At 43.0% G+C, this 57,671-nt stretch carries 36 protein-coding genes, 1 other RNA gene and 1 pseudogene (1 of these 38 cut by a window edge); 23 read left to right on the forward strand and 15 right to left on the reverse strand.

Annotated elements, in window-relative coordinates:
* Positions 1-279: 279 nt before the first annotated feature.
* Entirely contained in the window at positions 280-894 is a 615-nt protein-coding gene (locus tag AACU25_RS16845) for a globin family protein (protein WP_096577484.1), read from the forward strand.
* On the opposite strand, the gene AACU25_RS16850 is transcribed toward AACU25_RS16845, so the two are convergent.
* Entirely contained in the window at positions 872-1,246 is a 375-nt protein-coding gene (locus AACU25_RS16850; protein ID WP_096577486.1) for a response regulator, read from the reverse strand. The two genes, AACU25_RS16845 and AACU25_RS16850, sit on opposite strands and share 23 nt — an antisense overlap.
* A 10-nt stretch (positions 1,247-1,256) precedes the next feature.
* Positions 1,257-3,374 (reverse strand): ATP-binding protein, encoded by a 2,118-nt coding sequence (locus tag AACU25_RS16855; RefSeq protein ID WP_096577488.1) that lies wholly within the window; start codon positions 3,372-3,374, stop codon positions 1,257-1,259.
* Between the two features lie 329 nt (positions 3,375-3,703).
* Here AACU25_RS16855 and AACU25_RS16860 point away from each other — a divergent pair, with 329 nt between their 5' ends.
* Both AACU25_RS16860 and AACU25_RS16865 read left to right on the forward strand, forming a co-directional pair.
* Positions 3,704-4,318 (forward strand): Uma2 family endonuclease, encoded by a 615-nt coding sequence (locus AACU25_RS16860; RefSeq protein WP_096577490.1) that lies wholly within the window; start codon positions 3,704-3,706, stop codon positions 4,316-4,318.
* A gap of 560 nt (positions 4,319-4,878) precedes the next feature.
* Positions 4,879-10,275 (forward strand): trifunctional serine/threonine-protein kinase/ATP-binding protein/sensor histidine kinase, encoded by a 5,397-nt coding sequence (locus AACU25_RS16865; protein ID WP_096577492.1) that lies wholly within the window; start codon positions 4,879-4,881, stop codon positions 10,273-10,275.
* Between the two features lie 229 nt (positions 10,276-10,504).
* Here the strand turns inward: AACU25_RS16865 and AACU25_RS16870 are convergent, their stop codons facing one another.
* On the reverse strand, positions 10,505-10,879 hold the full coding sequence (locus AACU25_RS16870; RefSeq protein WP_096577494.1) for a group I truncated hemoglobin: 375 nt from the start codon (positions 10,877-10,879) through the stop codon (positions 10,505-10,507).
* Positions 10,880-11,288: 409 nt separating this feature from the next.
* On the opposite strand from AACU25_RS16870, the gene AACU25_RS16875 reads away from it, so the two are divergent.
* Together AACU25_RS16875 and AACU25_RS16880 are read left to right on the forward strand one after the other, a co-directional pair.
* Positions 11,289-12,158, forward strand: coding sequence for an isocitrate lyase/PEP mutase family protein (locus AACU25_RS16875; RefSeq protein ID WP_096577496.1), 870 nt, complete (start codon positions 11,289-11,291; stop codon positions 12,156-12,158).
* Positions 12,159-12,238: 80 nt separating this feature from the next.
* Positions 12,239-12,895: a Uma2 family endonuclease gene (locus AACU25_RS16880; RefSeq protein WP_096577498.1), complete on the forward strand. Its 657-nt coding sequence runs from the start codon at positions 12,239-12,241 to the stop codon at positions 12,893-12,895.
* A gap of 424 nt (positions 12,896-13,319) precedes the next feature.
* Here the strand turns inward: AACU25_RS16880 and nblS are convergent, their stop codons facing one another.
* Positions 13,320-15,215, reverse strand: a complete 1,896-nt coding sequence (nblS, locus tag AACU25_RS16885) for a two-component system sensor histidine kinase NblS (RefSeq protein WP_096577500.1) — start codon at positions 15,213-15,215, stop codon at positions 13,320-13,322.
* A gap of 120 nt (positions 15,216-15,335) precedes the next feature.
* Complete coding sequence (gene purD, locus AACU25_RS16890; protein WP_096577502.1) at positions 15,336-16,625, reverse strand: phosphoribosylamine--glycine ligase; 1,290 nt, start codon at positions 16,623-16,625, stop codon at positions 15,336-15,338.
* Between the two features lie 339 nt (positions 16,626-16,964).
* Between purD and AACU25_RS16895 the strand changes: the two genes are divergently transcribed.
* The 3 genes from AACU25_RS16895 (at position 16,965) to AACU25_RS16905 (ending at position 19,561) form a co-directional block, all read left to right on the forward strand.
* A complete protein-coding gene (locus AACU25_RS16895) occupies positions 16,965-18,293 on the forward strand; it encodes an IS701 family transposase (protein ID WP_096577504.1) in 1,329 nt (442 codons plus the stop codon).
* A 149-nt stretch (positions 18,294-18,442) separates the two neighbouring features.
* On the forward strand, positions 18,443-19,381 hold the full coding sequence (locus AACU25_RS16900; RefSeq protein WP_096577506.1) for an SPFH domain-containing protein: 939 nt from the start codon (positions 18,443-18,445) through the stop codon (positions 19,379-19,381).
* Between the two features lie 3 nt (positions 19,382-19,384).
* A complete protein-coding gene (locus AACU25_RS16905) occupies positions 19,385-19,561 on the forward strand; it encodes a type II toxin-antitoxin system antitoxin (RefSeq protein WP_168161019.1) in 177 nt (58 codons plus the stop codon).
* Positions 19,562-19,737: 176 nt separating this feature from the next.
* Here the strand turns inward: AACU25_RS16905 and AACU25_RS16910 are convergent, their stop codons facing one another.
* Positions 19,738-21,585 (reverse strand): aspartate kinase, encoded by a 1,848-nt coding sequence (locus tag AACU25_RS16910; protein ID WP_096577508.1) that lies wholly within the window; start codon positions 21,583-21,585, stop codon positions 19,738-19,740.
* 383 nt (positions 21,586-21,968) lie between these two features.
* Here AACU25_RS16910 and AACU25_RS16915 point away from each other — a divergent pair, with 383 nt between their 5' ends.
* Positions 21,969-22,391 (forward strand): NUDIX domain-containing protein, encoded by a 423-nt coding sequence (locus AACU25_RS16915; protein WP_096583833.1) that lies wholly within the window; start codon positions 21,969-21,971, stop codon positions 22,389-22,391.
* 123 nt (positions 22,392-22,514) lie between these two features.
* On the opposite strand, the gene AACU25_RS16920 is transcribed toward AACU25_RS16915, so the two are convergent.
* Together AACU25_RS16920 and AACU25_RS16925 are read right to left on the reverse strand one after the other, a co-directional pair.
* A complete protein-coding gene (locus AACU25_RS16920; protein WP_096577510.1) occupies positions 22,515-25,418 on the reverse strand; it encodes an NHLP bacteriocin export ABC transporter permease/ATPase subunit in 2,904 nt (967 codons plus the stop codon).
* Positions 25,419-25,717: 299 nt separating this feature from the next.
* Positions 25,718-27,925: an NHLP family bacteriocin export ABC transporter peptidase/permease/ATPase subunit gene (locus tag AACU25_RS16925; protein WP_096577512.1), complete on the reverse strand. Its 2,208-nt coding sequence runs from the start codon at positions 27,923-27,925 to the stop codon at positions 25,718-25,720.
* 597 nt (positions 27,926-28,522) lie between these two features.
* Between AACU25_RS16925 and AACU25_RS16930 the strand changes: the two genes are divergently transcribed.
* Both AACU25_RS16930 and AACU25_RS36965 read left to right on the forward strand, forming a co-directional pair.
* Complete coding sequence (locus AACU25_RS16930; RefSeq protein WP_096577514.1) at positions 28,523-28,915, forward strand: hypothetical protein; 393 nt, start codon at positions 28,523-28,525, stop codon at positions 28,913-28,915.
* A gap of 8 nt (positions 28,916-28,923) precedes the next feature.
* Positions 28,924-30,573, forward strand: coding sequence for a caspase, EACC1-associated type (locus tag AACU25_RS36965; protein WP_422641107.1), 1,650 nt, complete (start codon positions 28,924-28,926; stop codon positions 30,571-30,573).
* 52 nt (positions 30,574-30,625) lie between these two features.
* Here the strand turns inward: AACU25_RS36965 and AACU25_RS16945 are convergent, their stop codons facing one another.
* Positions 30,626-30,862 (reverse strand): hypothetical protein, encoded by a 237-nt coding sequence (locus AACU25_RS16945; protein WP_190445794.1) that lies wholly within the window; start codon positions 30,860-30,862, stop codon positions 30,626-30,628.
* Between the two features lie 338 nt (positions 30,863-31,200).
* Here AACU25_RS16945 and AACU25_RS16950 point away from each other — a divergent pair, with 338 nt between their 5' ends.
* Positions 31,201-31,449, forward strand: coding sequence for a type II toxin-antitoxin system Phd/YefM family antitoxin (locus AACU25_RS16950; protein WP_096577516.1), 249 nt, complete (start codon positions 31,201-31,203; stop codon positions 31,447-31,449).
* Positions 31,450-31,451: 2 nt separating this feature from the next.
* Positions 31,452-31,838 carry a type II toxin-antitoxin system VapC family toxin gene (locus tag AACU25_RS16955; RefSeq protein ID WP_096577518.1) on the forward strand — a complete coding sequence of 129 codons (387 nt, stop codon included), beginning with the start codon at positions 31,452-31,454 and terminating at the stop codon, positions 31,836-31,838.
* Positions 31,839-31,941: 103 nt separating this feature from the next.
* On the opposite strand, the gene AACU25_RS16960 is transcribed toward AACU25_RS16955, so the two are convergent.
* From AACU25_RS16960 to AACU25_RS16970, 3 genes are all read right to left on the reverse strand, one after another.
* Entirely contained in the window at positions 31,942-33,393 is a 1,452-nt protein-coding gene (locus AACU25_RS16960; RefSeq protein WP_096577520.1) for an NHLP bacteriocin system secretion protein, read from the reverse strand.
* A 185-nt stretch (positions 33,394-33,578) separates the two neighbouring features.
* On the reverse strand, positions 33,579-34,676 hold the full coding sequence (locus AACU25_RS16965; protein ID WP_096577522.1) for a cyclic nucleotide-binding domain-containing protein: 1,098 nt from the start codon (positions 34,674-34,676) through the stop codon (positions 33,579-33,581).
* A gap of 94 nt (positions 34,677-34,770) precedes the next feature.
* Positions 34,771-35,052 (reverse strand): CTB family bacteriocin, encoded by a 282-nt coding sequence (locus tag AACU25_RS16970; RefSeq protein ID WP_096577524.1) that lies wholly within the window; start codon positions 35,050-35,052, stop codon positions 34,771-34,773.
* Between the two features lie 626 nt (positions 35,053-35,678).
* Between AACU25_RS16970 and AACU25_RS16975 the strand changes: the two genes are divergently transcribed.
* From AACU25_RS16975 to cbiE, 4 genes are all read left to right on the forward strand, one after another.
* A complete protein-coding gene (locus tag AACU25_RS16975; RefSeq protein ID WP_096577528.1) occupies positions 35,679-36,545 on the forward strand; it encodes an aldo/keto reductase in 867 nt (288 codons plus the stop codon).
* Positions 36,546-36,729: 184 nt separating this feature from the next.
* Positions 36,730-37,725 (forward strand): ketol-acid reductoisomerase, encoded by a 996-nt coding sequence (gene ilvC / locus AACU25_RS16980; RefSeq protein WP_096577530.1) that lies wholly within the window; start codon positions 36,730-36,732, stop codon positions 37,723-37,725.
* A 587-nt stretch (positions 37,726-38,312) separates the two neighbouring features.
* Positions 38,313-39,092, forward strand: a complete 780-nt coding sequence (locus tag AACU25_RS16985) for a class I SAM-dependent methyltransferase (protein ID WP_096577532.1) — start codon at positions 38,313-38,315, stop codon at positions 39,090-39,092.
* A 21-nt stretch (positions 39,093-39,113) separates the two neighbouring features.
* Positions 39,114-40,340, forward strand: a complete 1,227-nt coding sequence (cbiE, locus tag AACU25_RS16990) for a precorrin-6y C5,15-methyltransferase (decarboxylating) subunit CbiE (protein ID WP_096577534.1) — start codon at positions 39,114-39,116, stop codon at positions 40,338-40,340.
* A 566-nt stretch (positions 40,341-40,906) separates the two neighbouring features.
* Here cbiE and ssrA read toward each other — a convergent pair.
* Positions 40,907-41,295: a transfer-messenger RNA gene (ssrA, locus tag AACU25_RS16995) on the reverse strand.
* A gap of 794 nt (positions 41,296-42,089) precedes the next feature.
* On the opposite strand from ssrA, the gene AACU25_RS17000 reads away from it, so the two are divergent.
* The 6 genes and pseudogenes from AACU25_RS17000 to AACU25_RS17025 all read left to right on the forward strand — a co-directional run bounded on the left by AACU25_RS17000 (position 42,090) and on the right by AACU25_RS17025 (position 55,182).
* Positions 42,090-43,856 (forward strand): ShlB/FhaC/HecB family hemolysin secretion/activation protein, encoded by a 1,767-nt coding sequence (locus AACU25_RS17000; protein WP_096577536.1) that lies wholly within the window; start codon positions 42,090-42,092, stop codon positions 43,854-43,856.
* Between the two features lie 122 nt (positions 43,857-43,978).
* Positions 43,979-46,438: a two-partner secretion domain-containing protein gene (locus tag AACU25_RS17005; RefSeq protein WP_096577538.1), complete on the forward strand. Its 2,460-nt coding sequence runs from the start codon at positions 43,979-43,981 to the stop codon at positions 46,436-46,438.
* Between the two features lie 93 nt (positions 46,439-46,531).
* On the forward strand, positions 46,532-49,039 hold the full coding sequence (locus AACU25_RS17010) for a two-partner secretion domain-containing protein (protein ID WP_096577540.1): 2,508 nt from the start codon (positions 46,532-46,534) through the stop codon (positions 49,037-49,039).
* A gap of 87 nt (positions 49,040-49,126) precedes the next feature.
* Complete coding sequence (locus tag AACU25_RS17015) at positions 49,127-51,874, forward strand: two-partner secretion domain-containing protein (RefSeq protein ID WP_096577542.1); 2,748 nt, start codon at positions 49,127-49,129, stop codon at positions 51,872-51,874.
* 40 nt (positions 51,875-51,914) lie between these two features.
* A pseudogene (locus AACU25_RS17020) lies at positions 51,915-52,181 on the forward strand (filamentous hemagglutinin); the annotation flags it as partial.
* 85 nt (positions 52,182-52,266) lie between these two features.
* Positions 52,267-55,182: a two-partner secretion domain-containing protein gene (locus AACU25_RS17025; RefSeq protein WP_096577546.1), complete on the forward strand. Its 2,916-nt coding sequence runs from the start codon at positions 52,267-52,269 to the stop codon at positions 55,180-55,182.
* A 71-nt stretch (positions 55,183-55,253) separates the two neighbouring features.
* Here the strand turns inward: AACU25_RS17025 and hpnK are convergent, their stop codons facing one another.
* Both hpnK and hpnJ read right to left on the reverse strand, forming a co-directional pair.
* Positions 55,254-56,111: a hopanoid biosynthesis-associated protein HpnK gene (gene hpnK / locus AACU25_RS17030; RefSeq protein ID WP_096577549.1), complete on the reverse strand. Its 858-nt coding sequence runs from the start codon at positions 56,109-56,111 to the stop codon at positions 55,254-55,256.
* A 141-nt stretch (positions 56,112-56,252) separates the two neighbouring features.
* Positions 56,253-57,671, reverse strand: the 3' portion of a protein-coding gene (gene hpnJ, locus AACU25_RS17035) for a hopanoid biosynthesis associated radical SAM protein HpnJ (protein WP_096577551.1). 33 nt of this gene lie beyond the right edge of the window; the window shows 1,419 of its 1,452 coding nt (coding positions 34-1,452); its start codon lies beyond the right edge, outside the window; it ends in the stop codon at positions 56,253-56,255.

A 57,671-nucleotide genomic window follows, 5' to 3' on the forward strand; every position in this document is an offset into this window, starting at 1 on the left:
CTGCTAGAAGTTTAAAAAAAGGCAAGTTCTTTCCAATCAATTAATACTTTTGAAAATCCCCGAAAACCAAAAGGATAGAAGCCCTCAACTTCGTTATGAGGATAATGAATTTTGAACAGGACTTACGCAACTGGTACACCAATCTTCTGGTTTAAGAGTCAACGGTCAAGGGTCAAAAATTCAGGTCTGTTTTTGACTCTTGACTCTTGACAGCCTAAACGAAAAAAGATGTGACACTTGCGTAAGTTCTATTGAATTTTGAATTAGGAGCGAAGCGACGTGACTCAGGCACAATTGACTGAAAAAGTTCGAGAACTGATTAAAAAAGCCAGAATTGTCAGTTTTGCTACTTGGCAAAATACCCATTCAGCCGAGGCTATTCAGCTATTCCAGGCAGCTGACGATCAAGGATGTTATCTTACTGATGAAGATTTGCAGCAGATTCAACAACTTGGATCGGCAAATACAGCACTCATTCCCGTAAGTCAGAAGTTACGCGATCGCGTCTCTGAAATTGTCGATGAAGCCAGAAGCCAGGTATTAGCTACATTCCCCAACATTACCCAACCTGGTGGCGGGCTCTATCCAGCAATCAGAGCCGATGCTTGTTGGCGTGATTTTTGGCACTTCTTACGCTGTATTACTTATGGTATTGCTGGTCAGCATACCGACTATACAAGCTCTGACGGCTTACACTATATGCAACTTTTGTATCAAGAATTGCAAGTACCTTTAGATGCAATGGTTGTCGGGCTAGAAGGCATTAAAACTGCCAGTTTAAAGCGAGTGGAACCGAAACAGCAAGCAATTGTTGCTCCTTATTTTGAGCATTTGATTGAGCAATTAAAGCAATTTCGCTCAGGAATTTCGGCTACCAATGGAGAATTCGACTAATTTGCTCCGGTAGATCCAGGGAGTTAAAGGGTTTGGTAATGACACCACTAACTCCCAAATCATTAAATTGGCGCTTTTCTGCTGTTTGGGCTTTAGCAGTCAACAAAATCACTGGAATTTGTTCGGTTTCCGAATGAGACTGGAGTTCTTTAAAGGTAGCAATACCATCCATGTCTGGCATCATCACATCCAGCAAAATCACATCTGGTTTTGCGGTTTGGGCAGTTTGGATGCCTTCAAAGCCAGAACTAGCAGTGAAAACTTCCCATCCAGCAGCCATTCTGATGCCAAATTGCACAACAGTTTGGATGGTTTCTTCGTCATCAATAATTAAAATCCGCTTGGTCTGCATAGCTCCCCCCTCATTGGATATTGGCGTACTCAAGGGTAGGTAATGTGAATGCAAAAGTGCTTCCACACCCTGGAGTACTCTCAGCCCAAATTCTGCCGTTGTGTTGTTCAATTATTTTGCGACAGATAGTCAGCCCTAAACCAGTACCACCTTTTTTGCGGGAATCTGAAGAATCTACTTGTTGAAACCTTTCAAAGATCCGTTCGAGTTGGTCAGCAGGAATGCCTTGCCCTTCATCTCGCACCCGAAACACCACTTCTTTGGGGTTTTTTGAGGAGCCTTGTTCTTGTTCTACTGTTAGCCAAACAGTCCCCCCAGGCGATGAAAACTTAATTGCATTACTAAGTAGATTTGTCAAGGCTTGCAAGATATAATCGGCATCTGCCCACACAGAAATATCTTGTGGTTGTCTGACTAGAGTTACTTCTTGCTGCTGTGCCATTGCTTGCATAGCCTCTGCAGCTTGGATCATCAAACTAGCAGCATTACAGGCTTGGCACTCCATAATGACTTTGCCAGACTCAATTCGCTGTAAATCGAGGACGTTGTTGACTAAACGCACTAACCGTTCAGTACTGTCATCAGCAATTCCTAGCATTTGTTGTCCTTCAGCCGAGAGAGTACCCAATCGCCCTGTAGCTAAAATTTTCAAGGCACTGTGCAAGGAAGTTAGGGGAGTCCGCAGTTCGTGACTAATGATAGAAATGAATTCATCTTTCATCCGTTCAATAGCTTTGCGATCGCTAATATCGCTACTCAGCGCGAAAAATCCCTTAACCATGTTTTCGTTATCCAAATCCGGGATGTAAGTCACATCAACCGCTCGCCAACTCCCATCTTTTAAAACAATATCATTTTCATAGTTGACCGCTTGCCCAGATAAAGCTGTTGTTACATAAACTTCCATTCTTTGGTAGCAATCTTCTCCCCAAACCTGACGCAGATGGGAACCATAAATTTCTTGAGGAGATTGTCCCAGCCAATCTTGATATGCTTGATTATTAAAACGATATTGCTGTTGATCGTCTACATAAGCAATCAGTACTGGCAAGGCATTGGTAATCAATCGCAATTGTTCTTCACTCTGTCGCAGTGCTGCTTCCGCCTGCATCCGCACATTAATTTCCTCTTGCAATTCGGCGGTGCGCGCTGCTACAACCTCTTCTAATCTTTCTAATAATTGGGCTTGAGATAAAGCAATACTGATTTGATCCGCTAATTGCTGCATCAATTCCAACTCAAAATCTACCCATTGGCGCACGCTGTCACATTGATGCGCGATTAACAAACCCCAAAGCTGATTCTGGGAGTTGGCATTGAGGTTTTGCACAATCGGTACAATTAATTTGGCTTTGATATGGAATTGATCAACAAATTCCACCAAACAATCTGCTAAACCCGCTGCTGGATCATGTACATCAGCGATCGCTCTTACCCTTCCTTGGGCATATAGTTGTTGATACTCTTGGGGAAAAACTTCTTGGGGAAATTCCAGATCCATCAGTGTGGGATAATCTGGTAACACTGATTCGCTGATGGTTTTGCCTGTACCATCCGGTAATACGTGATAAATTAGCACGCGATCCGCTTGGAGAATCCGCTGCACTTCTGTAACAGTGGTATGCAGAATTTCCTTGAGCTGCAACGACTGGCGAATTTTTAGCGTCACTTCCGAAAATAGTTCCACTCGCTGCTGTTGCTGTCTTAATTCCGCCTGCATTGATTCCCGGCGTTGACTAATATCTCGTAATAACAGCAGATGACAGCGAGGAAGGACATTAGGTGTTAAGGTATATTCCATCTCTCGCTGGGTTTGAGCAGCAGATACAACTAACAGCTCCCCCATCAATAATTTTTCTGGTGGAAAACCCACAGACTTGGGTTGACGAGTAAATTCCGCAGTAACGAAATTAGATAAAGCTTGCCCTTTGAGTTGCTGACGTGGTAGCCCAAGTAAATCACAAGCAGCAATATTCATATCTACGAAACATAAGCGATCGTCAATTAGAGCGATCGCATCATGGGCGTTCTGAAATAAAGTTTTAATCAAGCGCTTTTGAGTTCGTCGTTGATGTTTAGATTTCTTCGCGCCGGATTGCTTTAGCTGCTTCGAGGAACTTTTAGACACCTACATCTGTACGTAAAGGGACATTTCCATTTTTTACTGAACTTATCTCAAGTTCAAATTTGATTAATTTATTTTTGGAAAAGTTAACACTTTGTATACAGCAAGCAAAAAAACGACGATGCGATCGCACTACATTCCAGTCCATCCTGGAATTGGCTACAGCAGTTTTACCGACGCATTTAAGTACTCCTGACGCTGAGTAGTTCCATTAAAAAGGTGTTGGTTACTAAAAATAATTGAGCGATGCACCAGATTGGGTTAGCGAAACTGTGGGTTGCTGAAAGATTCGATTTGGTAGACTGAAGGCAATGATTGCGCTAAGTTGACCTATGACCACTGCGATCAACCAACCAATACAACAGAAGCCACTTAGCTTTGATGAGTTTATTGCCTTTTATGGTGGCGATAACCGCTATGAACTGATCGATGGAGAGGTGTTTGACTTGGAACCAACAGAGGTTGCAGCTTTCATTACCGCAAAAATCTGTGTGCAGATTGATGCAACAGGCTTACCTTGGTTTGTCCTTCAGCGAGGACTATTGCGCCCTTCTAATATTGGAATGACTGCATTTAGACCTGATGTTGCAGTGGTCGATAGAGACGAACTTACTAAAGAACCGCTTTGGTCTGACCAATCGATTCTGACACTGGGTAGTTCGATTAAATTTGTGGCAGAAGTTGTAAGTAGCAATTGGCAAAATGATTATGCCCGTAAGGTTGAAGACTACGCGGTTTTAGGAATTCCCGAATATTGGATTGCAGACTACGCAGGTAGTGGTGGTACTCGACACATTGGGAAACCCAAACAACCTACCCTGTCTATCTGTACGCTAGTCGATGGGGAGTATGAAATTCAGCAGTTTCGAGGCCATCAGACTATCGTTTCTCTAACCTTCCCCAATTTAAAACTAACGGCTGAACAGGTTTTGAGGGCTGGTAGATGAAAAGTGTTGAGTTAAAAGACAGCTCACAAGGGGCGGGGCATTAACGTTAGTAAAGCACGAAGAGCTTTGGCGCTGATGCGTTACGCTATCCCTAACGCATCCTACTGGACTGACACTGAGAGGGTAAAATTGCCGTTGCTATGTATCAATTCTTATGAACAGGACTACAAATAGCTTTAATATTCCGGTTGTGAGTGAATGTATAGATTATAAATTATGCAATCTACAATTTTTATAGAAAATACCGCATACATCCTCATAATTTCCTCAGTTTTTACAGATAATCTAACAATTAGGGTTTTAGTGCAGTAAATTCATACAAATTTGAATGGTAAATATTAGATTTGTTTACGAGTAACGCATCAACTTTACAAATCTAAACTTGTTTTAATACTTATTTATGTTCAGGCATGAGTAGCTGTAATGCCTGATATTTTAGGGTTAAGAAAAGATTATATAGAAGTTTCCCCATCATCTAAGTATTTATGCTATTGGGTTATCTGTTACCCCACTAAAACTGAAGGGAATCCTAGTTGAAGTCAAAACACTCTTCCTAAACTATGACTTCTCTAGCAGAGCAATTTCCTAAAGTTTCTGGTTATACCTTGGTTGAGCAATTGTATCTAGGTTCTAGGACGGCTGTCTATCGAGGAGTGCAAGGATTGCAGCAAAGTCCGGTGGTGATTAAGACACTAAGACACGATTATCCTAGCTTCAGCGAATTAGTGCAGTTTCGCAATCAGTATGCGATCGCTAAAAATATTGACATCCCAGGTATTGTTCAACCAATTAGTCTAGAACCCTCTGCTAATGGCTATGCTTTGGTGATGGAAGATATCGGGGGTATCTCTCTACGTCATTACATCCAGGCTTCCCCTCTGACTGTTGAACAATTCTGGCCGATTGCTCTGCAAATTGTGGATGTCCTCCACCAGCTCTATCAGCAACGGATTATTCACAAAGACATTAAACCAGCTAATATTCTGATTCAACCAGCAACGGGGCAGATTAAGCTGATTGACTTTAGCATTGCCTCGCTATTACCCCGCGAAACTAGAGAGATTCAAAATCCCAATGTTCTAGAAGGCACTCTAGCTTATATCTCACCAGAACAAACTGGGCGAATGAACCGGGGGATTGACTATCGCAGTGATTTCTATTCCTTGGGAATTACCTTTTTTGAACTGCTGACGGGAAAGTTACCATTCCCAGTAGACGAGCCAATGGAAATGGTTCATGCTCATCTAGCAAAGCAACCCCTCTCTATCTGCGATTTCAACTCCGATTTGCCGATCATGCTCAGTGAAATCATTCACAAACTGATGTCCAAGAATGCGGAAGACCGCTATCAAAGCGCTCTTGGACTAAAGCACGATCTGCTGCGATGCCAAGAAGAGTATCTTATTGCGGGCAAACTCGCTTGGTTTGAGTTAGGCGAATGGGATATTAGCGATCGCTTTTTGATTCCCGAAAAACTCTACGGACGAGAACCAGAAGTGCAAACCTTGCTCGACGCTTTTGGACGCGTTGCTAACGGAGCCTCGGAACTGATGCTAGTGGCAGGTTTTTCTGGTATTGGTAAAACAGCCGTGGTCAATGAAGTCCATAAACCGATTGTGCGTTGGCATGGCTATTTCATCAAAGGTAAATACGACCAATTCAATCGCAATCTGCCCTTTAGCGCCTTTGTTCAAGCCTTCCGCGATTTGATGGGTCAACTATTAAGTAGTGATGACGCACAGTTGCAAGATTGGAAAGCAAAGATTTTAGCGGCAGTGGGTGACAATGGCCAAGTGCTGGTCGAGGTGATTCCGGAACTCGAACAGGTCATTGGTTTACAACCCCCCGTACCAGAACTCTCCGGTAGCGCTGCTCAGAACCGTTTCAATCTGCTATTTCAGAAATTCATCACGGTGTTCACCACAAGAGAGCATCCACTGGTGATTTTCCTGGATGATTTGCAGTGGGCTGATTCGGCTTCTTTGGACTTGCTGAAGCTACTGCTGACCGAACGTGAGCGAGGTTATCTGTTCGTTATCGGAGCCTATCGGGATAACGAAGTCTTCCCGACTCACCCCTTGATGCTGATGCTTGACGAGGTCAAAAAAGCGGAAACTTTAATCCATACCCTCACTCTGAAACCCCTGAGCCAAGTCGATGTCAATCAGTTAACGGCAGATACACTCAGTTGTTCTCTGGAACTAGCTCAACCGCTAACAGAATTGCTCTATCAAAAAACCAAGGGTAATCCCTTCTTCCTCACCCAATTTCTCAAAGCACTGCAAGAGGACGGCTATATTTCTTTTGACTCCCACACCGGACATTGGCAGTGTGACCTAGCAACAGTGAAGTTACTCGCACTCACAGATGATGTTGTCGAGTTCATGGCCCTGCAGTTACAAAAATTACCTGTTGCCACCCAAACAGCTTTAAAACTGGCGGCTTGCATTGGCGCTCAGTTCGATTTAGCTACCCTAGCGATAGTCAATCAGCGATCGCCCGAAGATACTGCGATCGACCTCTGGAAAGCTTTGCAAGAAGGGGTAATTTTGCCCATCAGCGATGTCTATAAGTTCTATCAGCCATCAGAACTGCAGGTGGCAGAAGTCCAGCAGCCATTATCGTTTAACTGCTCTTATCGCTTTCTCCATGATCGCGTTCAGCAAGCTGCTTATTCCCTCATTCCTGACGAGCAAAAACAAACCACTCATTACCAGATTGGACAACTGTTGCTGCGACAAGTTTCCCCAGCGGCTAGAGAAGAACGCATTTTTGAAATCGTCAATCAGTTAAATTACGGCACCACGCTTCTGAGAAAACAGCAGGAAAAAGACGAACTCGCCCAACTCAACCTCACAGCTTGCCGCAAAGCTAGAGCCGCAACAGCATATCAAGCTGCCCGTGAATATGCCTCCGTAGGACTGCAACTGCTGGGAGGAGAAGCATGGCAACAGCAGTACGAAATGACCCTAGCTCTGCATAACTTAGCTGCCGAGGTTGCTTTCTTGATTGGCGATTTTGAGCAGATGGATCGGTGGATTGCAGAGGTAATTGAGCGGGGAAAAACACCTCTAGAACAGGTGCAAGTCTACCAAGTCAGAATTCAGGCATTAGTCGCCCGCAATCAATTTTTAGAAGCGATCGCCATCGGTCAATCGGTCTTTCAAATGTTGGGCGTGAATCTGCCAGATGAACCCACCCTAGAGGATATTCGGCTACTGAAACAGGAAATTGATGCCTTAATTGGCGATCGCGCTATTGAATCATTTATTGATCTGCCGCCAATGACCGATGCCCAGCAGCTCGCGATTATGCAAAATGCGGCTCGGCTCACACCTGTCTGTTATATGACAGGCTCCAAGCTCTATTTCCTCATAGTTGCGTTACAGGTCAAATTATCGATTCAATTTGGCAATAGTCCGGTTTCAGCTTATTGCTATGCAGGTTACGCCTTCCAACTGAGAATTCTGTGGGGAGACATGAGCAAGGTGCCTCAGTTTGGGCAATTAGGATACCAACTTGCCTCAGAGCCAGATGCCAAAAATATCCGACCTGCAACAGCTTTGTTAATGGGGGGATATGTTGGTCATTGGACAACTCATCTGCAAGAAACGCTGCCTATTCTGTTGGAAGGCTATCAAGCCGCATTAGAAACTGGCAATCTAGAATTTCTGGGCTACGATGCCCAGTTGTACTGCTTGAATGCCTATTGGTGCGGTCAACCACTCGCTGAACTCGAACCCCAAATTCGTGCCTATTACCAACAGTTGTGCGACCTCAACCAATTCACAGCAGCAAACTGTATTTTGGCTTATTGGCAAGCGGCGCAAATTCTCTTGGGTCAGTCAGAGGCAGAAATTCCCTTACGCCATGATGCTTATGAAGAACAAGTCCTGGCTGAGGCTAAAGTTGATTTTTACCGACTCTGTTACTTTTACCTGTATCGCTTCACCTTGAATTACTGGCTGCAAGACTTTGTCAAAGCCGAACATGATGCGGCTCAAACCCGCCAATATTTAGCTGGGGGAATGGGAAATATTGTTGAACCGCTGTTATATTTCTATGATTCTCTAACTGTGCTTGCCACTCCACCTGAATCAATGACGGAGTCGGAACCGCGATGGCAGCGAATGCTAGAAAATCAAGCCAAGTTAAAAGAATGGGCAGATTACGCTCCCATGAATTACTTGCACAAATATTATTTAGTTGAAGCGGAACAACATCGCGTTCTCGATCGCAAAACGGAAGCTATAGAATTTTATGACCTAGCGATCGCAGGAGCCAAGGCCAATGGCTACCCTCAAGAAGCAGCCCTTGCCAATGAACTAGCAGCTAAATTCTATCTGGATTGGCAGAAAGAGCGGATCGCCCAAGCTTACATGATTGAAGCCTACTATAGCTATGTGCGCTGGGGAGCGAAAGCCAAACTCGCCGACTTGGAAACTCGCTATCCGCAACTGCTGGCTCCCATCCTCCAAAAAGCGCAGACACCACTCTCTATTGATGAAACCTTATTCACCACTGCAACTGTCACCTCAACTAGTACTTCCTCCACCAGTCTTTCTGATTCCCTGGATCTATTTGCCATCCTCAAAGCTTCTCAAACTCTTTCTAGTGAAATTGAGCTTGAGCAGTTAATTGGTACTCTCTTGCTAACAGTCATGCAAACTTCAGGTGCTACCCAATGCACTTTGATGTTGAGTGAGGGGCAAAATCTCACGGTTCAGGCTAGATCCACACTTACAGAATCACACCAAATCGAAACGGAGATTCTGCATCCAGCACAGTCGCTTGTTGATAGTGGTATAGTGCCCATCAGTCTGGTAACAAAAGTCAAACGCAGCTTGCAGGCTGCTGTGATTACCAACGCCACGCAAGATTCCCTATTTATCGGTGATGCCTATATCCAAAACTGGCAGCCCAAGAGTCTGCTGTGCAGTCCCATTCTGCGACAAGGCAAGTTGTTGGGCATAGTCTATCTAGAAAATAAGTTGGCAACCGGAGCTTTTACACGCGAACGCGTTGAAGTACTGAATCTGCTTTGTGCCCAAGCTGCGATTTCCCTAGAAAATGCTCGTCTCTATCAGCAAGCCCAAGCTTATGCTCAACAACTAGAAGAATCTCAACTACAGATTGTGCAAAACGAAAAAATGGCGACTTTGGGTAACTTGGTAGCAGGGGTTGCTCACGAAATTAATAACCCAGTCGGCTTCCTCAACGGCAGTATTAGCAATGCCAAAGATTATGTCAAAGACCTGTGTGAGTATTTAAATACCTATCAGCAGCACCAACCGCCTATCGAATCGGTAGCCGAATTAGCCCAAGAGATTGACCTAGATTTTGTATTGGAAGACTTACCAAAGTTAATTGACTCAATGAAAGGCGCGACCGATCGCATCAAAATCATCAGCACTAGCTTACGTACTTTTTCTCGTGCTGATACGGAACACAAAGTTAGAGCCAACATCCACGAAGGGTTAGATAGTACGCTGTTGATTCTCAAGTATCGACTGAAAGCGAATGAACATCGCCCTGCCATTAAAGTGATCCGCAACTACGGTAATATCCCGGAAATTGATTGCTTCCCCGGTCAGCTTAACCAAGTATTTATGAACATTCTGGCCAATGCAATTGATATGTTCGATGAAATGGCACAGCAAACAACCTTAAAAGAGTTAGAAACTCATCCTCAAGAAATTACAATTCAAACTACATTATTATCGGCACAAAATACGGTGGAAATTCGCATTATTGACAACGGTAAAGGCATGAATGATTCAGTCAAATCTAAGATTTTTGACCATTTATTTACCACTAAAGAGGTTGGTAAAGGTACGGGTTTAGGTTTAGCGATCGCCCGTCAGATTGCCATTGAGAAACATGGTGGTCGGCTGGAAGTCGAGTCCCAATTGGGAAAAGGTTCTGAGTTTTTCATCTCCCTCCCGGTTCGGGGTTAATGCAAATTTTGGATTTGAGCCTGGGCGCGGATGCGTTACGCGATCGCTAACGCATCCTACGTGAACTGAGGCTTGTTTCCTAACGGTGAAAATTTGAGATTTTGGGTTCAGCGCTGATTCAACATCATTTTGAGTATCAGATGCATCAATTTATCAAGTGCGAGCGATCGCACTTGAAAATAATGCCTCATAACCAAATTGTTGATTCTGAGACATTTGACAATTACTCTTATTGATTTAAAACTTCTTTTCTATGTTGGGGTGCAGCAGCTACCGCAGCAACTTCTGCAAGTAAATCCTCAGCTACCCCCATCTCCTTTAAGGTTTCCATCAAATCTTCTGCTACTGCATCAAAGTGTTCGTTGCTTAAGCCTTGTTTTTCTACCAACTCTTTATGAGCTTCGCGCATATAGCGACCGTTATATTTATCAGTTCCGCCAAAAGCATAAGTCAGAAAATCTTTCTGGTGTTCCCTTTGCTTCACCATATCCACATCAGCAAAAAAGTGCTTGATGCGATCGTCCTGCATAACTCGTTCATAGAATTTGTCAACTGCTAAGTTAACAGCAGCAGCACCACCAAGTTTTTCAAATAATGTCGTCATAATTGCAGCTCCATTATGTCCGCATATAACGTCGAACTAGATCAGGAAAAGGCACAATTGCATGATTCCCCGCAGCGAATCTGCTTTTTTCCATGAACTAATTTATACTTTCAAGATTAAAATTATCACAAAAAACACACTTTAATAAATCACAAAAATTAATTAACTACCGCTAATGATTTAAAATCATCACAATATTTGATGATATATAAAGATGACAAAAAACTATTTTCTGAGATTTGATATTAGCTAATCTCCAAATCTCTAGCAGGAAATTTCTTTATTAAAATAAAAACGTACTGATTTACTATACATAACTGTCTCCTAGCCGAAATCCTATGAAAAGTTTATGAAGGTGAACATTCGCTGTATCCTCAAATAGGAGTATTTTGCACCCATAAACTGCTGTATGTCTGCTGCACAAAAACTGCGAGAGTTATTAGCGCGTCCTGAAATTATTGTTATTCCTGGGGTTTACGACTGTCTTGGTGCTAAACTAGCTCAACAGTCTGGTTTTGAAGTAGTGGCTACTAGTGGCTTTGGTATTGCTGCTTCCACACTGGGTTTACCCGACTATGGTTTTCTCACCGCTACGGAAATGCTTTATAGTGTCGGGAGGATTGCTCAGTCAATTACTGTACCCCTCATAGCTGATTTAGATACTGGCTACGGTAACGCCTTGAATGTGATGCGTACTATCAAGGATGCTGTACAGTTGGGTTTAGCTGGCGTGTTGCTAGAGGATCAGGAATGGCCGAAAAAGTGCGGTCATTTTGAAGGTAAGCGAGTAGTATCCTTAGAAGAACACGCTGGGAAAATTAGAGCTGCTGTAGAAGCGCGTGGTGATAGTGGTTTAGTAATTATTGCCCGTACCGATGCGCGCGCACCACTGGGTTTAGAAGCTGCGATCGCTCGTGGTCGTGCTTACATTGCTGCTGGTGCTGATGTACTATTTGTAGAAGCCCCCCAGTCAGTTGAAGAATTAAAAGCGATCGCCTCTGCTTTTCCTGATGTCCCACTGGTAGCTAATATCGTTGAAGGTGGTAAAACTCCAGAAATTTCGACTGCACAGTTACAGCAATTAGGCTTCAAAATTGTCTTTTTCCCTCTCACCGCACTGATGGCTGTTACTCATGTCATGAATGCTTGTTTCCAGCATTTAAAAACACAAGGAACCACTGCCAATTTACCAGACTTGGTAACTTTTAAAGATTTTCAAGAACTGATGGGTGTTCCTGAATTTCTGCAAACGGAAAAAAGATTTGCGGCGGAAAAATAAACCAGCAGGATTGCGAACCTCTAATTGAAATCAAAACTCCCAGCGATAATATAGACATAACGAATGCTACATCAGCAATTATGACTCAAGCTCTAGCAGCACCTATTGAAGGTTCTCGTCTTGTTCTTTATGATGTCAGTTGGCAAACCTACGAGAAGCTTTTAGATGCATTTGCTGAATATCCCAAGCTGCGAATGAATTATTATCAGGGAACATTGGAATTGATGACACCACTACCAGAACATGAAACCTATGCCTGGACTTTGGGTCGGTTAATTACAGTGCTAACTGAAGAGTTAGGGATGGAAATTAGAGGTTTAAAATCTACTACCTGGCGTTCACAACCAAAATCTGTGGGCAAAGAAGCTGATGAATGTTTTTATATCCAAAATGAAATAAAAATTCGGAATAAATTAAATATTAATTTAGAGAATGACCCACCACCGGATTTAGCAATTGAAATTGATATAACCAATCCTTCGATTGATAAAATGGCAATTTATGCTGAATTAAAAGTTCCTGAAGTTTGGCGATATGAAGCAGGGAAATTAATTATAAATATTCTCACTAATACGGGTTACATAGAATCAAATACTAGTTTAGCTTTCGGCACATTTCCCATCAAAGAACTCACAAGGTTTATGCAATTAGACTCACAAAAGGGAGAAAATGCCAGAATGCGAGAGTTTCGGGATTGGGTAAGAAATGCTTGCAAAGATGCTATGCAAAAAGAATAAATGTAGGGTGTGTTGTCGCGTAGCGCAACGCACCAACGCATTATCAACGGCTCAAGGTGCGTTAGCCTACGGCATAACACACCCTACTGGCGTGGCAAGCCTTAAATGTTGCAATATAGGATTCATATTTGATTTTTGAACAAATACGTAGGGTGTGTTGTCACGCAGCGCAACGCACCAAAGCCTAGAACACGGTGCGTTACACTTCGTGATAACGCACCCTACATATACTTAGATTTTTTCAGAAATCAAATCGGATTCCTATATAAATTCGTTTGATCCGATTTCATATGGGATGAATTTTTTCCAATCTAATGCACTATTTTAGCCTTGCCATGCCACTACGTTTATTACTTCGCCGCCGTTTTGGTATCAATGTTCTCACCTTCCAGTCTCAACCTCTTTAATTCACATTAGGCGTGAATTACGAATTATTCACCACTGTTAAATCGAACCAAAAAGTTGTACCTACTCCAACTTCGCTAACCAAATGTACTTGGCTGCGATGTCTTTCGATAATATTGCGAACAATGGAAAGACCTAAACCTGTACCTTCAAGGGTGTGAACGCGATTTTCTACGCGGAAGAAGCGGTCAAAAATCGCTTGTTGGTCTTCTGAGTCAATGCCAATGCCTGTATCAGAGACTTCTATTCGCACAGGTAGCGGCTGATTGTGAGAATTCAAGGTGAAATCTAATTGATAGGCGCGGATAGCTACTTTACCCCCAGCAGGGGTAAATTTGAGAGCATTCCCCACTAAATTAGCTAATACTTGTAGTAATAAATCATAATTACCTAATACTAAGGGTAACTGTGGGGCTACTTCTTGAATTAATTCAATGCCTTTATCTTTGGCATTTAATTGATAAGTTCGTAAGGTTTGCTCAATTGCTTGCGATAAATCTACGCCATCAAAATTGTAGGCGCGACCTGATTCTAATTTGGATAAATCTAAAACATCATTGACTAAGCGTGTTAGGCGATCGGTTTCATGATTCACTGTTTGTAAAAACTCTTGGCGCTGTTCTATACTCAAGTCTTCGCCGTAGTCATGTAATGTTTCGATAAAAGATTTGATGTTAAATAAAGGTGTTCGCAGTTCGTGAGAAACATTGCTGATAAACTGACTTTTCGCTTCGTTAAGTTCTACTTCACGGGTGATATCTTGCACTGTAATAGCAATACCTTTAATACTTTCCCGTTGTAAATTTAAAACTGTAGTCAGCAGAATTCTGATTGTGCGTTTGGTGGGTTCATTCAGCGCAATGCGAAACTCAGCACTTTCACATTCACCAGCAGCCATTTCATATAAAGGCCGGGTAATTTCCATTTGCACAGCAGACGGCAAATGATACAACACATTGCTACCTACGACCTCTTCATTTTCCCAGGCAAAAATGCGCTGTGCTGTGGGGTTGATTAAAATTACCTGCATATTATTGTCAATCAACACCGCACCGTCAGCAATGGTAGAAACTAGAGTTTCTAACTTGGCTTTTTCTGCCGTTAGTTCCTCAATATTTTGTTCTTCATAGCTTTCTAAACGCTGTGCCATGTCGTTGAAGCTTAAAATTAACTCTCCTAGTTCACCTCCTAGGGGTAAGTCAATTCGTTGTTTGAAGTTTCCGGCTGCGATTTGTTTCACGCCTACCAGTAGTTCTTTAATGGGTTTGGTAATTGTTAAAGCATTAATTACCCCCGCCAAAATTACCATTACCCAAATGGTGATAAAAACAGCAATGGTCACATCGCGGGTGAAATTGGTGGAGATAACAGCAGTTTGATTGGGGTTAATGCCGATCGCCAATACACCCAAGTATTTTTTATTGACGATTAATGGTACAAATACATCAGTTACCGCACCATCAGGTGTCATGTGTTGCCGTACCATCGGCTTGTCACCATCCCCAGGGTAATCTTCTGGCAGTTGGATTCGCCGTTCAATGGTGAGGGAGTTTTTCACCTCCGCTTCCCAAAAGGGAATGCCAAAAAAGATGTTCCCTGTTTCATCAGCGTAAAGCATATAACGCACGCTAGAGGTGCTGCTATAGAAGCGTTGGGAAAATTGGGCAACTTCAGTGAGATTTTGGTCAGCCACTAGAGGGGCGACATTGGCAGCTAGCAGCAGTCCCAAGTCACGACCGAAGCGCGTGTCATTCATCCGCGCATCCTGTTGAATTGTATTCACCGCCCAAAAGGTCAGACCACTCATAACTAACGAAACCACCAAAGTGGCAACAGCTAACAGCTTCGTCTGGAGGGTGAAATCTGACCACCAATTCGCGATCGTTTCTCGGATTGTCTTCACAAGAGCCAGCATCTTAAATAAAAGTTGTTAGTAGTTTTATAAACCCCAACAACTAAAAAATTAACAGTTAATTTGATCAAAATGTAGAGTTAAGGAGATTTTAAGGATGAATTGCACTTCATCCTTTAACCTTTATACTTCAGCCTTTCTCAGCACTCTATGACCAATATCTCTACGGTAATACATTCCTTCAAAGTCAATTGATTGAATGCCGACGTATGCTTGGGCGATCGCTTCCTCAAAATTACTGCCAATTCCAGTAATATTTAATACTCGTCCGCCATCGGTTACTATTTGGTTTTGCTCATTGAGCTTAGTTCCGGCATGGAATACAGTCACATTATCAGTTGTTGCTTGCTCAGTACCAGTAATTACCTGTCCTTTTGCATACCCTCCGGGATAGCCGCCAGCCGCAGCCACAACGGTAGCCGCTGCTCCTGGTTTCCAAGCAATCGGGGGCATTTCGCCTAAACGCTGTTGTACACAAGCTAAAATCAACTCTTCTAAAGGCGTTTCTAAAAGTGGCAGAATTACTTGGGTTTCGGGATCGCCAAAGCGACAGTTAAATTCCAAAACCTTAAAGTCGCCATCGGGTGAAATCATTAACCCAGCGTACAGCACACCTCGGTAATCGATGCCTTTAGATTTTAAAGTTGCGATCGCTCTTTCTAAAACTTCTTGTTGAACTCGCGCCATCAATTCTGGTGTGGCGATTGGTGCAGGGGCGTAAGCTCCCATCCCACCAGTATTTTCTCCAGTATCGCCTTCCCCAATTCGCTTATGATCCTGTGCTGGGAGTAAAGGACGAATGGTTAAGCCATCAGTTAATGCTAAAACCGAAACCTCTTGCCCAATCAAACATTCTTCAACAACTACAAATTCCCCAGCACTGCCAAATTGCCCCTGAAAAATCGCATCAATGGCACTGTGGGCTTGTTCTACCGTTTCCGCTACTATGACACCCTTACCAGCCGCCAAGCCATCAGCTTTCACCACAATCGGCGCACCTTGGGCTTTTACATAGGATTTAGCGGCGGCGGCTTCTGTAAAGACTGCGGCTTTAGCTGTGGGAATCCCCGCTTCTTGCATCAAAGCTTTTGCCCAAGCCTTACTAGCTTCAATTTGCGCCCCGGCTTTGACAGGGCCAAATACCATCAATCCTTTTGCCTGGAGATAATCTGTAATTCCCTTAGCTAAAGGCACCTCTGGCCCCACTACTACCAGACTTATGCCATTTTCCAGCGCAAATTTACTAATTCCCGCAAAATCATCCACGGCTAAAGGCAAGTTTTGACAACCTGCCATACTTGCCGTACCCCCATTTCCAGGGACACAAACAACTTGCTCAATTTGCTTAGATTGCAGCAGTTTCCAAGCCAGAGCGTGTTCGCGCCCCCCATTCCCAACAACTAAAACTTTCACAGATTTCCTCTTGCATCCCTTGGGCTACTCGCGGATCAATTTTTTCATCAATTCCGATCATCTTGCAAGGCCTGGGGGGAAAAGGGGCAGGGGGCAGGGAGCAGGGGGGAAGGGGGAAAGGGGAAGTAGGGGAGAAATAATTAATGACAAACCCCAACCGCTCAATTAGCAATTACCAATTACCAATTACCCATTACCCATTACCAAACACCATAGTCGGCAAGTGATATAGTTTACCTTCTGTGAAAACTAGTAGTTGGCGTTATCCCTCTTCTGTCACTTTCCGGGTATTCTGAATAAAAGAATAAAAAAAGAAAACCCTGAAAGGTAAGTAGGGCAATGGATGTAGAGTTACAAATCCTCAAACATTTGGCGAGAGACGCTCACCCAACAGTTGCGATCATAGATGAATATTGTGCAGAGTATAAAGAGTTCTTTAAAGAAGTAAGGAATTATGAGTGCTTCAAATATTTACACTTGGGGATAATATCAACTATAAAAAGAAAATCGTTACCAGAGATAGCGAAGGTAGTGAGTATAAATTCGCCACAATCATTACACCATTTCTTAGCAAATTCAAATTGGTCAGTAGATAAATTAAAACAAAAAAGATTAAATAAATTGAAAAAAAAATTAGATGGTCGTGCAATTACGTTAGTAATAGACGAAACAGGAGATAGGAAGAAAGGGAAGAAGACAGATTATGTAGCTAGACAATATCTAGGAAGCGTAGGTAAGGTAGATAATGGAATAGTTTCAGTCAATGCCTATGGAGTTTACGATAACATAACTTTTCCATTAATCTTCAAAGTATTTAAGCCAAAAGGAACCCTAAAGGAGTCAGATAAATATAAAACTAAAATAGAGTTAGCATCAGAAATCATTACAGAGTTAATGGAATCAGGCTTCAATATTGAATTGGTATTGGCTGATAGTTTATATGGTGAGAGTAGCCAATTTATTAGAAAAATAGCTGAATATAATTTAGGCTATGTAGTTTCGATTAGAAGTAATCATGGAGTCTGGTTACCAGCAGGGCAAAGCGTTAGAGCGAATAAGTGGTGTAAATTTGAGAGAACATTTAGCAATAAAAAATCAGAGGATAGATACATTAGGGAAATAATTTATGGTAAAAAAAGAGCCATAACTTATTGGGAAATAACCACTGATCCAGAAACCATGCCGGAAAATTCTACCTCCTTTGTGATGACGAATCTTCAAGGTAATTTAAAGAAGACTTTAGGGGACTTATATGGATTAAGAACCTGGGTTGAATATGGGTTTCGACAGTGTAAACAGGAACTAGGCTGGACAGATTACCGTTTCACTAATTTCCTACATATTGAGAGATGGTGGGAGATTATTTTTAGTGTTTATACAATGATTAGTTTAAATTCTCCAGTCTTCTTAGGCTTCAATCAAGCTCGTCAACTTCCGACTGAAGCACCAGACAATAGTGATATTGATTTTTCTAATCATCCACAATGGAATCATGAATCTGGATGGAAGAATACTTTAAATAATCTGCGTCTTATTATCCAACCACTTTTACTATTTTGGTTAATTTATCCCTGGTTAAGTATTTTCCCCAATTCAGATTTGTTACTGGGATTCAATCATCTAATTGCCGCAATGAATCAATTTAAACCTTGTTATGCTTCTGGATAATTTAGCTTCTTTACTACTTGCTTATTCCGGAAAGTGACAGAAGAGGGATAGCCTCTCGTAGAGAAATGTAATTATGCAAACTTGGGCGGTGCCTAATTTTTGATATTGCGATGATATCATCGAGATATTAAATTACTATTGCAAAGATTATGGAACCGAAAATCAAGGAATTTCCGGCGTTCAAAGTCAACGGCTTTATCATATTGGCTGTGGTGATTGCGATCGCCTTGCTGGGTGGGTGGTATCTTTGGTCTAGGGTACAGGGGCTAGAAGCTTTACTGGCAAGAGGTTTAAAAGTTACTGACTTGATTGGTGAAGATAGCGCCGCCGAATTTCTTGCGCCCTTAGCTGCGGCATTAATTGCGATTGTTATTCCATCAATATCAGGATTCTTCAGCGTTGAGCCGAACCAAGCGGTAGTTTTGGTGTTATTTGGCAAATACATGGGAACGGTTCGCGAGTCAGGTTTTTGGTGGACAAATCCCTTTGCTAGCAAGAAAAAAATTTCGTTGCGGGTACGCAACTTTAACAGCAAAATTATTAAAGTTAACGATGCCGAAGGTAGCCCGATAGAAATTGCTGCGGTTGTTGTTTGGCAAGTTTTCGATTCTGCTAAATCTAAGTTTGCAGTGGATGACTATGAAGAATTTGTGGCGATTCAAAGTGAAACTGCGATTCGGGCGTTAGCGATTCGCTATCCTTATGACAGCCCCGATGATACAACCACACCATCGCTGCGGGGAATCCCCGATGAAATTGCTCAGGCTTTGCAAAAAGAACTCCAAGCTAGGTTGGAAGTTACAGGTGTGGAAGTGATTGAAGCCAGGCTTTCTCACCTTGCTTATGCACCAGAAATCGCGCAAATGATGCTGCGACGACAACAAGCAAAAGCCTTAATTGATGCGCGTCGGCAGATTGTCGAGGGAGCAGTAGGTATGGTAAATGAAGCTTTGAACCGTCTGAGTCAAGAACAAATGCTGGAATTGGATGATGAGCGCAAAGCCTCTATGATTAATAATTTGTTGGTTGTCTTAACATCGGAACAAACCGCCCAACCCGTGATCAATACTGGCACCCTATACAACTAGGAAATGGGACAAAAAAAACGATTTTTGCTACGTCTGGATGAAAAACTTTACGAACGGCTAGAAAAATGGTCTTCTGACGAACTCCGCAGCGTCAATGCTCAGATTGAGTTTTTGTTAGCAGAAGCCGTCAAAAAAGCAGGACGCTGGAAAGATGAGCCAGGTAAGGCAGAGGAAGAGTAGTGACAAAACAGGGTTAAGGGCAAAAGGGGCAAGAAAAAACCTTGAATCCTTACCCTTTCACCTTTTCCCCAAACTAAATTCCGAGTTGAAAATCCTTAACCGAGGGTTATGAAGACGCGATCAATCGCGTCTCTACAGGATTTAAACATCAACCTGCCCCCTGCCCCCTTGCCCACCTAAGCGGGAACGACAAACTTTTGGCTACCAGCTAGCCCAAATGCGGCATGAATGACTTGCAAAGCTTTACTGCCTTGTTCTTGGGCGACTACACAGCTAATTTTGATTTCTGAGGTAGCAATCATTTGAATATTGATTTGGTTCTGCGCTAGGGCTTCAAACATTTTCGCGGCGACACCGGGTTGTCCTACCATACCTGAACCAACGATGCTCACTTTAGCGATCGCACTATCCAGAACAACTTCACCCCAGCCATATTCTGCGGCTGCTTGAGAAAGCAACTTCTGGGTTTGTTCCCCATCCATACGGGCGACGGTAAAGGCGATATCTCTTCTGGCAACTCCATCTACTATGCGGCAGCGTTGAGATTGAATAATCATGTCCACGCTGATGTTGTGCTGTGCCAATAATCCAAATAGCTTCGCTGCCATTCCGGGGCGATCGGGGACTTGGCGAATTGCCAGCCGTGCTTGGTTCAAATCTAAAGCCACGCCACGGACGGGGGGAGAATCGGGCAGAGGGGCAGAGGGGCAGAGGGGTAGAGGAGAAACAATGTTTCTGTGATTTGTCTCTACTGTTTCCTCTTCTTCGGCAATTTCAAAGGTGCTGCGGAGTGCGGCGACGGCGCGATCGCATTCTGCGGCGGAAACTACACAGCTCACCTTGACTTCGCTGGTAGAAATCATGTGGATGTTGACACCTGCTGTCGCTAAGGTGGCAAACATCTGGGCGGCTACACCAGGACGGCCAATCATCCCTGCACCGGAAATGCTGACTTTGGCGATATTTTCCTCAATCATCACCTCAGCTTCTTCGCTGTTGTGAGAGTTGCTTCTGAGTGCGGGGGCGATCGCAGATGCGACTGCTTCTGCTCGTTTTAATATGGGTGTTGTTACAGTGAAGGCAATGTCATTAGTATTACCTTCATGGATAGATTGAATAATCAAATCTACATCTACTTGTTGACGGGAAATTTCCCCAAATAGCCGAGCGGCAACGCCTGGTTTATCTGGTACGCGCAACAGAGCTACCCTAGCTTGGTTGGTATCAAATTCTATACCATCAACTGCTTTGGCAATTTCCAAATTCACAAGCGATCGCCCGTGAGGTTGGGGCGATGTTACCCAAGTCCCAGGGTCTTCAGTCCAACTTGATTTCACTACTAAAGGCACACCATAATTCCGGGCAATTTCCACAGCCCGGGGATGTAAGACTTTTGCTCCCAAGCTGGCGAGTTCCAGCATTTCATCACTGGTAATTTCTGCCATCAGTTGAGCTTCGGGAACTAAGCGGGGGTCTGTAGTTAGAATCCCGGGTACGTCGGTATAAATTTCACAGAAATTTGCTTTTAAGGCGGCTGCTAAAGCCACGGCTGAAGTATCAGAACCGCCACGCCCCAAGGTAGTAATTTCTAATTCTTCTGTGCTGGATATCCCTTGAAACCCAGCTACGACAACCACTTTACCTTGATTGAGGTAACGTTCCATGCGCTCGGTTTCAATTCGCAAAATTCGGGCGCGGGTGTGTTCGGCTTCGGTAACAATTCCTACTTGCGCGCCAGTCATAGAAATTGCAGGTTGACCAATTTCCTGCAATGCCATACTTAATAATGCGATCGTTACCTGCTCACCGGTAGAAAGCAGCATATCCATTTCGCGGCGGCTAGGATTATTAGAGATAGCATTGGCTAACTTCACAAGTCCATCGGTGGTTTTCCCCATCGCAGAAACCACCACTACTAGAGAGTTTCCGCGTTGAACAGTCTTGTAAACTCGCTGTGCAACAGCTTGAATACGTTCGACTGAACCAACAGATGTACCACCGTATTTCTGAACTATGAGCGCCATAACTTTTGGGAAATCAATTTTGCTGCTTTGCTTGTATCAACGACACCACCGATTTGGCAAGCCGAGCAAGGCATTACCAGTTATTTAGTTTACAGAAAATTGCGCTGCGTCTCACAACCTCTGTGATATATGTTATGGATTGACCATAATTTTATTAAAAATAGTTTACATTTAACAGTCTGATTGTGATTTATCGACTATGTCCATGAATAACTAAACGAGAATGAGTAATTGAGAATATTTAGACCACAAAGAGCTAGTAGCTCTGTGCGAACCTGATTGAAAAAATGCAGTTAGCATTAGCTTTAGAGCTAAGTGTCACTAAGTTTATCAATCAATCGTCTCAAGTACCTCAGGAATTGACACCACAGAATCTACGTCACATGAGTCGAAAAGCCAACAAAGTATTGAAGCAGTCTGGAGTGATTCCTTATAGAATTCAAGATGGCAAAATCCAAGTCTTGCTGATCACAAGCCGCGATCGCCAAAACTGGGTAATGCCAAAAGGTGATATTCCTGAAGGTATGAGTCCACCAGATTCAGCCGCGAAAGAAGCTTGGGAAGAAGCGGGAATCATCGGACAGGTAAATACTCGTGAAATTGGCACTTATAAATATCGCAAACAAGGTAAAAATTATCGCGTCAAAATGTATTTATTACCAGTGCAAACCCTGAGTGAAGATTATCCCGAAGCTGGGTTTAGAGATAGACAGTGGTTAGATATTCCCCAAGCCATGCGGCGAATTAAAACTACTTCGCTGAGAAGAATTTTACAAGGATTTCTGTTGGCGGAAGTGATGTTTTGAGGGACAAATCAATTCAAAATTCAAAATTCAAAATTCAAAATTAAAGAACTCTTGGGGATTAGGGGTAATTGGGGATTGGGAACAAACAATTCAAAATCCATGCCCAATGCCCAATGCCCCATACTAAATCTGTTGCCGCTTAATCAATTGACTAAACAATCCAGGTTGGGCGGCGAGTTCGTCAAAATTACCTTGTTGTACTAAACGCCCATTTTGCAAAACATAAATGCGATCAGCGTTGCGGATGGTGCTGAGGCGGTGGGCGACAACGATGCGGGTAACGTTTAGTTTCTCTAAGCTTTCGCTAACAATTGCTTGGGTACGATTATCTAGGGCGCTGGTGGCTTCATCAAATAGTAGGATGCGGGGGCGTAAAGCTAAAGCACGGGCAATTAATAACCTTTGTCGCTGTCCTCCGGAAAGGTTTGTACCACCTTCACTAACTACTGTATGCATCCCCATTGGCATGGCGTTGATATCATCAGCTAAACCAGCCATGCGTGAGGCTTCCCAGGCTTCTTCCATTGAAATGACGGCGTTACTGGAAATATTGTCAAAAATGGATGCAGACATTAAGCGGCTGTGTTGCAATACCACACCTAATTGACGGCGCACGGCGTTAATATCTAATCCAGCTAGTTCTTGCCCATCATAATAAATACTACCAGATTCTAGATTTTCAAAACCTAATAACAATCGGAATAAAGTAGATTTTCCACTTCCCGAAGGGCCGACGAAGGCAATAAATTCTCCGGGTTCTGCCCGTAAGCTGACATCATCTAGAGTCAGGGGGCCATCAAGACGATAGCGAAAGATGGCATGGCTAATTTCGACTTTGCCAGATAATCTGCCTGGGTCGGCTTTATTAGTATCGACTTCTGGGGTAGCTTTGAGGATGGGTTGGGCGCGTTCCCAGAGGGGAAGGGCTTCTAAAACATCAACTACGGTGGTACTTAAGCTGGTTGCACCACTAATAAAGGTGCCAAATGCAGCATTAAACGCTAGGAATGTCCCTGTAGAAAAACCACCGCCACTGGCTTGGGACTGTTGCAATAAACTGGTGGCGAAGCCAAAAATAATGGCGGGGGTTAAGGCGGAGAGAAGATTGTTAATGACAACTAAATTATCGTCAATACTCTGAGATTCTAAGGTTAAATGTAGCTGCTCGCGATATTGTTTACCCCAGTAAGCAAATGCTCTTGATTCCGCGCCCACTGTCCGGAATTTGGACACACCGTTGATGATTTGTACCATCATCCCAAAGAGTTTACCCTGCATATTTAACAAGGGGCGGATTTTTCGTAGTGTGAGAATCCCAGTCACAATGGTGACAGTGACATTCACTAAAGCAACCAATACAGCAATCATTGCCAAAGGTGCGCTGTAGTAAAATAGTAAGCCTAAATTTAACAGCGAGAAGACGCTAGAAAATAAAGTTTTGAGTAAAGTATTGCTGAGTTTTTGGCGAATCTGGCTAATTACAGAAACCCGCGCGCTTAAATCACCGATGGAAAACTGGCGGAAAAACGATGCTTGCAGGTTTAATAATCGATCCCAAATTGCCGCTTGGGTGGAAGTATCGGCAAAGGTTTCCAAACGCATCAGCGCTATGCCTTGGGTAAGCTGAAATAGCGTTGCCCCAAAGGTAGTAGCTACTAAACCTAAACCAATTTGGAATAAAAGCGCTCTATCAGCATCGGGAATTGCTTGGTCGATGAGAATTGCTGTAGCTTGGGGTGTCACCATACCCAGGAGTGTAGTTGCAATTCCGGCAAATAATATGGTAAATAGTTCTTTATAATGCCCTTTTGCTGCGAATTGGATCAGAGAGATAACTTTTAAAGTCTCTGGTAGGGGGCGGTAGAAAGTATATGCAGTTGGCGATAAAGTTTGAGCAATTTTGCGATCGCACTTCACCCGTTTCTTTTCTATAGGGTCGATGAGTTCGTAACGAGTCTCGGAGACGGGTAATACTGCAACCGGGCGATTATCTCCCAATGTATAAGCCAACAAAGGGCCGCTATCACGATTCCACCAACCATCCCGCAGAGTAATGCGGCGGATGCGGATACGGGAAGCGCGGGCGATCGCATCTAAGGGATCGCGGACTCTGCGTAAATCTTCCGAGTTTGCTGGGGGACGAATGGTAATATCCAAAACTCTTCCCACCGCCCCAGCCGCAAATAATAGCGCTTCTTCGGGAGTTAGGGCAGTTTTTAACGGAGAAGTCGCAGCTTTTTCACTTTCAAACAGATTCGCAAACTCATTCAGGGTAGTTGCGATCGCTTGATTATTCAGATGCGCCCGTTCTTGGAAGCGAACTAATTCAGCTTGGTTATGTTTTTGTTCGAGTTGCTGGAGTCCCGTTAAAACGTAGCTTTGAATTTGCTGTACGCCATCTATCAAGGTTTGATTATCAGTGATCTCTGCACTCCCTACCGAGTCAATTTCGACAATCTCCCGCACTTGTAACCAAAGTTGAGAATTTAAGGGAATGCGCCCCATCTCCGAATTAAATTCTAAATCCGGGAATCCCAGTAAATTCGCTTGTCCCTGTAATACCTTCACCCAAGCGACAGAATCATGTGATACTTGAAACACTTCATTATCACCCAAAACCGCGCAACCTGGGGTTTTATTGGGTGTAGGGATAGTTCTAGAAGTAATTTCTGCTACAGCCGAACCCAGATGATTTACCCAACGTTCCACCGCTACTGGAAGTTCCGCACCTAAATATTCTGGTGGAACTGGCAAAAGTTCCGCATCACTAAGAGCGATCGCCATGATATGATGCTGCCCATCAGGTGATGTGGGTTTGGCAGAAAACATCGCTTCACCTGCTTTAACGCTAAATAAATAACGTCTTCTACCTTTAGCGATACCGTGCTGAACGTTAATTGCAAATAGTGCTAGAGAACCAGATTTGACCACCCAAACTTTTTCTGGGTTGTTGAGTAATAGGGGGTCATTACTCTTAAATTCATAGGGTTCTTCAAATAAGTCCATCTGATTTTCTTCAGCTAGCATAATTAAATTTATATCAAAATATTTAGGTTTAATTTGAGAAATTACTGGCGTAGGGAGGTAACAGGAAACAGGGAAGAAGCAATAAAAGTTAATGTAATTTTGTTAAACAACAAATATGAGTAAGATATGTGCTGCTTTTTCTTTGCGCCTTTGCGCCTTTGCGTGAGATAAAAAGATAATAAACGAACCGCGAAGACACGAAGTACACAAAGGAAGAAGATAAGAAGTAGGATGCGTTAGCGATAGCGTAACGCATCGTTGCTAAAGCTTTTCTTGGGTTACGGCTTACTGAGATTTTTTCAGCTTTCCAAAACCCCGCCTTCGCTTTTAATTAATTCTAAATACGGCCCTTCAACAGTACCCAATTCATCGTGAGTACCACGTTGCACAACCTTACCGCGATTGAGAACTATAATTTCATCACAATCACGAATTGTACTCAAACGGTGAGCAACAATGATGCAACTACAACCCCGCAATCTTAAATTTTGGTCGATAATTTTTTCCGTTTCTGCATCTAACGCACTTGTCGCTTCATCCATTACCAAAATTGAAGGATTATTCACTAAAGCGCGGGCGATTTCTAACCTTTGTCTTTGTCCACCACTTAAATTCATTGCGCCTTCTAATAAGTCTGCATTGTAACCGCCAGGAAGTGACAAAATAATTTCATGAATTGCGGCATCACGGCAAGCTTGCATCAGGTTACTATCAGGAATAGTGGTGTCCCACAACGTCAGGTTCTCACGCACAGTCCCAGCAAATAACATAATTTCCTGTTCAATTGTGGCGACAGAATTGACTATTACCTCACGGGGAATATCTTTTTTCAGTTCTCCATCAAACAGAATTTCTCCCGCCCAAGGTTGATAAAGTCCAGATACTAACTTCGCTACTGTTGATTTTCCCGAACCGCTACCACCAACTAAAGCTACACGTTGTCCTGGTTTCAGGGAAAAGCTAAAGTTTTCAATTAAAGGTGCGGCGGTGCGGTTGTAGCCAAAGGTGATATTACGCAGTTCTAAATGTCCTTCCAATTTGGGATAAGGAAGCACAGATGCAGAAGATGGTTTGCTGTCTACTTCTGTGGGGTTAAATAAAACATCATCTAACCGATTTAAATTACCTTCGAGTTCTTGTAATTCCCCGCCTAAAGTTACTAGTTGGTTGACTGGTTGCATAAATTGCTGCATCAAGGATTGAAACGCAATCAGCATCCCAATAGTTAGCGCCCCATCCATGACGCGCAATCCCCCCACAGCGAGTAATAACATGGAGGTGATACCAGATAAAAATGATGGTAATGTTCCCAAGCCTTGATTAATGCTGTCCATTTCTTGACGCACATTAATTGACTTGGCGTAATATCCCGCCCAGCGAGTGAAAAAATCGGACTCTAAGCCGGAAGCTTTCAAGGTTTCCATACTTTGCAAACCTGCGATCGCCACCCCGCTAACTTTACCTGATTCTTGCATCATGCGAATATTGGTATCTACCCGCAATCTCCCTACCCACTGCAAGGCTACTAAGTTCACGAAAACAAAGGCCACGCCAATGGAAGTTAGAATGCGATCGTATTGCCACATGACAATACCGTAGAAACACACCATCACCGCCGAAATTACGGTTGTTGCCAGTTTACCGGATAATAAACTGGCTAATCGGTCATTGAGTTGAATCCGGCTGCTAATTTCCCCAGCAAAACGTTGATCGTAAAAGCTGACAGGTAAATGTAGTAAATGCCAAATAAATTTACTTGACATTGACATTGATAATTTAATTTTCATCCGCCGCAATAACTGTAATTGCAAGCGGGTTAATAAGCCAGTAATTAATGCTGTAAATAACATTCCAAATATTAAAGGACGTAACCAATCTTCCCGCCCTTGAATTAATATTTGGTCTACAAACACCTGGGAAAAAGTCGGCATTGCTAACCCAGGAATTACTAGGAAAAAACCAGCTAATACACAATATAGTAAAGAAGCATAAGACCCACGCAACCGGGAAGTTAAAGCTAAAAATAAACTCGGCTTACTTCCTCCCTTTTTAAACTCTGGGCCGCGTTCAAATACTAAAACAACACCTGTAAAAGCTGAACTAAATTCATCTAAAGTAATTCTACGCCTTCCCGTTGCTGGGTCATTGAGGAAAACGTGATTTTTAGTAAACCCTTCAACAACTAAAAAATGATTAAAGTTCCAAAATACAATATAAGGACAGGACATTTGTTGCAGTGCAGCTATGTCTGTCTTAAAACCCTTAGCTTGTAAGCCGTAACTCCTAGCAGCATTGAGGACATTTGAAGCTTTACTTCCATCCCGCGAAATCCCACAAGCTTGGCGTAATTCTGCTAGGGGAACAATGCGCCCATAGTAACCTAAAATAATCCCCAAAGCTGCCGCCCCACATTCTACTGCTTCCATTTGCAGTAAGGTAGGTGTGCGGCGAATGGGTTGAAATTTGGGTTTTATTTGTGATAGCTTTTGCCGAACTTGATCAAACATAAGCGTGATAGATAGCTTTCACCATAGAGAGAATCGCTTCTCAGCCTTCGTTCTTAACTCAATATTTCTCAGGAGGGGTAACTTATGCAGTTTGTGGCAATTTCAGGACTGCTAGGCTGCAAGATACCGCAAAAGTTAGGAGAAGTTTTGCGGTAAATGTGAGTTTTATTACGATTAGCTTTCTTGAATCGCCGATTTATAGATACACCACGGCTATACCAGAGTACGCAGATAATAACCAAGATGAAGATTTAGGGTGTATTATACCGCAGGCTAATGTACCATTTGAGCTAATCGGCATTTAAGTTACATGATCGGGGCGGGTGTTGTACAAATACCTCGTGCCCTCATCCCCTAACCCCTTCTCCCTCAGGGAGAAGGGGAATTGAATCTCTTGCTCCCCTCTCCTGGTGGGAGAGGGGCTGGGGGTGAGGGCGAAATCTTGCAACCAAGCGGGTTTCACGTCAGTTCACCACGTGCTGCCATTTTACGTAATTATCAACCTTAACCTTGATGTATTTACAGTAAACTGGGCTTAATTCTCAGTAAAAATACATTATCTTAAATCTTGGTATTCAAAATCACCAAATTCACGCTATGGCAGACACATCAGATATTAAACTGACAATTACCTTTATTGACCCAGATTTAGACGAAGAAGAAAAAGACCAAGAAGTCGAAAGGCTTCTGAGTCAAATGAAAGAACTTGATGAGGTAGAAGAAGTTAACCGAGTAGCTGAAATCAATGCGCCAGTGGGAAGTAAGTCAATCACAGGCTATGTTGTAGGTCAACTGGTTGCTTTGGTGAAATCGGAAAGTGTCAAGCAAGTTTGGGGTTTTCTTACTGACCGTTTAGGTAACAAACCCATTGAAATAGAACTAGAATTTACCAAAGAAAGCGGTGAAAGCAAGAAAGTCAAAGTCAAAGCCAGCAGTCGCAAAGAATTAGAAGCAGCAGTAAATGCTATACAGGAAATTACAAAGGTGTAGATAGGTAGATGGCAAAGCTAGCATTGCTGATTGGAATTAGTGAGTACCAACCAGGGTTAAATGCTTTACCTGGGGCTGTACAAGATCTGAAAGCAATGCAGCGAGTTTTACAGCACTCAGAAATGGGCGATTTTGCCGATGCTGATATTACAGTGTTGGAAAATCCCCCACGCCAGGTAATGGAAGAAGCTATTGAAACTTTGTTTTCTGGTCGTGAAAAGGATGATTTAGTATTACTGTATTTCTCTGGACACGGGATTAAAGATGAAGCTGGCAGATTATATTTAGCAACTAGCCAAACCCGTAAAAACCACAAAGGCGGACTCATTCAAACTACCGCCACTGCTGCCAGCCTCATACATGGGATGATGGAAAATAGCCGTTCTCGGCGACAAATAATTATTCTTGACTGTTGCTTTAGCGGTGCTTTTGCCGAAGGAATGAAGGCGAAAGACGATAATACTGTAGATATTAAAAACCAACTGGGAGGAGAAGGACGGGCGGTACTTACTTCTTCCACGGCTACTCAGTATTCTTTTGAACAAGAAGGAGCAGACTTATCGGTTTACACCCGCTACATTGTAGAAGGAATTGAGAAAGGTGCAGCTGACACCGATAACGATGGCATGATTTCTGTAGATGAACTGCATGAATATGCCCGTAAAAAAGTGCAGGAAGCAGCGCCGGCAATGAAGCCAGAAATTTACGCTGTAAAAGAAGGTTTTAAAATAAAGTTAGCAAAAGCTCCTGTAGGCGATCCGCAATTGGAGTACCGTAAGGAAGTAGAGCGAAGTGTAAGAGATGGTCAAATTTCGCCTGTGAGTCGTCGCATTCTCAAGCGTAGGCAATTTGAATTGGGTTTGTCAGTTGAGGTAGCAGCCCAAATTGAAAATGAAGTTTTAGAACCTTACCGCAAGTATCAAGACAATCTCAAGGAATATGAAGAAGCGCTAATTGAGGCGATACGGGAAGAAGGTACGCTGAGTCAGCATACATTGAAAGAATTGAAGCGGTTTCAGCAACTTTTGCAACTTAGAGATGAGGATATTGCGGAGATTCAGAAAAGAGTTACCCTACCCCCAACCCCTGCCCACAAGCGAGGAGGGGAGCAAGAAATGCAGGGAAATTTTAATATTGAGGTTGCAAAAAATACTAAGCCTGAACCGCCTAAAAACCAAGATGACCTCAGTTCAGAAAAAGGCGTAGACTATACCAAACTACGCGACTTGCTAGCCGCAGGGAAATGGAAAGAGGCTGATTATGAAACCTATCTTGTAATGTTGCAAGCGGTAGGGCGTAAGGAAAAAGACTGGATTAGGGATGAAGAACTATTAAACTTTCCCTGTACCGACCTCCGCACAATTGACCGCCTATGGGTAAAATATAGCAATGGACGCTTTGGCTTCAGCGTTCAAAAGGAAATTTATTTGAGTGTAGGCGGTAAGCCAGACGGCAAGTTCTACGAAGAAGCCTGGAAGAAATTTGGCGAGCACGTAGGATGGAGAGTGGAAAGTTTCTGGATTAGTTACACAGAAGTTACTTATCATACCTCAGCACCAGACACTATCCCGGTCGCGATATACACAAGTCGGTGGGATGGGGGAACCGGGAGGGGGTTCTCTTGTCTCGCATCAAGACTTGTAAACTGTAACGTCTAAGGTTTTCAGAGATTTATAAAGATTTTTTACAAGCCCCTTATGCAGGGTATAATCAACCTTCTCGTATTCCAATACCTGGCACTGGGGGCTGATAGCAGTTTGCCTGAATAAATATTTCTGCTACCTCATGCACCTCAGTATCTTCAATTACTTTTTGCTTATCCCAAGGTAAGTCGCCAAGATGAATTACCTGGTAGGGGCACGGCATCGATAAGATATTTGTGTAACCGAAAGTCTGTGGATGTTCCCTACGATAGATGTGGTTCAAATATGCGAAAACTGTTGTCAAGTGCGATCGCTCTTAACTCTACATGAAAATGCCCAGGCATAGCCCACCTTTGGCATTGCTAACAAACTTTAGTCCTCAACCTTACAACATTAAGAACAAAACCTTGACCATTAAGAACAAAACCTTGACCATTAAGAACAAAACCTCGACCATTAAGAACAAAACCTTGACCATTAAGAACAAAACCTTGACCATTAAGAACAAAACCTCGACCATTAAGAACAAAACCTCGACCATTAAGGGTTAAAGTTTGAACATTAAGGGTTAATGTTGAAGCGATCGCCTACTCAGGCAGTGTTATTGTAAGAAATATTTGGAATTGACAATTACCAAAACAAATGACTATCACTGTCAATGCTGCTGAAGCAACTACCAAATTTGCTGAACTTCTCAGTCAGGTATTGCTAGGTGAAGAAGTTTTGATTGCTGAACAGGGAGTTCCTGTTGCACGTTTAGTTGCGATCGCAAATACTACTTCTCCTCGCATTCCGGGCTTAGATAAGGGTAAAGTATTTATGGCATCCGACTTTAATGAGCCTTTACCAGACGAAATTTTGAGTGATTTTGAAAATTCTCACTTTATTTAGTAATGAGAGCTTTACTGGATACCCATGCATTTATTTGGTGGGTTACAGATGACTCTCAGTTATCTGTTACTGCTCGTAACGTGATTGCTGATTCAGGTAACAGCCTATTTTTGAGTGTGGTAAGTGCCTGGGAGATTGTCATCAAAAATAAACTAGGTAAACTAGCTTTACCTGAAGCTGTAGAACAGTATATCCCAACTCGTTTGGCTATGAATCGCTTTGAAAGCTTACCCATTCAGATGAGTCATGTTTTGCAAGTAGCCAGCTTACCAAATATCCACCGAGATCCATTTGATCGGATTCTGATTGCCCAAAGCCAAGTAGAGAATTTGCCAATTGTCACAATTGACCAGCAAATTACACAGTATGCTGTTCCAACTATATGGTAATTCAGACCTTACCCTATCTGTTCCAAAATGCGATCGCTCTTAACTCTACATGAAAATCTGTAGACACAGACGCGATGAATCGCGTCTCTACAAGGGTTGAATTTTAATTTAAGCCTGTCCAAGTTTTGAGGATTGGGAGAACAAAGGTAATGGGGGCGCGATTTTCTACTGTAATCCGCACAGAACTGGTGGTTCCAGGGGTGATTTTTTGATCTGGCCCTTTGGATGATGACCAACGATAACCGCTATATGTGGAAGAATCTTGCTCCATTTCTGTAAATACTGCCAGTTGTGGCCCTTGGGAGATAATGCTAGTGACAATATCTGGATTGCCGATTAAACTAGCTGCACCTTGTTGGGTGATGGGGAATGCAGAGACGTTGGCGACTTTTCCTAAGATACCACCTACTTCTTCGCGTTTGACTGTGGAAGGTGTGATTTGCAAAGGCATCCCTGGTTTAATTTTCTTACCTTCACTCACAGGTAAAAAGGCAACGTTAACTAACTTAGCATTTGATTCTTGGGCAGCAATTGTACCAATTCCGGCACCTGCTTCTAATAGTTGTCCGGGTTTAGCGGTAACTTCTAAAACTGTGCCGCTAAAATCACTAACAATTTGAGTGCTGTGCTGTAACTGTAATTCTAATTGAGCAATTAGGCGTTGGGTTTCTTGAATTTCCTTTCTGCGGTTGGTATTGGTATTAATATCTTGTTCTTTTTGGCTAGCTTGACGGCTATCTAAGGCTTTGATTTGCGCTTGCAATTCGTTAACTTGATTGAGATTATTGAGATAGTCCCGTTGGGCGCTGGCTTCTTTTTCATCTAGTTGATTTAACTGCGATTCTGCTTCATTAATTTGGGCTTGGGCACCAATAAATTCTTGACGGGCTTGTAGTACTGTATCTTGAGGCACAGCCCCTTCTTTGAACAGTGTTTGACGGTCTTCCCAGCGTTTTTTCAGTGTGGGTTGTAGTTCCCGTAAGGTATCTAAGCGTTGTTTGAGAGTTTGGCGATCGCGTTTGATTACTTCTAAGCCTTTTTCGCGCAATACTGGAGTTAAGGATTGCACTGTTTGCAAACTTTGCTGTAAAGCTTCTTTTTGGCGCAGTGTGGCGCTTTGTTCTAAACCAGAACGTTCTATTTGGGCATTATTTGCGGTTTGGTCTTGCGATCGCAGTTGTGCAAGTTTCTCGTAAGATAGCTGCAATTGTTTACGTAATTCTGTTTGATCGATTGTGGCGAGAACTTGACCTTTTTTGACTTTATCGCCCACTTGCACATTTAAGGATTGAATCCGTCCAGAGTTCGCAGCTTGAACTGTGACAACCTTGCTGGGATAAACTAATACACCGCGACCTGTAACAATAATGGGGATGCGTCCAAGTATACTCCAAGCAAGACCCGCCGCTACTAAAGAACCCAGCGCCACCAAAGAAAACCAGCGTTTAGGGTTAGTAACCTGAATTAGTTGGTCTAATTGTTCGGGAGAAGCTACTTTTTCTAAAGCTTCTTTGCGGAACATATTATTTTTCTGTGTTTCTTGCTGGGGAACCATTTTATTTATCCTTTGATGATGGGGGGACAAATCAATTCAAAATTCAAAATTCAAAATTCAAAATTACAGAACTCTTGGGGATTGTGAGACAAAGGGAGAAATTCTTTTACCAGTGACTAATGACAAATGACTAATGACAAATAACAACCCTTGCCAGTTATATTTAATTACGCCGACCTACTAAATTACTCAATTCCAATGCGTTTGAGCATCCATTCAAACCGTGCGCCGGCTAGGGCTACCTGTCCCAGAGAATTAGTAGATAGTTCATTGCTGTAAGATTCTTCTAGGGATTGACCGCTGCTGTAGGTTACTCGCCCATATCCGAGGCGTTGTGCGATCGCTTGTTGTTTGTCGGCTAGTAAAATCGCCAAAACTCGGTAAAATCGAGATGCGAAGCCGACATCATGCAGCAGTTTGGCAGATAACCGCCAGCGAGGAATGGTTAATACCCGTGAATCCTCTAATGTCTTGACTGTTACTGCTGATGGTTGCACTTCGATAAACGGAGTCTCACCGAGAATATCACCGCGCCATAAGCGCCCAAATTCCTTTTCAAATACTTGATTTTCACTATCTTCTAAATTAGAAAAAGCTTGTGATAAGGGGTTATACTCTGTTTCTGCGGCATTTAAAGTCACAGAACCATCTAGTAAAATATATAACGCTTCTATAGGTCTACCGCTACGAATTAATACGTAATTTGCGGGAAATTGTTCGACTTTTCCGGCTGTAATTAACCAATCCAAATCGCGATCGTGTAACTCTGCAAACACAATCAACGCTTCTCTGAGTTGCGGTTGGCTTAAAACTACTGTGCTATTTCCCAGTTGATTGATCATTTGCTCTAGGCGATTTGCCAAAAGCACTGCACTAGCACGGTAGAGATGGGCGGCAAAACTCAAGTCTTGCTCTAGTTTAGAAAGGAGGCGAGTTCTGGGAATCGTCAACACTAAAGATTTGCTAGTAGCGCTAACGGTAGTCGCTGGTAAGTAGGTTTCCACAAAGGGAATTTCCCCTACCATCTCCCCATTAGATAACCGCGCAATTTCTCGCCCTGATAAAGTTCCGCCTTCCAATGCTGCAAAAGCACGACCCAAAGGATTTTTATCAGCTTGTGCTAGAGTAACGAGCAACGCACCATCTAGCAGAATATGCAGCGCTTCTAGAGGTTGATCTTGCTGAATCAGAACCGTTCCCGGCTCTAATTCCACTTGCTTACCAGCCGCCAACATCCAATCTATATCTTCATTACTAAGTTCTTTAAGTAACACCTCTGTCATTGAATCTTCTCCACACTCCAGGGATTCCAGGACAATTAGACTTTTAAATGTGATTAATTAATAAAGGGGAGACAAATTTGTCTCCCTCATAGCGTTATCTTCTACCAAAGAGTTTGGAAAACCCTTGGAGAAAGCTCATGGCATCACCAACGGAGCCAAAGCCCAAACCAATCAATTGAAATGCAGAAGAAGAGATAGAAGAAGATTGATAAATGGAATTACCCCCACGCCGACGGGAACCGCGACGAGCAGAGAAGACATTTCTTTGCTCAAAAGTCGCACCTGATATAAAAATATCAATCCCACCCGACACTTGGTCGAGTTCTTCGTCTGTTAATTCAATAGGAGCGTTATTTATATCTTGTTCATTAGACATTGTTTTTTCCTCTGCATCGCTGCTGTAATTACATATCTCTGAAGGGTGAGAACTTATGCAGAAGTTGAGGGACTGGGGACTGGGGACTGGGGACTGGGGACTGGGGACTGGGGATTGGGGATTGGGGACTGGGGACTGGGGAAAAGGGGAAGGGGAAAAGGGGAAATTATTATTACCAATTACCCATTACCTATTACCCAATGCCCAATGCCCCATGCCCAATGCCCACTCCTTAAAGAATGGGATGAACTTAATTTTTATTTTTGACTCAGAACTTAGCACTCTTGTACAGATGCGATTAATCGCGTCTGTTGCAACTCAACACTCGGCACTTATTGCTCACTACTTAGAAGTTTACATCAGTCTTGTGATAGAGCTTATGTAATATCACTCGCGCTTAACAAGACTAAAGATGAATTGTCAAAACTGCTGTGAATCGCTACTAAATAGTTTAAGTAGGCGCGATTAAGGTGAAATATATAAAGTTTTGTATAGGAAAAGCGGAAAGCATAGGGCTAAAGGTTCTTCCCTTTACCCCTTTACCCCTTCCCCTTTACTCCTTTACCCCTTCCCCTTTACCCTCATCGCCCCCCTACTTAACAGCACTGCAAACAAAAGTGAGAAGCATGGAAACTAAACAGCTAGGAAAAACGGGTATCTCCGTGAGTGCGATCGGCTTGGGTGGTATGCCAATGTCGATATCGAATCGCCCTGCTGAATCTGAATCAATCGCAGTTATCCATCGCGCTTTGGATTTGGGTATAACATTCATTGATACGGCTGACTCTTACTGCTTAGATGAAGCAGATAAGCACCACAACGAAAGACTGATTAACAAAGCACTCAGCAGTTATAACGGCGATGTTAGCCAAGTGGTTGTCGCCACCAAGGGCGGATTGATGCGTCCTAATGGGAACTGGATACGCAACGGGAACCCCAAACATTTACGCGAAACTATTCGTGAAAGTTTTCAGGCTTTAGGTGGTAGTAAACCGATAGATGTTTGGCAATATCACGCCCCCGATCCCAAGTACACAATTGCAGAATCCCTCGCACCAGTTAAGGAAGCGGTAGCAGCTGGTTTAATTCGGTTTGTGGGAGTTTCTAATTTTTCTGTGGAACAAATTAAGCAAGCGCGGGATTTAGTTGATGTTGTCTCCGTGCAAAATCAATATAATCCTTGGGAACGACAACCAGAACGCGATGGTGTATTGGAATATTGCGAACAAGAAGGATTAACCTTTTTACCTTGGAGTCCCTTTGGTGGTAGTCGTCGCCATCAAAACTTGCAAGATATTCCTGCGATCGCTAAATTAGCTCAAGCCAAAGGTGTATCAGTTTATTGCATTGTCCTAGCCTGGCTGCGTGCCAAATCCCCCGCAATCCTACCCATCCCCGGCGCTAGCAAAGTTGCCAGCATAGAAGACTCGGTAAGCGCAATCAATGTCAAACTATCAAAAGAAGAAGTTCAAAAAATTGACCAAGAAACGTAGTAATGGGCATAGGGCATGGGGCATGGGGCATTGGTAATTGGTAATTGGTAATTGGTGATAGGGACAAACACCAAACACCAAACACCAAACACCCAACACCAAACACCCATTCCCAATATGTACCTAATTTGGGGTAAAATCAAAAGCCTGCCAATAAATGATGCTTGCTGACAGGAGATGCGCTATGGCCCGGATGTACTATGACGAAGATGCCAATTTAGACCTTTTGGCGGGAAAAACCATTGCAATCATTGGTTACGGTTCCCAAGGTCATGCTCACGCCCTTAATCTTAAAGATAGCGGTTTAGATGTAATTGTAGGGCTATATCCGGGCAGTAAATCAGCTGCCAAGGCGGAAGCGGCTGGATTAACAGTCAAAAATGTCGCGGATGCTGCGAATGCTGCTGACTTTATCATGATTTTGTTGCCTGATGAAGTGCAAAAGTCAGTTTACAAAAACGAAATTGAACCCAATTTACAAGAAGGTAATGTTTTAGCTTTTGCTCACGGCTTTAATATTCACTTTGGGCAAGTTGTACCACCTGCAAATGTAGATGTGGTTATGGTTGCACCTAAAGGGCCAGGACATTTAGTCCGTCGGACTTACGAACAAGGGCAAGGCGTACCAGCGCTGTTTGCTGTTTATCAAGATGCTAGCGGTCGGGCACGCGATCGCGCTATGGCATACGCTAGAGGTATTGGTGGTACTCGTGCTGGTGTTCTGGAAACAACTTTCCGTGAAGAAACCGAAACTGATTTGTTCGGCGAACAAGCAGTATTGTGCGGTGGCTTGAGTGCTTTAATCAAAGCTGGATTTGAAACTTTAGTAGAAGCCGGTTATCAGCCAGAATTGGCTTATTTTGAATGTCTGCACGAAGTCAAATTAATTGTTGACTTAGTTGTAGAAGGTGGTTTAGCCAAAATGCGCGACAGTATTTCCAATACTGCGGAATATGGCGATTACACCCGTGGCCCTCGGGTTGTGAATGAACAAACCAAAGCTGAAATGCGGAAGATTCTCAGCGAAATTCAATCCGGTCAATTTGCCCGGGAATTTGTGTTAGAAAATCAATCTGGCAAACCTGGCTTTACCGCTATGCGTCGTCAAGAAGCCGAACACCGCATTGAAGAAGTGGGCAAAGATTTACGCGCCATGTTTAGCTGGCTGAAAAAAGTCTAATTCCCTCAATTATCAACCGAATAGGTCAACAAGAGGGCAGGAGGCAAGAGGGAAGACTGGGACGGGGCTTGTACCCATGTGCATTGGTGTCAACTTAAGCTTAAAGCTATATAGGGCAGGCGTTGTAAAAATACCTCGCGCCCTCATCCCCTAACCCCTTCTCCCTCAGGGAGAAGGGGAATTAAGCTGTTACGCATTTAAATTGTATATTTCGCACTCAGGTTGTCAAAAGTCCAGAGTCCAGAGTCAAAGGCTAGCTGGGACTTTGGAACGCCAGTTCACTCAACGGAGGGAACCTCCGCACGTGACTGGCTCCTCTTGACCCTTGACAGTCCTAACGCCAGAATATTTGATTTATGTGCATATCAGCTTAAATCTATTGCTCCCCTCTCCTGGTGGGAGAGGGGCTGGGGGTGAGGGCGAAACCTTGCAACCAAGAGGGTTTCACGTTAAGCTGACACCAATGACCCATGTGCCGCTCCGCACTCGCGTTGGGAGAAACGGCTTGCTCCCCCTGCTCCCTGCTCCTTTTCCCCCTGCCTCTTCTGTCCACAGCATCACGTGCATTACCACTGACAATCTGCTGTATGACTAATATTTCCGTACCCAATCATGATTGGAATACTGCCCTGTATCAAGATAAACACGCCTTTGTCTGGCAGTATGGCGAAGACTTGTTAAAATTACTCAATCCTCAATCTGGGGAAGCAATTTTGGATCTCGGCTGTGGTACAGGACAATTAACAGCAAAAATTGCTCAAGCCGGGGCTGAAGTATGGGGAATTGATCATGCCCCTGAGATGATTGAGAAGGCTAGAAACAACTATCCTCATCTGCACTTTGATATTGCTGATGCGACCAACTTTCAAGTTGAACAGCCTTTAGATGCGGTGTTTTCTAACGCTGTTTTACATTGGGTGAAACAAGCAGATTTAGCGATCGCCTCCATATATGAAGCACTCAAACCAGGGGGACGGTTTGTGGCAGAATTTGGCGGGAAGGGGAATGTACAGGCGATTGTCTCAGCTTTGAATAGCGCCATCACAGCGATGGCAATTCCCGAACCACAAACCAGGAATCCTTGGTATTATCCCAGTATTGCTGAGTATGCTACTCTCTTAGAAAAGCAAGGGTTTGAGGTAATTTATGCTCACTTATATCCTCGCCCAACTGTGTTAGCCGACCAAGAAGCAGGTCTAGCCAACTGGATTAAAATGTTTGCCGGCACTTTCTTTGTGGGAATGTCTGCTGAACAACAAGCACAAGTAATTCACCAAGTAGAAGATACTTTGCGTCCGACACTATATCAACAAGAAAATTGGACAGCAGACTACCGCAGAATTCGGATTGTGGCTATTAAAGTCTAAATTATCTATTTATGAGCGAAAATGGTAGGTAAATGGCTGGCGATTGTTGGTATTGGTGAAGATGGATTACAAGGATTAAGTGCGATCGCCCGTTCCCTAGTGGATCAAGCTGAAATCATAGTAGGAGGCGATCGCCATTTAGCAATGCTTCCTAGCAACGATGAACGCCATAAAATTACCTGGGCTTCCCCCATTAGCAATTCAGTAGCCGAAATTACCCAACGTCGCGGCCAAGCTGTATGTGTCCTCGCTAGCGGCGATCCCATGTGTTACGGAATTGGTGTGACTTTAACAAAACAAATTCCTCTCTCCGAAATCACAATTATTCCCGCACCTTCAGCTTTCAGCCTCGCCTGTGCCAGATTAGGATGGTCATTAACAGAAGTAGAAACCGTCAGCTTGTGCGGTCGTCCACCTGCCCTGATTCAGTCTTATATTTATCCTGGGGCACGACTACTAATTTTGAGTGCAGGTAAAGATACACCTGGGATTGTGTCCAAAATTTTGACACAACGCGGCTATGGTGACAGTAAAATTACGGTTTTAGAAAGGATGGGTGGTACACAAGAACGAATTGTAGAAAGTACCGCAGCATCTTGGAATCAAACAGATATCGCCGCTTTAAATGCGATCGCAGTTGATTGTGTGGCTGATTTTGGGGTTCTATGTTTGCCCAGAATCCCAGGATTACCAGATAACGCTTATCATCACGATGGCCAATTAACCAAACATGAAGTTAGGGCGATTACCCTAGCTACCCTAGCACCAATACCCGGAGAACTGCTGTGGGATGTAGGCGCTGGTTGTGGTTCAATTTCTATAGAATGGATGCGGACTCATCCTCGATGTGGTGCGATCGCTATTGAACAAAACTCAACTAGACTGCAATACATTGCCGATAATGCAGCCGCTTTAGGTGTCCCAAACCTGCAAATTGTCGCCGGAAAAGCACCAAATTCTCTGCAAGATTTACCGCAACCTGATGCTATTTTTATCGGTGGTGGTGTAACAGCAGATAATTTATTTGATATTTGTTGGTCAGTACTCAAACCAGGTGGCAGATTAGTGGCAAATGTCGTCACTATTGAAGGCGAACAAACTTTATTTAAATGGTATGAAAAAGTGGGTGGAAACTTCACCCGCATTGCCATACAACGTGCCGAACCAATCGGTAAATTTTTAGGCTGGCGAGGAATGGCACCTGTTACTCAATGGATAGCAATAAAATCTTCTGCGATAAATCAATAATTTATTTGCCAATTTTATCGGCGTTGATCTGCGGTTAATTATTTATTGTTTATTCATTTTTAAATGCGATTAACTCAGAGGCAGATTGAATCAGCAAATCTTGCTTAATATCTTTAAGCGCATTGTTGATTGCCTCTTGGAGTGCGATCGCCCTTCGCCTGTGAAGGCATATCGGCAAAAACTTATACCAACTCAAATAATGTTTGCAACAGATAAATCTTTTGTAAGGGCACGGCATTCTCAATCTTTTGGCATATCAAATATCTTACTGGTGCCGTGCCCCTACTTATCTGTCGCGTTCTTTTTTCAAAATGGTATTACAGCAGTTTTCATGTATTTAGACCACACGCTAATATCTGTATTTCTTTGTTCCTTTGCGCCTACCCTGCGGGCACGACTGCGTCGAATGCGTGAGATATTGGCAGTTTAAAGCATTTTGGCTATACGGAGCAGTCGAACCTCGCAAACATTTTTTGAATTGGTATTACTTTCGTGACTAACCATGTCTTGAGGCTAAAAAAATCCACCTAGATATTAAATTATCAGGTGGACTTGTTCAATATTTTTAGTGGATCCGAGCAGAGTCGAACTGCTGTCCAAATTGGGTATTGACCCTCCGCTCATTCACAGGTTTAGCCTATCTGACCCTCAAGGCGGGAATCGTTCATTATCCCGAACGTAGGATGCTCTGATTAAGTCTTAGCTAGCAAGTCAACCAGAGAATACTTGCTAGAGCATCCGTTGGGGTTGGTCTCTAGCCCTTAACGGAGTCGGACTAAAGACGCTCGAACCTATAAGAGGCTATTAGGCAGCAACTAGGGCTTCCTTACGAGCAAATTTTACGATATTGTTCGCATTTACTTTTGTTTTGAGCCTTGGATTTCCGAGAGGAGACTCACTCTCGACCTGAATCACAGAGCAGCGTTCGCCAACCTGTCGAAACCGTGACGGACCCATGTTCTTCATACTTCAATTATAATACGCGCTTTGGGAAATGTGTGTTTTGACAAATAATTTTCTGAGCAGCAGCTTCACAGGCAACAGGTCACTTGCTCAGGGACTGGCGGGGCAGAGATGCGATTAATCGCGTCTCAACAAGCAGGGGGGACAAAGAATATATTCTCGGAGTACATTGAATAATTTATTTTCTGGAAGTATCTAAGAAATAAATATGTAGTTGATGAGGGCGCTGCAATTATATCTTTTTGTATAATTTATTACATTATATTTTGCGTCGTTTTTAACGACTTCAATTTGCAACACTTTATTAAAGCGACTTTTGTCTGTTGAAGTGGGAAGTTCAGCATTCGGAAAATACGTAGTTTTTTGCTATTCAGATACGAAATTACAGTATAATTTCGGCTTACTAATGTGCTTGGGCATCAGTATGATATGACCAGACATATATAAATAGGTACATTAATTAGTCATTAAAGCTTGGGTACGCGCTCAGATTTAATCAGGGTGCATGAAAATATTTTGTCAATATTCAAGAGGTAATGGCTATTCGCCATAATTTTGAATTGTTTGTCCTCCTCTCCTTATTTACTTCCCTATTCCCCAGTCCCCATTCGTGAATTTGGTGTTCTGGTCAGTTAAATACAGAAACAATCTGCAGCGTCTTTAGATATTACTGATTTTAGTGTTGGGAAATGGACTTGTTAAGCTTTGATCGCTAACTTATACATGACGATTCAAGCGTTGTTTCAGGAGGTAAACAAACAAAAGTAAAAATTATTATAAAATCTTATGCAGAATAAATGTGTTTTTTTCAGCCAACAAATATTCAGATCCAATTTTTTATTAAAGCCTCTAAGTTTCAGCTTTGTTTTAGTAGCAGTTTTGGGTAACTATCAAAATACCTATGCCCAAACAGCTAATCCTCAAGCCTTACCACCTGGGAGAGTAGAAGAAGTTCCGGTGACACCATTACCTGCGGATATGCTACCGCAGCCACCAGAAACCAATCCCATACTACCTCCGCCACAATTACCAGATCAGTCAACTCCCTCGCAAGACGATCCCAATGCTAAGTTTCGAGTAGAGCGCATTGAAGTTGTTGGAAGTACAGTTTTCAAACCAGAACAGTTTGCCGCGATTACAGCTCCTTTTGTGGGCAAAGAACTCAGTTTTGTGGAGTTGTTACAAATTAAAGAAGCAATTACCAAGCTGTACAGCGATAACGGTTATGTCACCACAGGCGCATTGATTACGCCGCAAACAGTAGAAGCTGGGGTCATCAAAATTCAGGTGATCGAAGGTAACGTCCAAGAAATCAAGATTAGTGGTAATCGGCGATTGCGTAGTCAATACATTCGCGATCGCATTCAACTGGGTGCAGGAACTCCCTTGAATGTGCCGCGCTTAATCGAAAAGTTGCAACTACTCCGCCTCGATCCACGCATTCAAAACCTCTCAGCTGAGTTACAGATGGGGGTAACTCCAGGAAGCAATATCTTACAAGTCGAAGTCCAAGAAGCCGACACCTTCAGCCTCACAGCATCTTTAGATAATGGGCGATCGCCTAGTGTCGGTAGTTTTCGCCGGGGTGTGGATCTCCAAGAAGCCAATTTACTCGGTTTAGGCGACACTCTCAGTATCGGATACGCGAATACCGATGGTAGTAATACAGTCAATCTGAATTACACCCTCCCGATTAACGCTCACAATGGTACACTCTCTTTCGGCTTGAACAAGGGTTGGAACAGAGTAATTGAAGAACCATTCAGCGTTCTTGATATTCAATCAAATACCACATCTTACGAATTTGGTTATCGACAACCATTAATACAAAAACCTTCTCAGGAATTAGCGGTGGGGCTGTCGTTCTCGCGTCAAGAAAGCCAAACTGAGTTAGGTATTGATAATATTGGGCCGTTTAAACTTTCACCCGGCGCAGATGCTCAAGGAAGAACCAATATTTCAGCCTTCCGCTTTTTTCAAGAATATACTCAACGTACTACCAGCCAAGTTTTTGCGGCGCGATCGCAATTTAGTTTGGGTGTAGATTGGTTTGGTGCGAATGTTAATGCAGATGAACCAGATAGCCGCTTTTTCGCTTGGCGAGGACAGGCGCAATGGGTACGACAGTTAGCACCAGACACCCTATTTTTAGCGAGGGGAGATTTACAACTAGCAGCAGATTCTCTTGTACCTTTAGAGCAATTTGGTTTGGGTGGACAATTAAGTGTACGGGGCTATCGCCAAGATACATTACTTACAGATAATGGAATGTTATTCTCCGCAGAATTTCGGTTACCGATTCTGCGTGCCCCAAAAATGGGGGGAGTACTACAGCTGACACCCTTCATTGATGTAGGTAAAGGTTGGAATGTTAAGGGTAACGATCCATCTCCAAGTACTTTGGTAGGTACTGGTATAGGGTTGCTATGGAAGCAAAACAATAACTTCTCAGCCCGTATAGATTGGGGTATTCCCTTGACATCTGTAGAAGGGGAAAAGCGTAGTCTCCAAGAAAATGGTTTGTACTTCTCAGTACAATATTCGCCATTTTGATCAAAGCGAGATAAAACCTTTGAATATAGCGCTCGCTCATTTCTGGGTATGTGGACTTAATTTATTAAGTCAATTTGAACTGTGGGCTATCAAGGGTGAACTACAAAAGGAAAACAACCTCTATGCAATTGGGCTGGCTAAAGAACATATTGAACAGTGGAATAGTTGTAGGTGCTACGCTTCTTTGGAGCAGTGCTACTAACGCTCAAGTGATACCTGACAACACACTCAATACCAAAGTTTCTGAAAGTAACAATAACTTTATTATCATCAACGGTACCCAGAGGGGAAATAACCTATTTCATAGCTTTAGCCAATTTTCTATACCTACAGGTAATTCTGCCCTATTTGACAATGCAAGCGATGTGCAGAATATCTTTGCCCGTGTCACAGGTGGTAGCTTGTCGGATATTAATGGCATAATCCGCGCCAACGGTAGCGCCAATTTGTTTTTGCTCAATCCTGCTGGTATTCTATTTGGGCCTAATGCTCAATTGCAGATTGGAGGTTCGTTTATAGGGACAACTGCCAATAGTATCGTATTTGCAGATGGCTCGAAATTTAGTGCAACAGATACTTCTTCATCTCCCATATTAACTATTAGCGTTCCCGTTGGCTTACAACTGGGCAGTAATCCGGGTTCGATTACTGTTCAAGGACTAGGAAACAATGCCCAGTTAAGTGAATCGCTTCGGGTATCTGGACTCAACCTCGGTACCAGTGGATTACAACTCCAATCTGGAAAAACCCTAGCATTAGTGGGTGGGAATATTGCTGTAAATGGAGGACTACTCTCTGCACCAGGGGGAAACATCGCATTGGGTAGTATCAATAACGCCAGCCTTGTTCTCAATTCTACTCCTCAAGGATTTACGCTGACTTATCCCAATGGTGCGAGTTTTGGCAATATTGAGCTTTCCCAACGAGCTTTAGCTTCTACACATGATGTCACCAGAGGAGGTGGAGGAGCCATCCAAATCCAGGGAAAACAGGTAAGCATCCAAGATGGTTCTCTGATATTAGTACAAAATCGCAGTAATCAAGCTGCTGGTGATATTACCATCAACGCTACAGATTCTTTAAACATCATTGGCAAGTCTGCAGATTTTAAGAGTTCTAGCAGTTTAGTGAATGAAACTATATCCTCTGGTGCTGGGGGGAATGTTATAGTCACGACACCACGATTGAATATTGATCGCGGTGGGTATATTTTAACCCGTAGCTTTAGCGCTGGGTCGGCTGGCAACATTGTAGTCAATGCTGATGATATGCGGGTCAATGGTTTTGCATTTGGCGATCCTTCCGCTTTTCGCGCAGTGAGCCAGGTCTCAGCCGTTTCCTTTGGTAATGGCAAGGGCGGAAATATTGCCATTTCCACTCGAAATCTCTCTGTTGCAGCTGGAGCCAATATTGCCGCCAGACCCTATGGTGTTGGTAAGGGTGGTGATGTCAATGTGAAGGCAGATACAATTCAAGTCATAGGTGCGGGAGCGCCAACAGGTGTTTATTTTACTTTAATTTCTGCTGCTACATTTGGGCCTGGTGATGCAGGGAATTTGACAATCGATACCCGTAAGCTGTCCGTTGAAGGTGGCGGTAGAGTATCGGCTTCTAGCATCATTTTAGGAAATGCTGGTTCGTTGACTATTAATGCCTCTGAATCAGTTGATGTGAGTGGTGTCAAAGATGCAGAAAATCCCAGCTATATCGGTACAGCCGTGCTTCCTGTTGGTGTGTTTAGTACAATTTCCCGTGCTAATGCAGGTAACACGACTATTAATGCCCCAATTTTTAAGATTAGTAATGGTGCTAAAGTTTTTGTCGAAAACCTGGGCTCTGGGACAGCTGGGACTCTGCACATTAATGCCAATATTCTCAAACTCGACAATCAAGCAAAAATTTCAGCATCCACAAAAGCTGGAGAAGGAGGTAATATCGACCTCCAACTACGAGATTTATTACTCATGCGTCATGGCAGTTTGATGAGTGCAGAAGCAGGTGGTAGTGGTAATGGTGGCAATATCACAATCAATGCTCCTATAGTTGTGGGTTTAGAAAATAGTGACATTGTTGCTAATGCTGTCCAAGGACGGGGGGGTAATATTGAAATCACCACTCAAAGCATCTTTGGATTGAAGTACCGTGACCAACTGACTCAGGAAAATGATATTACTGCCAGTTCGCAATTTGGCTTGAGTGGTATAGTTCAAGTCAATACTGTTGGTGTTGATCCCAATTCTGGTTTAATCGAACTACCAGTAAATATTACTGACCCGTCGCAGCAAATTGCTACAGGCTGTGCTGCAAATACTGCTAGTAGTTTTGTAGCCACAGGAAGGGGTGGTTTACCACAAAATCCTATGCAGGAAGTGATGAGCGATCGCACTTGGTCTGATATTCGTGATATCTCTGCATATCGAAAAATTGGTGAGAGAATTACTCACACACCCAAATCACCAACGGTTTTAATCGCAGCTACATCTTGGCATCGTAACGCTCAAGGCAAAATCGAGCTAGTTGCTCATCAATCTCCTACTCAGGTGCAACCATCATTAACCTGTGCTGCACTTCCTCACATTTAATTTTTCTATAGATAACATAGTATTTTTCAATCATTAATGTTCAGAACAATACCGTTTGGGGAATATTAAATGCATACTAGCGAAGATTGAAGGATGCAAGCAATGATTACGAGCTTAGTTTTGGTTAATCGCCTATTGACAAGCAGTGCCATATTGCTGCCATTAGGAATGATTTTTCTAGGAAACAACTTTGCTAATGCTCAGGTGATATCTGATGATACTACTAATACTTTTGTTAAGCCAATTGGAAATAATTTTACTATTCTTAATGGTATAGAAAAGGGTAATAATTTATTTCATAGTTTTAGTAACTTTTCAGTTCCTGCAGGCGGTTCAGCAACTTTTGATTTAACAAATACACCAAATATTACTAATATATTTAGTCGAGTGACTGGTGGAAATGCTTCTGATATTAATGGATTAATTAGCACCCTCAATAATCATAACCCCGTCAGTTTATTTTTAATCAATCCGGCGGGAATTGTATTTGGTAAAGATGCGGCATTGAATATTGGTGGTTCATTTGTTGGTACAACAGCCAATAGTATTAAATTTGCTGATGGCACAGAATTTAGCGCTGTTAAACCAAATACAACTCCTTTACTGACTATGAGTGTACCTGTAGGTTTACAGATGGGCAGTAATCCCGGTACAATTTCTGTTCAGAACACGGGACATCTTTTGACATTTCTAATTCATCCTTTAATTTCTTCTCCAAATACTAGTAATAATCCTGTAGGGTTAAGTGTTAAGACTAATAATAATTTGGCATTAGTAGGGGGAAATATCACTTTAGATGGTGGCGTATTAAATGCACCTTCTGGACATATTGAACTCAGTAGCGCTATTAATGGTACAGTGAATCTCAACACGTCAACTGCTAATTGGAGTTTTGATTATAGTAATCTGCAGCAATTTGGTAATATTCAGCTTTCGCATCAATCCCTAGCTGATGCTAGTGGTAATCCTGCAGGTTCGATTCACTTTCAAGGTCGAAATATTACTTTAAATGACGCTTCTGCTGCCTTATTAATTAATCAAGGAAGTGGTAATGCTGGCGATATTAGCGTTAATGCTAGTGAATCGTTAATACTGCAGGGAAGCGGTACTATTGGATTTCCTCAAACTCTGTTGCGTGCTGATAACTTTGGTGATGGTGGCGGCGGTAATATCGTGGTTTCTGCTGCAAAACTATTGCTGCAGGATGGTGGTTCTCTTCATGGAATTAATTTTGGTGCAGGCTCAGGAAGTAATATATTTGTAGATATTAAAGATTTGCTTCAGCTTGAGGGAGTATCGCCGGTTAGCGGATTTGCTAGTTCTTTGAACACAATTACTAGAGGTTCTGGGAAAAGTGGTGATATTGGAGTTGTTACCAAAAGATTACAGGTTTTAAATGGTGCTGTAATTGGCAATTCTCCTTGGGGAAATGGTTTAGGCGGAAATACTACGATTAGTGCCAGCGATTCCATTGAAATTAGCGGCGAAAATCCCAAAAATTTAGCTGAAAGCGTCATAGTTGTTGGTACATTCAGCCAAGCAAACGCTGGTCATTTAACTATTAATACTCCCAAACTTAAGTTGCGAGATGGAGGGGGTATAGTTAACTCAACTGTAAATAGCGGCAATGCCGGAGATTTAACTATCAATGTTTCAGACACTATTGAAGTTAGTGGCGTAGGAAGTATTTCCGGTCTTCCAAGCCGCATAGGTGCTAGGGCAGAATTGCTTGCACCACCCATTCGGCAACTATTTGGCTTACCAGATGTCATTACAGGTAATACAGGCACTCTGACTATCAATACCCAAAACTTGCAGATTACCGATGGTGCAATTGTCGGCGTTGATCATCAAGGTGTTGGCAATGCCGGAAAACTAGAAATCAATGCAGGTTCAATCCGGCTTAATAATGGTGGTAGCTTGACAGCAGAAACTTTTCAAGGTGCAGGCGGTAATATTTTTATTCAGTCAAATGACTTGATTATGCGTCATGGTAGTTCAATTGTGACGAATGCAGGTGGTATTGGCAATGGTGGCAATATGACCATTAATTCTGCTGTGATTCTCGGCTTAGAAAATAGCGATATCGTTGCTAATGCAATCAAAGGTAATGGTGGTAATATCAACATTACAACTCAAGCCATTTTTGGACTGCAATATCGTCCTCAACTGACCACAGAAAATGACATTACAGCCAGTTCTCAATTTGGCATTAACGGTACGGTTGATATTAACAATTTTGGTGTTGACCCCAATTCAGGCTTAGTTGAACTGCCCGCAAATGTTACCGACCCATCCCAGCAAATTGCTACAGGGTGTTCTGCAAATACTGGTAGTAGTTTTGTCGCCACGGGAAGGGGTGGAATACCACAAAATCCCTCTCAGGAAGTGAGGAGCGATCGCACTTGGTCTGATATTCGTGATATCTCTGCATATAGGAACATCGGTGAGGGAATTACTCACACACCCAAATCACCAACAGTTTTAATCGCAGCTACATCTTGGCATCGTAATGCTCAAGGCAAAATCGAGCTAGTTGCTCATCAATCTCCTACTCAAATGCAATCATCATTAACCTGTGCTGCACTTCCTAACATTTAATTTTCCCAACATACTAGTTCTTAATCATTAGTGTTCAGAACAATATCGATTGGGGAATATTAAATACATATAAGCGTAAATTGAAAAATGCAAGCGATGTTTACGAGCTTAAGTTTGGTTAATCGTCTATTTACAAGAAGTATCATATTGCTGCCATTAGGAATTATTTTTTTAGTAAATAACTTTGCTCATGCTCAGGTGACATCTGATGTTAGTACTAATACAATTGTCAATCAAAGTGGCAAAGATTTTACTATTCTTAATGGTACAGAAAAAGGTAATAATTTATTTCATAGTTTTAGTAATTTCTCAGTTCCTACAGGTGGTTCAGCAACTTTTGATTTAACTAATACGCCAAATATTACTAATATATTTAGTCGAGTTACAGGTGGTAATGTTTCTAAGATTGATGGATTAATTCGCACCTTCAATAGCAATAACCCAGTTAGTTTATTTTTGATGAATCCTAATGGTATTGTATTCGGGCCAAATGCCAGCCTGAATATTAGTGGTTCGTTTGTTGGGACTACAGCCAATAGTATTAAGTTTGCCGATGGGACAGAATTTAGTGCTATTGATACCACCACAAAACCTCTATTAACAATGAGCATACCTGTGGGGCTACAACTGGGAAGCAATGCTGGAGCGATAAAAGTCCAGGGAATACCAGCAAATAATATCTTTTTCCGTCCTTTGCAAATATTTAAAGCTCAAACAGTTGCATTGGTTGGTAGCGAGATTGACATTAATTCCGCCAGTTTCAGCAATCCGGACGGAAGAGTTGAATTATGGGCTTTACGGAATGCTGAAGTTGGGTTGAGCAATCAAGCTAAATTGCAATTGACTAGCCCTATTTCTGCCGATTGGGGAACAGTTACACTCAGCCAATCTTCCCTTGTGGATACCACTGGGTTGAATGGAGGAGCAATTAACATCCGTGGACGAGGTTTAACACTCAAGGATGGTTCAACAATTTCTTCCGGTACGGGGAAATTTGGTCAAGGAGAGGGTATAAATGTCAAAATCACAGAATTTGTAGATTTGTTGGGACTTTCTAGCTCAGAGAATTACGATTTACCTGGATTATCTACTAGTCCATTGGAAAGTGGGGCAAAGGCAGGAGATATTACAATAGAGACCGAGCGTTTGCGGATTGCGAATGGAGCTTGGTTGCAGTCCCTCTGCAATGTCTTAGCTCTCGATCCTTTGACTGCCACTTTTACTTTTAAAACAATTAACGATGCTAGCACTGGAAATATTAATATTTATGCCAAGGATGTGGAAGTGAATGGATACAATCCATTTGTCAATCCTGACTTTGGTATTGCTTTGTTTCGTCCTAGTGCTATTACCACCTTGGTTAATGGTGGTAATAGGAATAATAGTGGCAATATCACCATTGAAGCTGATCGAGTCCGCTTGCTGAATGGAGGTAGGATAAGCACCGATTTACTCGGTTTTGGATTAATTACCACCGGAAAGTCTGGCGATATCTCAATTAAATCTGCTGAGAGTTTGGAAATTTCTGGAGTAACACCTAGTGGACTTAATGGTGCTGTTATCAGTTCGATTCAACCTTTTGCAGATGGTCAAGGTGGTAGTATTTCTATCAATACTGGGCGTTTGGCTTTGTCCAATGGTGGAACTATCTCTAGTGCTTTATCAGGAAGTGGCAAGGCTGGGAATATTGCAATTCAGGCAAATAATGTAGAAGTCAGCGACCCGGTAATCGATAGTATTAGTTTTACAGTGAGTGGTATCAACGTTGCAGTAGCTAAGAATGCGATCGGTCAGAGTGGAAATATTCAGCTAACAGCAGACAGCTTACGTGTGTTCAATGGTGGACAGATTACTTCCTCCAGCCAGGGTCAGGGAAATGCTGGTAGTGTTAACCTACAAGTGAAAAATGTTGACGTACAAGGAACTTCGCAAAACTTAGTTAATGGTAGCTATCTCAACAGTGCGATCGCTGCTTCTTCTGATAATAGCTTTGCTGCGGGGTCTGTAAATATCACATCAGATACAGTGCGTGTCAGGGATAATGCGGAAATTACTGTGAGTAATACAAGCAGTGGCGATGCAGGCAACCTAAATATTACTGCTAATAACATCTTCCTCGACAATGGCGCAAATCTGCGTTCTGAGGTCAATGGTGGTGGTCAAGGTAACATCTACCTTAATGCCAATGATGTACTGCTATTACGGCATAATAGCAGCATCATTACTAATGCCCTTGGGGCTTCCACAGGTGGCAACATTAATATCAATGTGGGGTCGATTGTCGCTGTGCCAAAAGAAAACAGCGATATTTCGGCTAATGCTGTACTAGGAAGCGGTGGTAATATCCAAATCACCACTCAAGGCATTTTTGGGTTGCAATTTCAAAACCAACTTACGCCTAATAGTGACATCACTGCCAGTTCGCAATTTGGTTTAAGCGGCACAGTTCAAGTTAATACTATCGGTGTTGACCCCAACTCAGGTTTAGTGGAATTACCTACGAATATTACTGACCCATCGCAGCAAATAGCTACAGGGTGTGGAGGTAATCAGGGGAGTAGTTTTGTAGCTACAGGAAGGGGTGGAATACCACAAAATCCTATGCAGGAAGTGAGAAGCGATCGCACTTGGTCTGATACTCGTGACATCTCTGCATTCCACACCACAAAACCAGCACAAGCCCAAATATCTCAACCATCAAAGCCTCTTGTGCAGGCTACATCTTGGCATCGTCGTGCTGATGGCAAAATCGAAATAGTTGCCCCTCAAACTGCTAATGTACAACCATCTCTAACTTGTGCTGCTGTTCGGGATGTTCAGTTGCTTAACTTTTAGGAATTGCTCACAGAGATATTCTTTGTGCGTAACCCATTGTTTTGTAGCTACAGGAAGAGGTGGAATCCCACAAAATCCGATGCAAGAAGTGAGAAGCAATCGCACTTGGTCAGACATCCGCAATCTGACTGCATTCCACACCACACAACCAGTACAAGCCCAAATACCGAAAACACCACAAGTGCTTGTCCAAGCTACATCTTGGCATCGTAACGCCAAAGGCAAAATTGAGTTAGTTGCAAGTCAATCTCCGATTGCGGGACAACCACCATTAACTTGTGCAGCGATTCCCTTAAGCAAACTATAACAAATCCCACTCTGAGGAAAGCAAGTTATCGACTATACCATTTTGGGAATTCTAACTCAAGTTAGTTTAAAGGATAATTCAAGGTATGAGAGCGATCGCTTATTTATCTACATTCACAATTGGGTTATGCACTGCTGCATTTTCCCAGACTGCGATCGCTCAGGTGACATCTGATGCTACCACCAACACTATTGTCACTCCTTCAGGCAATAATTTTACAATTACTGACGGCACTGCCAAAGGTAATAATTTATTTCATAGTTTCAGCAATTTCTCAGTCTCTCCTGGTGGTTCAGCAACTTTTGATTTAGTCAATACACCCAATATTACCAACATCTTTAGTCGGGTAACTGGGGGAAATGTCTCCGAAATTAATGGATTAATTAGCACAATTAATAGCAATAATTCCGTCAATTTATTTTTAATGAATCCTAACGGAATTGTCTTTGGTAAAGATGCCGTTTTGAATATTAGCGGTTCATTTGTCGGAACTACTGCTAATAGTATTAAGTTTAGCGATGGTAGCGAATTTAGTGCTGTAAATATCACAACACCTGCATTATTAACTATTAGTGTACCCATTGGTTTGCAGATGGGTAGTTCGCCGGCAATTCAGGTTCAAGGTAAAGGCAATGATAGTATTGTCCCGACGAAGAACTTGGGGATAGTGACAAATCTGGGGAAAACAATTGCTTTAGTAGGGGGAGACATCAAATTTACAGGTGGTGTCATCACTGCACCTGTAGGTCGAATAGAAATAGGTGCAGTCACCAGTGGTATAGTGAGTCTGATACCCTCACCCAGTGGATGGCAGTTAGGTTATAGCCAAGTTACAGATTTTGGCGATATTGAATTTGCCCAGCGTTCTTCATTGTGGAATCCCTTTCCAGTGGGTAATCCATTTGGCGGTATTCAAGTAGTAGGTAGAGATATTCGCCTCGATCAATCGCAAATAGCAGCAGCAACAGCAGGCACATCACAGGGTGGTAATATTACGGTGCAAGCAGCGCGATCGCTTTCTTTGGGTGGAGTCAATGCTAATGCTTTTGCTCCCAGTGCTTGGATTGTCAATCAGGTAGCACAAGGAGCCACAGGAAAAGGCGGAAGCGTAAATATTCAAGCTGGGGATATAACTTTACAAGATGGTGCGGCAATTGAAACCTTCAGTCTAGGTAAAGGTGCAGCAGGTCAAGTGCAAGTACTAGCAGATACCATTACTGCTACGGGTGCAGTTGCCCTCAAATCTCCCTTAGCACCATCTGGTAGTAGCCCTAGCCGCATCGGTAGTCAAACCTATACTTTGGGAGATGGGGGAGATGTGAGCGTAGTTGCTCGTAAACTCACTCTCAAAGATGGTGGTTTAGTAGGAACCATCGTCTTTCCCGGTGCTACAGGAAAAGGCGGAAATATTTCTGTGGATGTTGCTGATGAGATTTATGCTACCGGAGTGAGTTCTATTAGCTTAACTTCTAGTGGTATAGATACTTACACATTCAGCAGTGGTAAGAGTGGTGATATCAAAATTTCCACAGACATCTTGAATCTGATTGATGGTGGAACCGTTTTTACTTTCACTTCTCGCTTGCAAGGAGTACCAGGAACAGGTAGTGGTAACACAGGTGATATTTCAGTTGTGGCACGCAAAGCTGTGAACATTGCGGGAACATCACCAATTTCACCCACTTTGATCAGCTTTTTAGGGACTTCTACAGCTGGTTCCGGTAATAGCGGCAATATTTTTGTAACTACAACTAACTTGTCAGTGGCAGATGGAGCTTCCTTGGGAACAAGTACGCTGCCGATTATTGGTAACTTTGGCGATCCGAGCCAGTCCAATAATCTGGGAAATAGTGGCAATATTAGTTTAAATGTCACAGAGGGTATAACCGTCACTGGAATCAATAAGTTTACACTAGCTCCTAGCGGTATAGGAACTGTGACCTACGGTAATGGTCAAGCTGGTGATGTCACAATTCAAACTAATCAATTGCAAATACTTGATGGTGGAGCGCTTGCTAACGCCACCGCCAGTACTGGTAATGGAGGAGCGTTGACAATCCAGGCAAATGATATTTTAGTAGCAGGAAAAAATGTCCGTGCCTCTGTGATTGGAGCCAGCGCTGCTATTTTAAATGCAACTACCCGTAAGTTCTATAATCTCCCCGATGTACCCACAGGTAATATTGGTGTATTGAATATTAATACTAACAAGTTAACACTTCGCAATGGGGGTAATGTTAACGTCGCTCATGAAGGGACAGGTGACGCTGGACAGTTAAATATCCAAGCCAATCGGATCTTGTTGGATACTGGAAATATTAAGGCGACAACTGCCTCTGGACAAGGCGGTAACTTAAGATTCACGGTGGGAAATACGCTCTTGCTTCGCAATGGAAGTAAGATTACCGCCGAAGCTCGCAGTAATGGCAATGGTGGCAATATTACAATTAATGCACCAATCATTGTAGGTTTAGAAAACAGCGATATTATTGCCAATGCTGTTGATGGTAATGGCGGTAATATTCAAATTAACACCCAAGGCATCTTCGGACTAAAATATCGTTCCCAACTCACCCCTGAAAATGACATCACTGCCAGTTCTCAATTGGGTATTAATGGCACAGTCAATATTAATAATTTCGGTGTTGATCCTAATTCTGGTTTAATCGAATTGCCAACGAATGTCACCGATTCATCTCAACAAATTACTAGTGGTTGTTCTGTAAATACTGGCAGTAGTTTTGTCTCTACAGGAAGAGGTGGTTTGCCACAAAATCCGACACAGGACTTGAGGAGCGATCGCCCTTGGATTGATTTGCGTGATATCTCTGCATTCCACAACACACAACCAGCACAAGTTCAAATTTTCCAACCTGCCAAGGTTCTTGTGCAAGCTACATCTTGGCATCGTAACGCCCAAGGTCAAATTGAGCTAGTCGCAGCACCATCTCCTAGCAATATACAACCACAATTAACTTGTGCAGCGCTTCCCCAGAGTTAATTTACGCAGTCAAAATAAATAGCGATCGCCTCCCTGCCTTCGGCTGAGGAAGGGGAATTACGCGGAATTAGTTAAATTTGATGATAGTTAGTTAATTCAAAGCCGCTAGCTATCAATGCTTGGCGCACCTGCTGACTTAATAATGCTGCAAGTTCTACTTCGCCGGCTCCTGATGGGCCGTTTAGGGGTTCGCCTGGTTGAATGACTGCGGGATGGGAATAAATCTCTACTAAGTCTGCTTGAATTTGCGGGATTAGACCTAGCAAGTATTCCTCACTCATATTTCCAGTTTGCAGCAATCCATAAACGCGATCGGCGTATTTAATACCGTGTGAGTTGAGTAAATTTTCACCATAGCTGCGGAGTCTGCCAAATACTCCTGACCACACTAATTTATTCAATAGTCCAGCGCGGTCAAGCTTGAGTGTCATTGCTAGTTCTTCCGATGGCAAACGGATGACTCGAATATTAAATTCCTGGGCTAATTCCACCAAAATCCGCAATACTACGGGATGAGTATGTAAATGTAAATGCCCATCTATATGAGAAAGAGTCAGCCCAGTGTCGCGGAATTTTGTTAACTGGGCGCGGATTTCTTGCCGCAATTCCTCACGAGCAGCAGAATGAAATTGATAGCGTAACCCAGCTTGAAAAGGACTCTCGGAGAAATTACCCCCAGAGTCTACCAAATGGGGAATTTGGGAGGGTGGGAGAGCAGACTTACCGCACACCAGCACTAAATGCAAGCCTACGGCTAAATTAGGGTGATTACCTGCCCAAGCGATCGCATCTTCGGCAGCATCTCCAGTTACCATCAAACTGGTACTAGTTAATACACCCTGTTCATAAGCTTGGATAATTGCTTGATTGACTCCACTAGAAAAGCCAAAGTCATCAGCATTAATAATTACATGGCGGGGGTTTGGCATTTGGTAATGGGTAATTGGTAATTGGTAATGGGTAATTGGTAATTGGTAATGGGTAATGGGTAATTGGTAATTGGTAATTTGTGTTTCTCCCTCATCCCCCTCATCCCCAGTCCCCAGTACCCAATCCCCAATCCCCAATCCCTACTCCCCAACCCCCGCGTGTGCAGCAGTCTGCTGATTGCGGCGTTCTCTCAGGTAGGAGAAGAACTCTCCGCCTTCGCGCAGGCGACGTACCATCATCTGGCGGTCTGTAAGCATTTCTTTGACAATGGGGATAATTGCTTTGGGACGGAAGTAGAATTTCCGATACATACGCTCAACTGCATCCTCGATTTCTTCACTGGAAAGCGTGGGATATTGCAGGGTTGAGGTTTGAATACCGGAGTTAGCTACTAAAGATTGGTTAGTAAACCAGCCGTTAGCCTGTGCTTGTTCGTAAAGTTCTGTACCGGGGTAAGGTGCAGCAATTGAGACTTGAATTGTATGGGGACTGAGTTCGCAGGCGAAGCGAATTGTCTCTTCTACGGTTTCTTGAGTTTCAATTGGTAGACCAATAATGAAAGTGCCATGCACAGTGATCCCTAGCTTATGGCAGTTTTTCATAAATTCCCGCGCTACTTCTAGCTTGATGCCTTTTTTAATGCGGTTGAGAATATCTTGGTTACCAGATTCAAAACCAACAAGCAGCAAGCGCAAACCGTTGTCGCGTAGGGTTTTTAGGGTATCGTAATCTAAATTGGCACGAGCATTACAACTCCAAGTGAGTTTGAGCCGCTTCATGTGTTCGCTAATTGCGATCGCGCGATGTTTGTCGATGGTAAAGGTATCATCATCAAACATATACTCCCGCACTTTGTCACCAAAGATGGCTTTGGCTTCTTCCATCTCCCGTCCTACAACTTCTGGGCTTTTATGACGATATAAGTGACCGCCAATTGTCTGCGGCCAAAGGCAGAAGGTGCATTTTGCCGGACAACCGCGCCCAGTGTAGAAGGAAATGTAAGGATGCAGTAGGTAGCCGATGAAGTATTTCGTAATATCTAAGTCACGGGCATAGGTAGGAAGAACGCTGGGCATAGCATCCCAGTCATGGATTAATGGCCGCTCCTCATTGTGGCGGATATTAGAATGCTTATCGCGATAGCTAAGACCTTTAATATCTTCCCAGGGCAGACCCTCAGCTAGTTCTTTGCAGGTATAGTCAAATTCATTGCGACAAACAAAGTCAATAACTGGATGATCCCGCAGCGTTTGCTCTGGCAATACTGCCACATGGGCCCCAACAAAACCAATCTGCACATCTGGATTTTGGGCTTTAATGGCTTCAGCACACTTCACATCATTCGCTAATGAAGGTGTACTAGTGTGCATGATTACCAATTCGTAATCCTTAGCAATTTTCAGCACATCTTCCACAGTCTGTCCATGCGGTGGTGCATCCACAAGCTTACTACCAGGCACTAAAGCCGCCGGTTGCGCTAGCCATGTGGGATACCAAAAGGAAGTAATTTCGCGTTTAGCTTGGTATCGCGAACCTGCACCACCGTCAAATCCATCAAA

This window comes from Tolypothrix tenuis PCC 7101 (assembly GCF_963874875.1).
Classification (GTDB): Bacteria; Cyanobacteriota; Cyanobacteriia; order Cyanobacteriales; family Nostocaceae; genus Aulosira; species Aulosira tenue.

Bases quoted from the DNA above. Each gene is read 5' to 3' on its own strand.
- AACU25_RS16930 (WP_096577514.1), top strand. From the start codon at position 28,523: ATGGCAGACACATCAGATATTAAACTGACAATTACCTTTATTGACCCA.
- AACU25_RS16880 (WP_096577498.1), top strand. From the start codon at position 12,239: ATGACTCAAGCTCTAGCAGCACCTATTGAAGGTTCTCGTCTTGTTCTT.
- AACU25_RS16975 (WP_096577528.1), top strand. From the start codon at position 35,679: ATGGAAACTAAACAGCTAGGAAAAACGGGTATCTCCGTGAGTGCGATC.
- AACU25_RS16970 (WP_096577524.1), bottom strand. From the start codon at position 35,052: ATGTCTAATGAACAAGATATAAATAACGCTCCTATTGAATTAACAGAC.
- AACU25_RS16920 (WP_096577510.1), bottom strand. From the start codon at position 25,418: ATGCTAGCTGAAGAAAATCAGATGGACTTATTTGAAGAACCCTATGAA.
- AACU25_RS16850 (WP_096577486.1), bottom strand. From the start codon at position 1,246: ATGCAGACCAAGCGGATTTTAATTATTGATGACGAAGAAACCATCCAA.
- AACU25_RS16895 (WP_096577504.1), top strand. From the start codon at position 16,965: ATGGATGTAGAGTTACAAATCCTCAAACATTTGGCGAGAGACGCTCAC.
- nblS (WP_096577500.1), bottom strand. From the start codon at position 15,215: ATGCTGGCTCTTGTGAAGACAATCCGAGAAACGATCGCGAATTGGTGG.
- AACU25_RS17005 (WP_096577538.1), top strand. From the start codon at position 43,979: ATGCAATTGGGCTGGCTAAAGAACATATTGAACAGTGGAATAGTTGTA.
- AACU25_RS17000 (WP_096577536.1), top strand. From the start codon at position 42,090: ATGCAGAATAAATGTGTTTTTTTCAGCCAACAAATATTCAGATCCAAT.
- AACU25_RS16875 (WP_096577496.1), top strand. From the start codon at position 11,289: ATGTCTGCTGCACAAAAACTGCGAGAGTTATTAGCGCGTCCTGAAATT.
- AACU25_RS16915 (WP_096583833.1), top strand. From the start codon at position 21,969: ATGAGTCGAAAAGCCAACAAAGTATTGAAGCAGTCTGGAGTGATTCCT.
- AACU25_RS36965 (WP_422641107.1), top strand. From the start codon at position 28,924: ATGGCAAAGCTAGCATTGCTGATTGGAATTAGTGAGTACCAACCAGGG.
- ilvC (WP_096577530.1), top strand. From the start codon at position 36,730: ATGGCCCGGATGTACTATGACGAAGATGCCAATTTAGACCTTTTGGCG.
- AACU25_RS16910 (WP_096577508.1), bottom strand. From the start codon at position 21,585: ATGGCGCTCATAGTTCAGAAATACGGTGGTACATCTGTTGGTTCAGTC.
- AACU25_RS16960 (WP_096577520.1), bottom strand. From the start codon at position 33,393: ATGGTTCCCCAGCAAGAAACACAGAAAAATAATATGTTCCGCAAAGAA.
- AACU25_RS16955 (WP_096577518.1), top strand. From the start codon at position 31,452: ATGAGAGCTTTACTGGATACCCATGCATTTATTTGGTGGGTTACAGAT.
- AACU25_RS16950 (WP_096577516.1), top strand. From the start codon at position 31,201: ATGACTATCACTGTCAATGCTGCTGAAGCAACTACCAAATTTGCTGAA.
- AACU25_RS16900 (WP_096577506.1), top strand. From the start codon at position 18,443: ATGGAACCGAAAATCAAGGAATTTCCGGCGTTCAAAGTCAACGGCTTT.
- AACU25_RS17010 (WP_096577540.1), top strand. From the start codon at position 46,532: ATGCAAGCAATGATTACGAGCTTAGTTTTGGTTAATCGCCTATTGACA.
- hpnK (WP_096577549.1), bottom strand. From the start codon at position 56,111: ATGCCAAACCCCCGCCATGTAATTATTAATGCTGATGACTTTGGCTTT.
- AACU25_RS17015 (WP_096577542.1), top strand. From the start codon at position 49,127: ATGCAAGCGATGTTTACGAGCTTAAGTTTGGTTAATCGTCTATTTACA.
- cbiE (WP_096577534.1), top strand. From the start codon at position 39,114: ATGGTAGGTAAATGGCTGGCGATTGTTGGTATTGGTGAAGATGGATTA.
- AACU25_RS16985 (WP_096577532.1), top strand. From the start codon at position 38,313: ATGACTAATATTTCCGTACCCAATCATGATTGGAATACTGCCCTGTAT.
- AACU25_RS16925 (WP_096577512.1), bottom strand. From the start codon at position 27,925: ATGTTTGATCAAGTTCGGCAAAAGCTATCACAAATAAAACCCAAATTT.
- AACU25_RS16865 (WP_096577492.1), top strand. From the start codon at position 4,879: ATGACTTCTCTAGCAGAGCAATTTCCTAAAGTTTCTGGTTATACCTTG.
- AACU25_RS16870 (WP_096577494.1), bottom strand. From the start codon at position 10,879: ATGACGACATTATTTGAAAAACTTGGTGGTGCTGCTGCTGTTAACTTA.
- AACU25_RS16965 (WP_096577522.1), bottom strand. From the start codon at position 34,676: ATGACAGAGGTGTTACTTAAAGAACTTAGTAATGAAGATATAGATTGG.
- AACU25_RS17025 (WP_096577546.1), top strand. From the start codon at position 52,267: ATGAGAGCGATCGCTTATTTATCTACATTCACAATTGGGTTATGCACT.
- AACU25_RS16905 (WP_168161019.1), top strand. From the start codon at position 19,385: ATGGGACAAAAAAAACGATTTTTGCTACGTCTGGATGAAAAACTTTAC.
- AACU25_RS16860 (WP_096577490.1), top strand. From the start codon at position 3,704: ATGACCACTGCGATCAACCAACCAATACAACAGAAGCCACTTAGCTTT.